A 48,167-nucleotide genomic window follows, 5' to 3' on the forward strand; every position below is an offset into this window, starting at 1 on the left:
GAGTCAAGATGCCAAAAACTTGACGCCAGGAATGCTGCATAACTCAAAAATTTAGTTGTCTGTTGAACGCTAGAGGTTTGACCCATAGCCAAAATTTTTAAACTGATAATAATTGCTTAACCTAAAGTTAAATTTAACCTTAATAATGATATTTAATCTCAATAGTGGTTGGGAATTCTCTTAAGCTGTCGTTGTGGTTAAGATTTTTCAAGTTAACGAAATGTTTATTTAATCAACTAAATTTTTCTGGGAAATTACAATTTTTGTTATAATAGTTTCCTATGAAATTTAAAATGTAATTTAGATTTCTGCAATCTAGATTACATTAAATTGGCACTTTTATACATAAAATCAGGCGAAAATCAGGTAAAAATATTTAATTTTAACGATATTTAAATCCCAGCAATTCACAATTATAAAGATCATGATCCAACCAAGTTATCTGGCGATAGTAACGACACCATTGATTGCTTTGGCAGGCTCAGTTTTTCTAGCTCTTCCAGCACAGGCAAATAGTCTGGTTAATGTAACTTGTGAACAAAAGGCATCTGTTCCTACGGTAATTGCGACTTTATCCAATCAAAATGTCTCACAGGTAACATCTATACTGTCCTTTTTACCTCAGTATTTTGAAACCTCCCAAGCACTTAAGCAGTGCAAAAATACTGCTGATAAGCTACATAGCTTTTACAATCAGAATAGAATGAACTATCTTGCCAGTGACACCATCAAGGGTAAGCCTGTAGTTTGCGCGGTTGAGCGTCGAGGTTTAAGTTGCGATAGCTACAATAGTGATGTTTTATTTTCTTTAAATCAGCCGATTAGCCCTGGAGAACTTCTATACAATATGCTGGGTGAAGATTTCAAAGGTTCTAAAGCACCCTCTTCTCGAACTGTAAGTCGCATCTATACCGATTTAAGACCATTGTGGTGGCCTTTTTAATGAGTCATAGATGATCTCAATCCTACTTGACAAAACTTAATGTGACCGAAGTTGAAAAAAACCCGAACTGAGGTTAGTTACACTGTTTTTTGGCTGCCCTAGCCATTTCATAATCAGGCTTAAGTTCAAGCGCTCGCTCAAATGCTGCTACACCATCAGGATTTGCTTCAGCTTGACACAAAGTTTTGCCTAAATAGAACCAAGTTTGCGCTTGCTGCGTCCGTGTTAACAGATGGTCTTGTAACATAATTTTAAACTCAGCTTCAGCTTCTTGAAGGCGATTTGCTCTACTCAAAGTGATTCCTTTGCCTACATGAGCGGGAAAATACTTGGGAGTATAGCGTGTGGCTCGTTCATAGGCAGCGATCGCCCGATCAAATTTTTCTTGTTTACGATAATTATTGCCCAAAAAAGTAAGTGCAACAGCAAACTCTCCCGCGATTTTGGTTTTTCCTCGATCCGCTTCCATGCGCTCTAAAATTTCTATTGCCTGCTTAATTGAGTCAATTGACTTCTGATTATTGCCCAAAGCCGCAAAAGATTCGCTTTTATTAATCAGAAAAATCGGATCGGTTTTATTTAAAGCGATCGCCTTGTCAAAAGCGACTATAGCCTCCTCGTCTCGCTGCAAATTATGCAAAGCTTCTCCCTGACAATTCCAAGCATATACAGCAGCTGGCTTAATAATTGTGGCAGCAGAACAGGATTCGCGCATTGCTTCATATTTCTGCAAACCCGCTAAAGCATATCCTCGATTAGTCCAAGCTTGGAAATAATTGCTGTCTATATTGAGCAGTTTATTATATTTTTCTACTGCTCCACTGTAAGATTTCTGCTGAAGCAATTGGTTACCTTGGTGAAAAGCTCTTCTAATCGTTATACGTTTAAAAATGTTATTCAAAAATACACTCAGTAACCCTATCAAAGTCAAGACCAATAAAATATTTTTAAAACTCAACCAGCGATCTTTAGGTTCAGTTGGGGTAGGTACTTTGACAATATCTGTAACACGATCATTTCGAGTTAATCTACTGCGATCTTGTTCGTATTGGGCTTGCGCGCTCAAAGCTTCAATAACCCAGCCAAGATTGAATACAGACTGATAGATGCGGTTGGCTATCACTAACTTATGTTGTTGCTTCAAAACTAGACCTGTATTCAGCAATTCTTGTTGCTCTTTACTGTCGTCTAGCAATACTGTTTCAGTAAGAACTCTTTGATATAGTTGCAGTAACCGATTGGGAGAACACTGCTGATTATTCAGTAAACGACTTCTAAGCGTTCTCAAGTGTGATTTTAGTTCATTATTCGACCAATCATCAATTATCTTCGTCTGAATCAAATAATCAATCTGCTCCTCTTCTTCCTGTGGCGAAAAAGAATTAGAAGCTTGAGTAATTAAGGAAAATACTTTTTGAGTCAATAAAGAATGTCCATTCGTCCAAGACAATACTCGCTCCAAAGCCTTTTCCGAATAATTTTTCTGTCCCTCAATTTTGAGTAATTTACGCTTAATTTGTAAAAAACCTTCGTGAACCTTCTGAGAATTATCTTGTTCCTTGCTTAAGTCGACTGGTTCTCGATCAGAATTGAGCGATGGCTTAGAAGTTAATTGCCGATCTGGGGCTGCTGAAGTAGAATTTGGTTTGGTTTGGAGATGGGTCAAGAAAAAATCAATCGTAGTTGGTTTAATCCAGCCTTTAGCAATTGCCACTTCACCAAATTTACGTTGGCTACTCTTTTGCTCCACCAAAATAGTTTGAATCTGTTGCTCGTTTAATAATGCAGCCTGCTTTAAATATTGACCAATTGGTTGTTCTGGCTTTTCGGTAACTAAACTTAACCAACGTTCAGCAAAAAAGTCTACTGTTGCGGGCGAAATTTTTCCTTCATTAGCTAAAATTTCACCGATCGTCAAACTATTATTGGTCTGCTTTTGCTGTTCGCGAGCCTGATTCACTTGTTCAGCGGATACCAAACCCGCCTGCTGCAAAATCGCTCCTAAAGTTACTTTATTGCCAGAGTAAGACACTATGTTCTACTAAAATTATTTTATTGAGTTTATTGAGAATGAACAATCACTCTTAGCGCCTAAGACGATTTGTCATGTCAGATCAAACCAATATAACTAAGAATAATCAATTTAGTTGAGAACAGCATGATCTGATATAGTTACCGTTTAGACCCAAAAAAACTTAAAGATCAGCATTAAGATTGAGTATCTTCTCAACAATTGAACTCAAGTTATATCATAGTAATTGCTCTGAATTTTTGCTATAGCTCAAATAAACTGTCAAGCATTTATAGCTGTACAAAGTTAGCGGCTCTTGAGTATACCACAAGGGTACAACGTGAAGATTCACACTCATTTGCCCTAAAGGATTAGCTCCGCGTCGCCGTTCGCCCGTACAGGTAGTAGAAAGTATAGTCATTGCAAAAATGTCCTAACGTTTTTACGTATGGCTCTAGTTTAACTTCCGTACAAGTTTAGTGTTTATTTTGCGACGAAAAAACCGACTAGTGCAAAGACGATGCTTAGTCGGCGAAATAATTGACTCAATTCAATTGGTGTTTGTTAATCTTTATCAAAGTATTTTTGTACCTGTGCCAAAGCAGCACTACCAATGTTAAATATAGCCCAACTAGCAGCGATCGCCAGAGGTGCTACTACTATTATTACACGCCAATCCATAATTCTATTTCTCCTTGACAGCTATTAATTCATTTAAAAGGTTTATTTATGCAAAACCAGATTTATCTATACTCAAATGTACCAGCTTTCTTAACCTTTGTTGCAGATTTTTTCTCAGCTTGAGGCACTTAAGAGTAATTGATGGTCAATAAAAAAGGGGAATAAAGATCCCCCAATGATCGATGACTTTAAATTAAAGGTTGAAGTTTCTAACTCAGCAATATTACACTAACTTGAGATTAGGATAGTATGCCAAGATGTCATCAGATGATAGAGTGTCGCCGTCGGCTTGGGGTGTCCAAAGGATTTCTACCGCTAATAAGCGATCGCTACCTAAACTACCTATCTGCTGTAGTGCCTGACGCATTTCATCAGTGCCATTAATTGTGGGCAGGTCGAGGTTACCAGTTGCACCGACAATGATTGTAGCGACGATATATTCTCCTGTATCCCCTTCTTTGACTTGGAGCGCGCCATCTTTGGTTTCTCCCCCTAGTGCTTTTTGTGATTCGTCGATCACGTTATCTACATTAGTTAGGGTTTCAGCTGTAAACTTACTACGTTCAGTCAAAGAGAACTGATTAAACTTAGCTTCGGCTGCTTCTAAGCTAGCTTTTTGCGAGTTGGTTGCACCATAAACCCAATATTCTGGGTGACGCAATAAAGCAAGAGTTGCTTCCTGCAAAACAGTAGCTCGTCCTGAAGCAGTGCTAGTATCCGCTGTTAGAGCCAAACGATTTAACTCAGGTTGTAGTTCACGAGCATTGGCAAGCAAGCCCACCTGTACTTCTGCGACAGAAACGGTAGAAGTACCGCCATAACCCTCTTCGCGGCCCACTCCTGCACTTTGAAAACTACGGACAATAAAACTGGCGATCGCAAAGAAGATCAGAATGGAGAATAAACCACCGCCACCATAACCAACAAAAGGCAAGAGAAACGGAAAGCCAAAGCCGCCACCACCATAACCATAGCCAGGAGATCTATAACCACCGCCATAACTGCCACCACTAGGACTAGAATAGCCGCCAGAAGGTGCGCGGAAAGAACCACCGCCAATTCTACCGCCAGTACGGGCAGCCATGGCATCACCAGCATTACCTAGAACGAGAACGCTAACTAATACTAGAGCGACGATGGATTTGAGCCATAATTTAGACCAATTTCGTTTAAAAATCATGTTCATTTTTTGCTTAATCATCACATTTAAAAATTTGATTTTTTAATTTTCCCCTTACAGTAATCACTAACACCACAAGAAAACAATATCTTTTAGGACAACCTCAGTAATCAGTAATCAGTAATCAGTAATCAGTAATTATTCACCCACCACCAACAATGGTGACAATTTCTAAGCGATCGCCCGATTGCATTTGCGTCTTTGGCCAATATTGACGGTGTAAGATTTCCCCGTTGTATTCTACGGCGATCAGTCGAGGATTTAATTTAAGCTGGGTTAGTAGCTCTGGCAGAGCAGTTGGTGCTGCACAGGTATGACTTTCTCCGTTGACCTGTATAGTTATTGTATTAGTTGCATTCAACATAGATCTAGCTAGAAACTGGGGTAATTACCGTCTAATTAACTGAGCCAAAAATTGGCGCGTCACCTGGCTTGGATGTTCTGCCTGCATAATAGCGCGAACCACGGCAACTCTCTGTGCGCCTATGGTTAGAATTGCATCCAAATTGTTTAAGTCAATGCCACCAATGGCAAACCAGGGAACAGGACATTTAGCTTTTACATAGTCGATATATTCTTTGGTCAGGGGTGACTTTCCAGGCTTGGTAGGAGTTTCGTAAAATGGGCCAACTCCCACGTAATCTGCTCGTTCGGCGATCGCCCTATTTAGTTCTTGTTTATTAGTGGTAGAACGACCAACAATTTTCTGGCCACCCAAGATGTCGCGAGCAAAGGCTACTGGTGCATCATTTTGACCCAAATGTACCCCGTCTGCATCTACCGCTAGAGCGATATCGACGCGATCGTTCACAATAAATAGGGCGTTATATTGATGGCATAGCTGACACAATTGATCGGCTTTTTCCAGGCGATCGCTATCATTACCATTTTTATCTCGATACTGTATCAAGTTTAGTCCACCCTTAAGGGCTGCTTCTACTGTCTTGAGGATATCTGGTTCAGGAGAAGTGATTAAGTATAGTGGCGCATTTTGTAGTCGCTGATGTCGATAGCTATTAAAAAGCTTACTTTCAATCGTGTAGACGCGGTAGCGTAGCTGTTTACAAGCTGCTGCCATTTCTGGATTATAGAGCTTACTATATTCTTCCAATACTCTTAATGCTTCTTGGGCGCGACATAAGTTTGCCTGAAGTAGCTGTTCAATACTGTCTCGTACTTCTTCTTGAGGATGAGAAATGTCTGTTCCCACATCACCAGGAGTATCTCTAGCCTGACGCAGTTCCCAACTATGCCATTGAGCGAGTTCTTGACGTAGCTGTTTACATTCTTCTGCTAGTGGCTGGTTATTTAGCCCCAAACGACACCACTCTTCAATGATTCTTAAACCTTCACGGGCGCGATCGAGATTAGCATCTAAAATACGGTAAATAGCTTTTTTCATCTAGCTTTAATTAGTTAATATTTTCACCATGACTAAATGATGGCGCATTACTGTTGCCAGTTTTTCAAGATAAAATCGTTTGTGATACTAGCTCGAAATCTAAGCAACACGAGTAAAAGCCTTAGAAAAATTAATAATTCTCGGCATTGAGCAAACAAAAGCGATCGCTACTCATATTCACAACAAGCATGACTTTAAAATGAAGTGGAGACAACCTAAATGTGGCAACAAAAGAGTAGAAAGGAATGTCGCCTTTTTACCGCCCATAATAGCAATTTTCCCAAAGCGCGATCCCGAAGGGTAGGCAGAGCCTAATCGCCTTGAGTTACTAATTCTTACTAGCAAAATACTCGGCTAATTTCTCTGGTGCTAAAGCGGTGGTATATTGTTGTGCTAATTCTGGAGTTGCTAGTTCGAGTAACACGGCATTTTCGATCCAAAACTCAATCACATCAAAGAAACCGCGACTACAACGCAAGCACCGCCAGTTCTCACGGGCAGCAATAGAATCAATTTGCGACTGGTCAAGCGGTATGGAAATGGCAGCGTGAGTAGCAATAAACTGATTAGCCGAATTTGGCTTTTGGTACTGTATCGGTTTATCATCTTCTCCTGGAATCATTTCAGTGCCAAGAGGATAAACTTCAATTAGAGTCCCATAATCATCGCCAGCAAAAGCTACATAGCTCTCTGGATGGGATGGAAAAGGGGCAGAATATCCATTGAATAATTCAGCTAATACTTCAGCAACGTGAAATGGATTTTTAGCAGGGATGGAAATATGATGAATCACTTTATTCAATAACTCCTATGACTTTAGATAACTCCAGCAATATTAGGCAGGTTATTGTTTATCTTATCAAGGTCGTCAACAATGAGTCTAATCGCAACTGACCAAAGTTCAATTAAGCAATTCTCGATCGCAATTACTTATAGTGCGATCGCATTTTTTAGAACATTTCTAATCTGAAGAACTAGTGACTTTAAAGTTAAAGTTATTAACTATCTGCTGTTCCTAGAAACATGGCAAATAACTCTTCTCCTGTCATATTTTTGGTTTGATTGGCAAAAGAATAATATTCGGGCTTTTCTTCAATAAAAACCTGAAGATCGAAAATAAGATCTTCATCATCATCAAAAATTCCCACTGGTATGTAGTAATGATTGTTTTCTTTCAATTTATAAAATAGGTGGCTACCATATGCGAAGCGGTATGCTAAAGCATTTGCGGAGCTTATCCTTTAGGACTAGCTGCGCGTCGTCCTTTAGGACACTTGTTACAGAATCCACGTTCCGCCCATTCTGAAGATTGATATATCGTACTTTGAGTCAAATTTTAAGCTTTTGATTATTGAAGCTGAAATAGTAGTTTTAAAAATTTTATTGCTCAACACCAAATAATATTGATTTTTGTAAAAACATATATTTTGGCTCTATTCCAGTTCAGGTTTGGGTTACGTAATTTTACTGAACAAAAACTACTATTTTAATCATAAATTGTCATTGCCAATTCTATTTTGAGTGATTATGATTGTGTTTGAAAACAGTCTCCGTATTTTTTCGTAAGTGAATATATGGAAAATAGCCAAGTAATTAGCGTTTATCGAAGACTTTTTTAGAGTTAGATAATCTACAGAATTAAACCAAAAATTTTATTGTTGCTCCTGCGATCGCAATGCAATTATCAAAATAGATTTAAAAACAAATTATTGTAATTAAGTTAGTTTTATGCTGCCCAAATCTAAGAGGATATCTAAAAAGTCTAATTGCTACGTTTCCAGTGGGTAGATCCCCCTAAATCCCCCTTGTTAAGGGGGACTTTGATTCCATTCCCCCCTTGTTAAGGGGGCTAGGGGGATCTGCTAGGGTCTAAGCATAACAGAATTGAGTTCTCAGACATCCTCTAAGGGATGACTATGTTGAAAGATTTCAATGTGACTATCAAAAAAATGTATTGCAAGTTGAATTCCTGTAGCTAATCTAGCAACTTTTCTGACTATTCTGACTAAAAATTCTCACCATCACCACATAACAACTATGAAAATTGCCGTCATTGGGGCAAGGGGTATTCCTGCTAAATTTGGGGAAATTGAGCGCTATTGCCAAGAATTATATCCTCAAATCGTGGCTCGCGGACATGAGGTAGATTTATATGTTCAACCTAGTTATCATCAGCAATCATGGTTTTCTAGGTTTACTTACCAAAAAATGAAGGTAATTACCCTATTTTCTTTACCAGGAAAGCGATTTAGCTGGCTGAACTCGGCTCTTAATACTATTTGGGCAACTTTTGGTAACTATGATGTGATTCATCTTCATGGAATGGTAGGAGCTTGGTTTGCTTGGTTTCCCCAAATGTTTTCCAACTCGTCTATTGTCGTTACCTTTCACCAGCTAGAATCTAATGCCACATGCTCATCTAAAACATTTCGTAGATTATTACCGTGGCTGGAAAAGATAACAGTAAACTATGCAGACGAAATTGTTGTGACTACTCAGGAGTTAGCAAACTATTTTTTGCGCAAGTATGGTGTCTGTCCTCATTATATTGCTAGCGCTCCAGCTAAATATGCGGAAAACAACAATCACTTTGGCTTTCGTCAAGCTTTCGGCTTAGAGCAACAGCGTTATGTATTATATTTAGGCACGTTTGAACCTAATCAAAGATTAGATTTACTCATTTAAGTATTTCAGAAATTACAGTCGCGCAATTGGAAGTTAGTTTTAGCAGGAGACATTAGTTCTTCTTTCCAGCACACCATCAATTTGTTACAAATGGCTCGACAGCAAAACAATATTATCTTTACTGGCGAGATTAGCGGTAATTTCTTAACTGAATTGGTGCGTGGTGCAGGTATATTTGTCGAGCCTTCCGAAGGTAATAATTTAAGTTCTTCTGTCGGGATGTTGGAAGCCATGCGGGAAGGAATTCCCATTGTGGCTAGCGATACTATAACCAATCGTAAGTTAATTGGCCGCGATCGCGGTTTACTCTTTAAAGCAGGACAATTCGATTCTTTATTAATTCAGCTGGAATATGCCATGTCTCGACCAAATTTACTCATGACTATGGCAAAAAAAGCGCAGACATATATTGCTGTAAATCATAACTGGGATAAGGTGATCTATAAAAATTTGTTTTTATATTTACAATTAACTAGCAAAATACCTACTCAGCGATCGCATCAAACTATAGATGTTTAAAAGAATTTAAGGGGTAATTTGAGCAACCCCGTAGAATTTTTGCTTGAATTTTTTCTTTGCTGTTTGAGCGCTGTTAGCTCACTGTCGATCTTATATTTCATGCAACCATGTCTTTAGAATTGCCCACAGTTTCTATAATTATTTTCGCTTATGAGGGCATTAGTTATTTACCAGCTACGATCAAGAGTCTTCTCCAGCAGACTAGTGGTGATTTTGAGATCTTAGTATTTAGTGATAATTACCATCAGATCAATTGTTGGTCTAGGGAACAGCTAGATCAGCGGCTAAGATTTATTTTACACAGCAATTTGGGTCTGGCTACTAGACTTAATCAAGGAGTCCTTGAAGCTCAAGGAAAATATATCTCGTTTGTAAATGCTGGCGACTTGTGGCATCCCAATAAGCTACAGCAGCAGCTATTTTATCTCGCTCGATATCCTGAAGTTGGTCTAATTTACTCTTGTTTGATGCTAATCGATCATCAGGGTCAAGATATTAAGGTGGCTAGTTCTCTTGGTCAGATAGTTAGCCAGCTCAAAGATTTGCTTCAACCTCCAGAAATTTTGGCCCAAAACCAGATTAATCTCTCTTCGGTTATGCTGCGTCGTAGCTGTTTTGAGATGGTGGGGCTGTTTGATCCTCAATTACAGGTTATTCCTGACTGGGAAATGTGGATTAGATTAAGTAACCATTATCAGTTTATCGCGATCGCCGAGCCTTTAGTCTATTGTCGTCAACTTCCAGAACATAACCGCAACTGCCTCAAGATCGAGACAGATTTACAGACAATAATTGAAACAGTATATGCCAAAATGTCTCCAGAGTTTGAACAGCAAAAACATCGCAGTTATGGCTTTGCCAGTTTATTTCTGGCGCAAAATACTCTGCAAACCAAAAATCCCGATCCTGCTATTGCCCGTAACTACTGGTATCAAACTTTAGTACACAATCCACTAATCATCTTCTCTCCCCAATTCTGCCAACTACGCTGGGCAATTTTTCGCCTACATTGTCGGCAGTATTATCAGCAAAGCGATCGCTATCGTCATTTACGGCAATTCATTGAGGATGCGAAAAGTCGATTTAAAATCGCGCTTTCTCGTCCGAACATTTTTAACTGGATGCTTGATGAAGACAGCAGTAACTAATAGACTTCTTGCACGAATCAAAAAAAACTAACTTACCAAGAGGGAAAAGGTTAAGGGCTTGCCCTAAAGGATATGCGTAGCGGTATGCTTTAGCACTAACTTCGTGTCGCACCGCATAGTTTGGTGGAAAAGCGCGAAGTTGCGTTGCGGGGGTTCCCCCCGTTGAGCAAACTTCGTAAGAAGGGAAAATAGATTAGTCTGCTATTCATGCAAGAGGTCTAATAACTACAAATAATTACAAAAAGGAGTAGCTAAGTATTGTCTAAGATCATCTTGATTCATCCCCAAGCTGGGATTGATTGGAAAAGTAATTCCTCTGTGTTCGCGGTTGAGTTAGCGCGCCGTCTCGATAATTATTTTGCAGTAGAACTCTTAAGCGGTGATGAATGTGGTTCTTTTAGTCGGCCGATTAGCTCTCTACCCCAGAGTAATTCTGGTTTAAGCTTTATCAATCGCTGGTTTCAACAGCCTCAAAAGACGATCGCTCAACTAACTAGTTTTTTACCCTGTATATCCTATCTGTTAAATCATCCCGCCGATTTGATTTTGCCACAAAATGGTTATGCTGGCTTGTTGGCAGCCAATTGTGTTCGAGCGATTAAACAAACTCCAATTCTATTTACCGATTACAACAGCTTAAATCAGTCAAAAAATCTCGAACGCAATTTAACTCTTAAGCCCGATCGCTTAATTACTCTTAATCCAATTGTCGCCAAATATGCCCGTAAGTTAGCACCAAACCAAATAGTTGATACTATTCCCCTGGGAATCGATCCGACAGAATTTATCCCTAAAGGTAAAGCGATCGCGACTGGCTTATCCCAACCGTGCATTATTGCAGTTGCTCCTTTAAATCGTCATAGCGACCAAAGAATTGAATTAACTATTGAAGCAGTTGCTCGTCTACCCCAAGCTAGTCTCCTAATTTGTGGTGAAGGTGTCGATCGCGATTATTTTCAGGCGCTGGGCGATCGCTTATTAGGTGTAGGACGATTCCAAATTAGGGCTTTTGCCTATGCTCAAATGCCCCAGGTTTATCGTAGTGCCAGTATTTTTACTTCTGCTGCGATTCAAGAAACTTGTGGTCTGAAATACATTGAGGCGATGGCTTGTGGTCTGCCTGTTGTGGCAATGGATAATCCAGTGCATCGCTATTTAATTGGCAATGGAGGTATTACCTGTGACGTGACTAATCTTGATGTATATGCCAAGTCTCTGCAATCGGCGATCGCTAAATACTGGCATCTACAGCAACCAAGACAAAATGCTTTAAGGTTTAGCTGGCAAGGCATCACTCTCTTGTATTATCAAGCAATTTTAAAAACTATGCGCACTTACAACCATCAATTTTCGGCTGACTCTCATCAATCTTTTAATGGCTAGAATTCAACAGTGAGCAATGAGTCCTAAAGGATTAGTCCTAAAGGATTAGCTCGCAAGCTCGCGTCCTTCGCGTCACAATGAGCAATGAGCAACGCTCAGTTACCTCTTTTTCAAAAAATGAGGATTGTTATTATTAAGGAAAGAATTTCTGTTTATTTCTTTGTGAACGAAGAGGTTTTAAACCTGATTAATCCTAAAGGATATCCTAAAGGACTAGCTCCTTACGTCGCGTCGCACTTCGTTATCAATTGTTCAATGTTCAATGTTCACTGATCATTGGTAATGCCAATACTAAAAACAGTACCAGAGGAAGACGATTAACTCCATCTGGCACTGCTCTAGAATTTAGCTGTTTATTATATTTAAGGTCTTTATATAAGCTGACCTCTTTTTATCATGTAAGTATATTCTCAGATATTTTTGCAACTCTCTTATTTCGTAATATTTTCTTTATATTTACCTAAGTCAAGAGTTATTACCTTTTGTTACGTTAACAGAGCTATTGGCTAAAGACACCCCTAGCAGTTGCGATAGCCAAATTTCAAAATCTCGGATGGGATGAGAACGGACTGCCACTAGGGGGTCGATCATTGGCTCAACTAGAATAGTAAACATTCCTAGACGATTGCCAGCCAAAACATCAGTAAACAGGCGATCGCCCACCATTGCTACTTGTTCGAGCGGTAAATCCATTGCTGTTGCTGCCTGCTTTAGCTTACGACGAGAAGGCTTTTTAGCAGAGGAGATAAAAGGTAGATCTACCGACTGGGCAATATTGCCAATCCGAGAGTGACTAATATTATTGCTTACCAGCCAAATTGGCGTGGTTTGCCTGATTTGTGATACCCATTGCTGTAACTCTTGAGTTGTTTCTTTTTGTTTAAAAGGAACGAGGGTTTCGTCTACATCTAAAATAAGCCCTTTAATCTTGTGTTCTTGCAATGTGACGGGAGTTAAATCAAAAATAGTACCGCCTAAAACTAAATTTGGCTCTAGTAAATTAATCATACAGATGATCTAAAAAAAATAAATGGCAACGAACCATTTTGGCATGAAAAACAATCTTAGTATTTTTCAACAGATGTTGTACAACAAGTGAATTACTTAATCATCAGCTTTCGACAGAGATTTAACTGTTTTTTTGTCTAGGTTCAAGTAAATATAATCCTGATCCATACGAGCGATCGCCGACATCGGTAAGGTCAATTCTTTTTTGTCCCACAGATGTCCTTCTTGCAGCACTAAATGAGTAAGATGTTTATTGTCTGGATCGATTAAAAATTCCTCAACTCGTCCAATATGACCGTCAGTAGCTTCGATTGATGCACCCCGATGCACCGCTATTGTGCCAGCAGGAATTAATTCTTGTTTGATGGGGGTAGACAAAAGATCGCCACTCAAAGATGTATCAGACCACATTAAATAAGAGCTACTGTGGAAAATCGCTTCGTCGCCAAAATTTTTCAAAGGTTCATATTTAGACGTAGTAGGATTAAAGAAACGCATCTCGGTAAACGGAGGAAAAAGAGCCAGTTCTTCTTTAGTACAGCTTAACTGGATTGAGTCTGAACTAGTTTTTACCACATATTCAATCGAGACTAAATATTTATGAGAATCTAACAGATGAGAATTACTCACTACCAGGTGGGTAACTTTTTGGCTATTTTGCTCGATAATTACATGACTCGATTTACCACATTCACCATCAAGGCATAACACCTGGGTATCTAAAGAAATTTCTCGCATTTTTCTTTTTCAAACTAAGTTAAGCTAATAAATTAAATAAAATTTTTCTCTAACACAAGTACCTAAAGGTATACTTTCTAATCAGTTAAGTTCTGTATACTACGAACAGTAGATCCTAAAGAAAAGATATATTGTTAAAATTAGTAAAGAAATTGAAAATTAAAATTAAGCTATAAGAATTATGGGTCGTATTGGAGTTTTGCTGCTCAACTTAGGCGGGCCCGATAAAATCGAAGATGTCCGTCCTTTTTTATATAATTTGTTCGCCGATCCTGAGATTATCAGACTGCCTGTTAAAGCGTTTCAGAAGCCTTTAGCCTGGTTAATATCCTCCTTAAGAGCCAAAACATCTGAGGCAAACTATCTCGAAATTGGTGGCGGTTCTCCACTGCGAGAAATCACTGAAGCCCAAGCCAGTGCTTTAGAAGAGAAGCTTAAAGAAATGGGACAAGATGCCAAGATCTATATTGGTATGCGCTACTGGCATCCGTTTACAGAAGAGGCGATCGCCCAAATTAAAAGCGACGGGATCAAAGAAGTAGTTATTTTGCCACTCTATCCGCAATTTTCCATTAGCACTAGTGGTTCGAGCTTTCGGGTTTTAGAAGAAATGTGGTCAGAAGATCCTGGCTTAAAAGATGTAGACTACACATTAGTATCTTCTTGGTATGACAATCCTGGCTACTTGCGATCGATGGCAGATCTAATTGGTCAAGAGCTAGATAAATTTCCCAACCCTCATCAAGCTCACGTGTTTTTTAGCGCCCATGGTGTTCCTGTAAGCTATGTAGAAGAAGCAGGCGATCCTTATAAAGAGCAAATTGAGCAATGTACACGCTTAATTATGGAAACTCTTGGTCGTACCAATCACTACACTTTGGCATACCAGAGTAAAGTCGGCCCTGTAGAATGGTTAAAACCCTACACTGATGATGCACTTAAAGAGTTAGGCGAAAAAGGCATCAAAGATCTAGCCGTCGTACCCATCAGCTTTGTTTCTGAACATATTGAAACGTTACAAGAAATTGATATTGAATACCGCGAAGTTGCAGAAGAAGCAGGAATTGAGAATTTTCACCGTGTTCCTGCCTTAAATGTCCATCCTGGCTTTATCGATTCTTTAGCCCATATCGTCGTTGATTCTCTGGACGATCGCCCTTGCTCTTTTGCCGATGTGATTCACCCGAAGAAAAACATGAAGATGTATCCTCAAGAAAAGTGGCAATGGGGTTTAACCACGGCTGCGGAAGTTTGGAATGGTCGTTTAGCAATGTTGGGCTTTATTGGTTTATTGGTTGAGTTACTTAGTGGTAGTGGCCCATTACATATGGTCGGCATACTATAGATAACAAACCTGTGGTTCAACAAATTAAGCTGGAGTTAATTTTATTACTCAACAAAAAAGATTCACTGTCAATCATGAATCTTTTTTTGCTTTTATCTATCTACTAATTAAGCTTACTTGGCGGTAGCCAGTTCAGGTTGAGGACGTTTGCTATTACGAATACCTTCAATTGCTTCAGCGTAATCTGGAGCTTTGAATACCGCCGAACCCGCGACGATCGCATTAGCGCCTGCTTCTAATACCTGCCAAGTATTGTTGGGTTTTAGTCCACCATCAACTTCAATCCAAGGATCTAGTCCTCTTTCATCACACATCTTGCGTAGGCTGGCTACTTTACCGACCATTTCTTCAATAAAGCTTTGACCGCCAAAACCAGGGTTAACGCTCATAATCAAAATTAGGTCACATAGAGGCAGTACGTGTTCAATGAAAGATAACGGCGTACCAGGATTTAAAACTACACCAGCTTGTTTACCCAGCTCGCGAATTTGACCTAAAGTGCGGTGTAAATGAGGAGAAGCGTTATGTTCTGCGTGAACAGAGATAATATCTGCACCTGCTTTGGCAAAATCTTCGACATACTTTTCAGGTTCGACGATCATTAAGTGAACATCAAGGGGTTTAGTCGTATGAGGACGAACTGCCTCGACAATCATTGGGCCAATTGTGATGTTAGGGACAAATCTACCGTCCATTACATCAATATGAATCCAATCTGCACCTGCTCGATCTATGGCTTCAATTTCTGCACCAAGACGGCTGAAGTCTGCGGATAAAATCGAGGGGGAAATAACAGTTTTCTTATTAGTCATAAATTTTATTTCTCTTAATGTTTTGTATCGAGCGTAACAAAAATTTATCTAGTTAATTAATAAGATATCATGTTTCTCTTATGTAGAGAGTGTAAGGAAAACTAATCTGTTTTATTTAGCATTATTATGCAACAGATTTCTGCAACAATCTTGCCAACTATTGACAGATAAATTACGCCTTCAAAACTCAACCTGGGACAGCCTCTGCTGCAACATTTTGGGAAACGCGTCATAGTATTGCTGATTGAGTGGAGAAGGATGGGGTAAAGGTAACAGCGCGATCGCTTTATGGTGGGATATGCCCTGGTCATCTGTAGCGCTAAGGTTCACAGTTAATTGATTTTCAAAGCGATCGCTACGGCGATAAAAACTATCAATTTCTCCTTTAGCGCCATAGGGAGCAAACCATTTAAAAGCTTCTGTGCCTAATGTAATAACTTGATTTCCTTGCCAATGAAACACAAACAATTGTTCTATAAAAGGACGAAATCTATTTTTCACCTTCATTAAATAAGCTTTATTACCTGGTGGCTTATAGGGAACCGTATTAGTTAATAAAACTCGCTCAATCGTTGTATTATCTAGCTCTGTTCTTGAAGGAGCTTTATTTTTATGCACTGCGTAATAAAAACCCTGTCTAACCATTGTGCCTGAAGCACCAATTAAAGGTTGCCGAGCCTGAACTTCATCTTTGCCTAAGTCACGACCAAAAAAACACAGGGAACTAGTCAAATTTCCTGCATAAAGAATTGGTTTGGTTGGTTCAAGTCCCGCAGATTTATATACGGGAACGTCGATGGGAAATTCTGCGCGCTGTGCTTCTTGTTGTACCTGAGAAATTAGAGTTTCAAGATCGGACATAGATTCAGCTTTGAAGTTAACAGTAGGATCAAAAATAATTATTACATCTTGTCTTTGCTCACCAACACAACTATTTATAGATTTATACCCTGATAAAATTAGCCTGGTCTTTAGTCAATCATCAGCCATGAGCCTAATCTATCAATATCCTTCCCTAATTCCTGGTCGCCTCATCAAACGCTATAAAAGATTTTTGGCAGATATCGAATTGGTTACAGGGGAAGTTATTACGGCGCACTGTCCCAATACAGGGCCAATGACGGGAATTTGCACGCCCGATAGTTTAGTGCAGGTATCTAAGAGCGATAATCCCCAACGCAAGCTGGCATACACCTGGGAAATGATTCAGCTCGGCTCTACCTGGGTTGGCACCAATACCGCCATACCTAACCGAGTAATTAAATTAGCGTTGCAGCAGCAACTCTTGCCTGAATTAGCCAATAAATGTAAGGTCATTCGTTCTGAAGTTGCCTATGGTAAGGATAATAAGAGTCGAATTGATTTTTTGTTAACAGGAGACAGCACCCAACCTACGATATATGTTGAAGTAAAAAGCGTCACTCTCAGTACGGGTAACTTAGCTTTATTTCCCGATACAGTTACCCTACGGGGACAAAAACATCTGCGAGAATTAACCGATTTAGTTCCCGAAACCAAAGCTGTGATGCTTTATTTTATCAATCGAGGCGACTGCGATACCTTTGCCCCTAGCGATACCTGTGACCCAAAATATGGTGAGCTATTACGCCAGGCGGTGGCTCAAGGAGTACAAGTTTTGCCCTATCGCTTTGAAATTACGCCTCAAGGCATTAGCTGTTTAGGAGTAGCAGATTTTTTAGCTTGTGAACCAATAGTTAACTAAACGTATTTTGAGAAAATAATAGCGATCGCCATTAGTATAGGGTTTGCTGAAAAAGTAGCATAAGAACAAGAGTTCTATTGACGAATAATTCGCTCAATTCGTTGTACCCTTGTCCTAAAGGATAAGCTTCACAAATGGTATACCGCTTCGCGACGCGAAGGACGGACGCGCCAGCTAATCCTTTAGGACGAGCTTACGAGCTAATGGTAAACCACTTGTCTCGCATAGTTGGAGATACCGCTTCGCGACGCGAAGCTAGTGCTAAAGCATACCGCTACGCATATCCTTTAGGGCATATCCCCAAGTCTTCGATTTGTAGCAAACATTTGTAGATTTCATACCCTATCGAGGAAACATCTTTTGATAAGCATCTACGCCTTCATAACCATAGCGGTTGTAGCCATTAGTCTGAATTAACTCTTCCAAATAACGCATTCTTTCTTCTGAAGCAGGGTGACTAGATAATAGGGTTGCTCCACCACCAGATACTTTTTTAAGTTTTGCCATCACGTTATATAAGCCATCAGCCGAGTATCCCGCAGCATCTAATACTCTCAAACCCAAAATATCAGACTGTTTCTCTTTATCGCGACTAAATTTCTGACTTAAAAGCAATCCTCCCACATTAGAAACTGCTCCTGCTTCATTTCCCAATACACTAGAGATTAAATTGGCAGCTGTCCCAGTTAATGCACTTTCCCCAATCTGCTTATAGCTATGAGACAAAACAGAGTGAGCTATTTCATGAGCTAATACCCCTGCCAACTCCGCCTCAGAATCCATTAACTCCAGCATTCCTGTATGAAAAAATATCTTGCCTCCTGGCAGAGCAAAAGCGTTAGGAGTCGGATCTTCAATAATATTGAATTCATACTCAAATTCATCTCGACCCATTAGTTTAGCTAATTTTTGACCAATATCATTAAGGTATTTTAGCTGTTCTGGATTGTCGACCATTTTCGATTGAGCCTTAATATTCTGCGCAAAAGACTGTCCTGCTGCCTTTTCTCCCGCCAATAAAACCTGACCAATTTCTAACGCACCGAATTCGTTTCCTGTAGCTACCTGACCAATAGTACCCAGTATTCCTGATGTAGTAACTTTACTGTTGAGCTTTTTCTTATACTGAGCAAAATACTGATTGGCTGCCTCTTGATAAGCTTTACTTTTAGGATGATCGGGATTACTAAAGGCAAATTCTCGTGCTGCAATAGAAGCTTCTAAAGGTTTGCCATAAAGCAATAGTAAATCAATCTTGGTATCTAAAACATCCTCTCTAGCAGGATACATTTCTGCCGCTCTTTCTATAACTTCTAAAGCGGGTTTTTCTTCGCCATATAAATCGTGAGTATCTGCTAGTAATATATGACCAGGAATGAAACCAGGGTTTTCTTTAACTAAACTCTGTAATGGCTCGAAAATTTGACTATTCACTACCTCTTCCAATTCTGGATCTGTTTTGATGGCAGCATTAATCCTTTGCCAAGATTGTTGTTGCTTAGCATCTAATTTGGCTACATCATCAAAGGCGGGAGGGAGAGTTGCTGTTGGATTGAATCCAGGCTTAACGCGCTGTTGAATTTCTTTGGCTTGGTCAAGATTTCCCTGGCGATAAAAACTGTCTGCTTCAGATAATTTTTGATAGTAATTGTTATCAAAATTTAATTGTTGATACGCTTGAGCAGTAGTAAATTGAGCAGTATTATTTAATCTCTGAAGACTTGGATTACTGGATTCTAAATTTTTAGCATAAACAAAATTATTGGTAGTAACCGCTATTGTAAATCCAATAACTATAGCAATGAGCTTATTTTTGTTTAATTTATTTAAATAAAACATTATTTTACTTTAAGTAAATATTTATAACAGAAAAATATTACCCTTTGATAGAATAACTCTAAAAGACTATGGAAAATTTGCTTTTTATAGCAGGTAATCTTAATAATATATTTTAGCTTTTATGACAAAGTACACTTAAGCTCTTAAGTAACTGATGTTACGCGCTAATCAATCTGTGAGGATGGGGCAAAGGTTAAAGGTTAAAGGGGAAATTGTTCTTTTTTTCATTTTTGATTGAAACTATTGATTTCTCGTTTTTCTGCGTAATATCAGTTAAGTAAAATTATGAGTTTTAGCCTTTTTTCAGCATAATTTTACCCTTCGTTTTTTGACTAAGTATTTTTTCTCATGCTTCAACTGGGATCTAGTTACTGGCAAGTTTTACTGCTCAGGTATAATCTTCAGTAAATCTGTAACACCTACATCTAATTCCTGTTGACTAATTAAAGTTGAAGCTTGTCCGCGATGGTGAGTTTGATGATTAAAAAAATGATGTATTAATTGACCAAAGTTTTTCTGATAATAATTTCCTTGAGTATCAGTGTAGGATAGATTATCTTCCAAATCTTGAGAGTCTATTTCTTGACACCAATTAATAATAATTTTGTCTAACTCTTGTCTTAATTGATTTAGTGTTTCTATTTGATTAGTTACAGTTTGATTTAATATTGTGTAGCTGAATAATTCTGGTAATTGATTAAGACTTGAATACTTTTTGGTATGTTGGGCAAATCGTCTGAGCCAAATAATATCTGCTACATAAATATGATTGAGCGTACCGAAAAGTGAGTTGAAAAATGCTCCTTGATTTTGTTGAATTTTATCATTACCCAATTGTTGAGCAACTTGATAGATCTTCTGATTCATCCACTGGTTGTATTGGCTCATTAACTGTAAGTTAGATAACAAACTCATGGGTATTATCTTTGGTTATTTTAATATTTATTGAATAAAAATTTGTTTAAAAAACTCAGTAAACACTATAAATATTCTCTCGCCCCTGGGAAAGTAATATTAATCCCGTATCTGCGATCGTATATATTACTCGACTAATTTTATTACAAATTATATTACTCACGGGTACTACCAATTTTACTCCCCGATTGATCTGATACCAAATCTGATGGTCAGAAATGCTTTTTTGTGAGTGTGCCATTGAATTACTCGCGAGCGCCAAGATCGGTTTATCGGTTGTCGTTGCCTAGTTTAAAATGCTTCCCACTCCCTGATTTGACTACATTTGACAAATTCTACCTTTTCTTAACTTGTCACCAATGGGTAATGGGTAATAGAGTTTCAGCCCAATTAAACTGTTTACACCAAGTTATTTTTGAGAATCGGATTCAGTATAACAACGTTAGGACATCTTTGAAATACCACTTCCTATTTCCTATTTCCTATTTCCTATTTCCTACTTCCTACCTACTTTAAAGTTGCATCAATTCTTGTTTTAAGCGGTAGATAATCGTATTTGGTTCTACCTGAGATAAAATCTGTTTAATTAGGGTTGAAGCACCCATTTCGCCCCAGGTACAGCCTTGTTCGAGATATACCTGGGCTACTCGACCAATGACAAATGTACCGTAACCAGCGATCGCTCCCTGGACACTAGCAGTACCTAGATAAGCGGTAATTGCTCCAGCACTATCAAAACCACTGCTCAAAATTGCACCACTTTTACCAACGCTTAAAAATAAGCTGCTGCCAACTTCTCCTAGTAATAAACCTCCTGTACTAGCTAAAATTCGCCTGAGTAAGTTTCCTGCCTCAAAGGTAGTAATGGGTAGACCATAGAGTTTGGATAAAGATCTAATTAAAGCTAGATCCGCCACTAAACCACCAATTAAATCAGCAAAAATAATCGGGTTAGCAGCAACGGCGATCGCCTTATAGCGGGCATATTTAGCAATAATTTCTTGAGCCTCTAACTGACGCAACTCGATGGTTTTGCGGGCAATATTAAGTTCGGCATCCCTCGCCTGTACTAAAGCGTTGAGTGCCAGCAACGATTTTCCTTCCTGCTGGAGAATTTGTACTAAAGCATCCCTCAAAGATTCAATTTCAGGTTCGGGATATTCCCAGGTATGAGCTACAGTACCTTCTGCCGATTCAGTTCTCACCTGGATTGGTTGGGGTTTGGCTGCCACCGTCACAATTTCGTGAGGGGCAATAATATCTTCCAGGAGGCTGCCACTATTTGCCACATTGAGTTTTTGCAGCTGTCGATAAATCTTTTGGCGATCGAGATCGGGATAGAGATCGATTTTATTAAAAACTAGAATAAGTGGCTTTTGGGTACTTCTTAATTCGCAGAGAGCTTGATATTCAGTGCGAGTAATATCTCCTGCCACTACAAATAAAATCAGGTCAGATTTTTGAGCAATCGATCGCGCCATAACTGCCCTTGCTTCCCCTGTCACTTCATCTAAACCAGGAGTATCGATTAATTCAGCGTCTAAGCCTGATTCTAGGGAAGGACTCCAACGCAAAATAGTCAGAGATTGGGTCACGCCATGCAAAGGCCCTGTGGCTACCACTTCCTCTCCCAAGAGGGCATTAATCAAAGATGATTTACCACAGCTAACCAAACCAAAGGTGCTGATGCGAATCGCTTGGCGATCTAATCTTTCTAAAGCATTTTGCAAAGACTGTAAATCAGTTTTGACTGCTGCTTGAAGGCGATCGCTAGGAGGGAAATTACCATGACGGCGAAAACTAGAATACCAAGAAATCGCTTGTTGCAAGCTGGCATGAGCCTGATTTAATTGAGCTGACTGTAACGATGTTTGCTGACCCACAGTAACTTTTAGATTCTCATAATCTGCTAACTATACTAATTTAAGTCAATTTATTATTTTTGGCGGCTAAATCCAGCGCGCCTTTGGGATAAACGATCCGCTTATGGTTAAACCGTTCCCAAACACGGATAAAAACTTCAGCAATTACTGGTAGTTCATCATAGCTTAGCCCACTATCAACTAACTGACGATCTTGCCAACGAGACTTAAAAATTTTTTGCAGGGTAGCTAGAGCCTGTTTGGGTGTCGCATCGGATAGCGATCGCAGCGCTGCCTCACAACCATCTGCCAGCATCAAAATACCAGCCTCTCTGGACTGGGGAATAGGCCCAATATAGCGAAAATCGGCTTCTGCCACTACGGCTCCCGACTCTTGAGCTTTTTGCTTTGCCTGGTAGTAGAAATAGACAATTAGTAACGTGCCTTGATGTTGGGGAATAAAATCACGAATGGCTTTGGGCAAACCGTATTTTCGCGCTATGACTAATCCTTCACTAACATGTTTTTTAATGATCTCAGCACTGACCCAAGGATCGTCGATGGCATCATGTTTGTTGGGATCGCCCATTTGATTTTCAATAAATCCCAAAGGGTCATACATTTTACCGATGTCATGATACAAAGTCCCTGCTCTCACCAATTCTACGTTGCAGTTCAATTCTCTCGCAGCAGCTTCGGCTAAGGAAGCGACAAACATGGTGTGCTGGAAAGTTCCTGGTGCTTCAGTTGCCAATCTTTTGAGTAACGGCAAATTAGGATTGGATAATTCTGCTAGGCGAATGGGGGTAATCAAGTCAAAAAAGCGTTCGAGATAAGGAGAGATCCCAATGGCGAACACAATCCAAGCTACGCCAAATAAACCGCAAATAGTAGCATCAGGTAAGATTGCCGACCAAATAGTGGTGGCACTGGTACTTATAATCAGGTTGACAATTAGGTAAACAGCTATTTGAGATAGACCTACTGCAATACCCAATTTAGAAATTGCTTCTCGTGAACGTAATCTACCTGCAAAAACAGCAGCAATTAAGCCCCCGATCGCCCCTGATAAAAGATAGATCGAGCCAATATTCTGACTACTAAACATTACTAGTACTGTCACCAATACCACCTGGCAAATCGCTAAACCAGGGCTGTAAAAACTGCTAACTAATAGCCCAATCGCAGGTAAACTGGTGTGGGGAAATTCAAAGACACTTAATAAAGGTGCGCTAATTGCTAATAAACAAAGCAGTAAATAATCGCGATGGCGAATTGAAGAATAGATTTTTCTTTGAATCACTAAAAATAAGTTAACAATCCCCCCGACTATAAGTGCTGATAGTTCAAGTCCTCTCCAGTTGACTCCACGTTGGCTTAATTTAAAGCCATCGAGTAAAACAAAATTTGCTTGAGTAATTTTTGCTCCTTGTTCAACAATCACCTCACCCTGTTCTATCTCCACGACCACCGAATTAATTGCCATTCCCGCTTTTTCGGCCATCTTGCGCGTAGCGTATTTATCTTCTTCCAAGTTGGGCTGTAGGGTCTCTAATAATAGATTGTAGGCGATCGGTTCCGTGAGATCGGGCATCTGTGGGTTAAGTTGTGCAGTAACAGCTTGCTCCTGTAAATTTGAGGGTAGACCCAAGGGAATTCCTTGAATTAAAATGCGCTCGGCAGTTTGTAAGATCGTCTTTTTAGTGGCTTTCCATTCTCTTTCGCTCAGGTCGAGCAAGATAATTAATTCTTTTTCTGCCAAATGCGCAATCTTTCTTTGTGGAATGCTTTTCCAAGCTTGGGAGTAGCGATAACGAGTTAAAGTAATTTGAGCTATAAGAGTATTAAATTTAGTTTCTGAATTATTTTTGCGGTATGCCTCCAGTTCGGTAGCTACTTTTTGTAAGTCGAGATTAAAGTCTGGTCTTTTTTCTAAAGTTAAGTTTTTCGAGTTGGTGGCCCCATAGTTTTGCTTCACAGAAGCTAAAACCGACTTAAATTCTGATTCTGGACAAAAGCGAATATATTTCTGGCTCATTAAGGAGAGAGCTTGTGGCGCAGCAAAGGGGAAAGGTGCAGCCATTTTCCTCAGCTCATCAATCTGCTGGAGGTATGACTCCAGTTTGTCGCTAATTTCTTGGGTTAGTTCTTCATTCTGCTTGAGGATCGGAATGATTCCAGTTTGTACTTCCTTGCGTCTTTCTAAGGTGGTTTGGGTGTCTTCAAACTGCGCTGAGTAGGGAGCTTTAATTGTGAGAGGAGCAATTTTCCCTACGGTTAATTGAGGCTGGTTATAAAATCGGTAACCAACTACGCTAGTCAAGGCAATAATGCTCAAAACTAACATGACGATAAAATCTCTCAATTTGGTTTGATGTCTTTTTCTACCTGATTGCCCATAATTAGAGCCAAAAGACAACTCGCTCAAAGTTTTGTTGCGAATTTTTTTTCCCCACCAAACGAATTTTTGGTGTTGATATTTGTCTCGCCATCCCTCAATTTTTTGAATTAGTGAATGCCAGCTTTTCATCATAGGTGAGGATTTTTATCAGCGATAGAATCGCTAGAGTTTAATTTTAGTTAAAGATCTAAAAGAATATTTAATAACTGTATATTACAAAATAATTGAAATTTATTACAAGAGCCAAATTAACTACAATATTTAACTAAAAACTGTTAATCAATATACATAAGAAAATATTAATTTAATACTTGGGCAAATTGATTATGGCAATATAGCACTAAAATCCCTGGTAATTTAATCTTTAGCTTGACGAGAATTGCGAAATAATTTTTAAACTTTGACGAGGTTGAATAAATTGAGGTGACGCGATCGCATCTAACTCTAGATTATACAATTCATTATTTTGCTCTGAAGGATAAATTCCCAACCAAAACCTAAATAGTTTTAGCAACAGATGATTTTCTAAATCACAGCTTTGATTTTGCTCAATCTCTGCCCTCCAATTTCCTGAAATCCTTGTCACACCATTATATGCCCCCGACAATGTACTGGTGAGAGAAGTTGTCAACCAGGCTAGCTTGGGATCAACACGGGCAGCCCTCTGGACAGATAATTTAAAGTCGTGGGGAGTAGTGGCAAAACAATACCAGCTTAAGGCGATCGCCGTTGCCTGAAGCCGATCTTTGGCTAATAATTGCTCCATTAATTGATGCAAGCTGATACCGTTTTTAATTCCTTGAACCACTATGTTCAACATCTCTATTAAGGGGCTTTTTGGCCTCAGATTCTGTTGAAAAACATTCTTAATTAACAGCTCTTTTTCGGCTATTTTAGTTTTATGATTCAAGACGGTAGTTAGTAAATAGCTCCAGATTAGTATGTCCTGACTAAGGAAAATATTGCTTGGGGAATTTACTGTTTTTAAGTTAGGCTGTTTTGCGAGTTTTAAAGACAAATTCGCTTCATCTGTCTGAAAAATAATCAGAGGTAACAGAGATAGTAGATTACTATGATATTTCAAATCATCGCCAGCAGATTGGAGTGCTAGAAATGAAAGTGAATTAGTGGTATCTAATTTTTGAGTAAGCATCATTTGCGCTATTTGTCTGCGTTTTAATAGCCAAGGTTGAGTCAGGGGATCGTCAAATTGATTAATTTGATTAACCATTGTTTGCCCAATAATGCTCCCCCACCAACTGCCACAAAATCGGTCATAAGTATTGTGGTGCATTTAACTAAACTCTCAAGTAATAGCTATCAATAATATAATGTAAAAGCAAATTTAGTTACGATCGCTTTAAACAGAAATGTTAGTTACCACAACTGATACAATTCAAAATCAACCGATTGCAGCCTATTTGGGAGTAGTGACAGCAGAGGTAGTATATGGCACTAATGCCTTACGCGATCTGTTTGCGGGAATTCGCGACGTAATTGGTGGACGCACTGGTAGCTATGAAAAGGTTTTTGAACAAGGACAACAAAAGGCAATCGCTGAACTAAAAGAACGCGCTCAAAGATTAAATGCCGATGCCGTAGTTGGGATTGAAATCGATACAGGAACAATTAATGTAGACAACAAAGGCGTGCTGTTATTAATTACGGCAACAGGAACAGCCGTTAAACTAGCCTAATCGCGCTAAGGCCTATTTTTCCCGATCTACTTAGCAATAATTGAAGCTAAAATCTAGACTGGTTTTAATTGGCTAAGCAAAAATTATGTTGTCTATAGATAGTAACTTGCCCACTCCTGCTACCTTTCCCGTGCTTAATCTTCAGGTTCATCTCCTCGATGATTATCTAGGCTGGTTGATAGCCAGGCTTCAGCAGCAAATTGGGACTCATGTAGTGACGTTAAATGCTGAAATGAGCATGATGGCGCAGGAAGACGCAGCTCTGAGAAAAACTATCACAGCAGCAGAATTGGTCATTCCCGATGGTGCAGGGGTCATTATTTATATGCGGTTGCGGGGTCGTAAACATCAGCGTTGCCCTGGAATTGAGCTAGCTGCTGCTTTAATTGAGTATTTAGGGACATCTAATCCGTCTAATTCTTTATGCTTCTTTGGGGGTAGTCCTGGGACGGCAGAGCAAGCAGCTAAGGTATGGCAAGAGCAGTATCCTCGCCTGTCAATTTTGACCCAAGATGGATATGTTACGGGAGTAGCCTTAGAGGAATGGAAACAGACTCTAGAGACCAAACAACCCGCAGTTATCTTGGTGGGTATTGGCGTACCGCGACAAGAGCTATGGATTCAAGAAAATCGCCATCTCTGTCCCAATGCAGTCTGGATTGGTGTTGGCGGGAGTTTGGATATTTGGGCGGGAACTAAAGAGCGTGCGCCAGAGTGGTTACGCAACAATAACTTGGAGTGGTCTTACCGTCTCTATCAAGAACCTTGGCGTTGGCGGAGAATGTTGTCTTTGCCTAAATTTTTCTGGCGATCGCTTTGGGCATAATTAGACTGAGTTCGGGTTAAGACAATTGATCGCTTAGGGTAGCTCTTAGCTTTTAGCTTTTAGCTTTTAGCTTTTTAATCCAGAGTCAATTGTCACAACTCATCTGTGCTTCCGCTGTTATTGAAGATCAAAAATTAATTCAGCCAATTAGTAACAAAAAAGTAAGATTGCAGCTTATCCCGAACTGAGGTTAATTAGACTGAGAAATTGGGTAACCAAATCCTTAATGCACGATATCTAACCAGTTTTCTACTTCTTGCCAACCCAAGCCTTGACGCACAACCTCTGGTTCATCGGTAGTAAAATCTAAAATAGTAGAGACGTTGAAACCTGGGTCTACTTGATTATCGATGATGATATCTACCTGATTTTCTAGCGCATCAAAAAGATAGGCTTTTTCCAGGTTGATGGTGGGATAGTCTCCATCGTCGTCAGGTAAATGCGCTGAAGTAGAAACGACTGGATTACCCAAAGTGGTTAACAGTTCTTGGCAGAAGGTATGTTCGGGAACTCTAATGCCTGTGGTTTTTCTTTTGGGACTCATGACGAGCTTGGGTACTTGTTTAGTAGCAGGGAGTAAAAAGGTATAAGGGCCAGGAATCAAATGTTTCATAATCCGATAGGCGCGATCGCTTACCGTGGCGTATTCGGCAATATTAGAGAGGGAAGAACACAGAAAAGTGAGGGGTTTATCGTTAGACATCTGCTTGATTCGGCGCACTTTTTCTACAGCAGATTTGACGTTCAGGTCGCAGCCGATCGCGTAAACTGTATCGGTAGGATAAAGCATTACCGCGCCTTTTTGTAAGGCAGTAACTATTTGGTTGATCGTCCGTTGTTGAGGATTATTTTGATTTAGTTCGTATAAAATTGCCATAGTGCTAATCGATTAATAATAATTTTTACTTAAAGAACAATCAACAGCTAAAATCATTTCAAGATTGAGCAAAACGGTTTTTATGGTCAAAATTGGTTACTTGGAATGTCCGACAGGAATTGCTGGGGATATGTGCTTGGGAGCATTGGTAGATTGTGGGTTACCCTGGCAATATTTGCTTGATGGTCTCAAGAGTTTAGGTATAGAAGCAGAATATCAGTTAAGCACCGAGGTTGTGAGCCGTAATGGGCAATCAGCAACTAAAGTTTATGTCAATTTGCAGCAACATCGCCACGATCATAGCGAGCATCATCACCACCACGCTAGACGTTTACCAGAGATTGCCAGTTTAATTCAAGCTGCATCTCTACCAGAACGGGTAAAACGCTGGAGCTTGAGCATATTTCGACAGTTGGCGATCGCCGAAAGTGCCGTTCACGGTATTCCCCCCGAACAGGTTCACTTTCACGAAGTCGGGGCAACTGATGCCATTATCGATATTGTTGGCACCTGTATCGGTTTAGACTGGCTGGATCTCGATCGGCTTTATTGTTCGCCCATGCCCACTGGAGGAGGGACGATTAAGGCTGCTCATGGTCAACTGTCTGTTCCTGTGCCTGCGGTGGTCAAGCTGTGGGAGACAAGAGAAGTGCCAATTTACAGTAATGGTATCAAAAAAGAGCTAGTTACACCAACAGGAGCCGCGATCGCCGTAACTTTAGCGCAACACTTTGGTGAACCTCCAGCGATGAAGTTAACTAAAATTGGTTTAGGTGCGGGTTCAAAAGATTTGGCAATTCCAAATATTCTGCGTTTATGGATTGGTGAAGCAACAGAAAACCCAGCCAAGATTGAGCTAGAGCAAGAAACAATTACCGTACTCGAAACTCAAATCGACGATCTCAGTCCGCAAGTAGTGGCATATACCCTCGAACAGCTTTTAGCAGCAGGGGCGCTGGATGTTTTTACTCAAAGCATCGGTATGAAAAAATCCCGTTCAGGCATTTTGTTAACCGCGATCTGTCATCCTGACACAGCATATGTTTGTAAAACCATTATCTTCCGTGAGACAACTACTTTAGGTATCCGCGAAAGCACTCAGCAGAGAAGTATTCTCAATCGCGAAATTAACACGATCGAGACCAAGTATGGCACCGTACGGATTAAAGTTGGTAGCTGGGGATTTGGGGAGGACAAACAAATCATCAACGTGCAGCCTGAATACGAAGACTGTGCTGCCTTAGCTCGTCAACATCGTGTGTCCTGGCGGGAAGTTTCCCAGCAAGCGATCGCAGTTTATCAAAAAGCTTTAAACTCTAATATGAAGTCCGTTTAAACAATTCCAATTAAAACTCGCGCCCTAAAGGACTAGCTTCGCGTCGCAAAGACGTTTATCCCGCTTAGTTTGGGGCAAAGACGCTAAGATTTTATTAAAAATAATTAAGCGGACTTGATATAAGCTTTAAACTTCTGGAGCAGCATAATTTAAGCGAAAATAGCGCTTTCTAGTTGAGCGATCGCCACTTCCAAGTCATCATTGACAATGATAAATTCAAACTCTTCACTGGCAGCAATCTCCTGACGGGCAATAGCTAACCTGCTGGCGATCGACTCTTCGGAATTAGTTCCTCTGGCTCTAATTCTCGCTTCCAACTCGTCAATTGAAGGGGGTAAAATAAAAATCCGCCTTGCTTGAGGAAAAATATTGGCGATCGCCCTAGCTCCTGCCAACTCAATTTCTAATAAAATATAATTACCCTGCTCAATCTGCTCTAATACTTGCGCCTTGGGCGTACCGTAATAGTTACCCGCATATTCTGCCCACTCTAGTAACTCATGATTGAGGATGGCGGTTTCAAAGTCTTGCTGATTCAAAAAGTGGTAGGCAACGCCATCTATTTCGCCTGGACGAGGTTCTCTAGTGGTAGCAGATATTGAGAGACGTAATTGAGGATGACGTTGTAAGAGCAGGCTAACCAAAGTGCCTTTACCTACTCCACTCGGCCCAGTAATAACAATAAGTTTACCTGGCTGTTCGACTGACATTAGTGATAATCTAGTTGGGCTACGGTTCTTTGCTGACTACAAAGCGGTGAGCTACGGTTTCAGGCTGAATTGCTGAAAGTACCACATGAGAAGAATCGGTAATAATTACGGCACGGGTACGACGACCATAGGTGGCATCGATCAGCAGGCTCTTCTCTCTAGCTTCAGTAATAATTCTTTTGATCGGCGCAGATTCTGGGCTAACAATGGCAATAATACGATTAGCTGAAACGATATTACCAAAACCAATATTAATTAACTGGATATCCATAGTTATTCATTTGCAACTTTTCAGACTGCTTCTCGCTAAACTTTAAATTTGGGAAAATATAGTTTTAATACTATAGTTTTACCACTCGATTTACAAGGAAAAAGCCATATAAACGGAGCTATTTAAGGAAATTTTAGCTTTTGGCAATAATTCAACTACTTTGTAGCCAAAATCACAATAATTTACTACTTAATCTCATATCTTTTGCTTTTTTACAATTATGCAACCAGTTGACTACACGACTTTAATGGCAAGCTGTGCCGAACTAAATCGAGATTGGATTCCCTCGCGGATCGAACAGGTTTACCAGCGCGATCGCTTTACTATTTCTCTCGCTCTACGTACCCTCAAAGCCAAGCCTTGGTTAACTATTTGCTGGCATCCTGAAGCGGCTCGGATTAACCTTGGCGATCCACCACCCCGCATTAAAGATACCTTTACCTTTAGCGATCAACTGCGCCATCAGCTCAAAGGTTTAGCTCTAACGGGAGTTGTGGCGATCGCTCCTTGGGAAAGAGTAATCGACCTCCAGTTTGCCCAACGCCCAGGAGAAGAGCCTCTATGGCACTTATACGTTGAGATTATGGGAAAACACAGTAATGTCATTTTAACCGATGGTTCACAGCAGATTGTCACTCCCGCTAGGCAAATTAGCTCTACTCAGTCTAGCGTACGCCCAATTCAGACGGGACAGCTGTATGAAGTTCCTCCCTCCCTCACAGGTACTACTCCTAAATTAGAAGAATCTTTTGCCCGTTGGCAGGAAAGAGTGAGTCTAGTTCCTGGTCAGTTAAAACGTCAATTACTCCAGTCCTATCGTGGCTTAAGTCCTAAAGTAGCAGCAGAAATGGCGATCGCAGCTGGCTTATCTCCTCAACAGCAGACCGACACTTTGGAATTAGAACATTGGCAAGCATTATTTCGCTATTGGCAAAAGTGGCTACTTGTCCTGGAACATCAGCAGTTCTCTCCAGGATGGTTAGAGGATGGCTATACAGTTTTGGGCTGGAATAAAACCACCTCGGTAGAGTCAGTTCAAACACTGCTAAATCTTTACTATACTCAATCAGTCAACCGCCAGCAGTTTCAGCAGTTACACCATCAGCTCAACCAAAAGCTGATCAACCTCTTAAAAAAACTTAACATCAAAGCAAATACTTTTCGCCAACGTTTAGCACAGTCGGCAGATGCCCAAAGCTATCGTCAGCAAGGAGATTTATTAATGGCGCATCTTCAGCAATTACAGCCAGGCATGAAGTCGATTACCCTTAATGACTTTGAGACAGGGGAACCGATTAAAATTAAGCTCAATCCTGAAAAAAATCCTGCTCAAAATGCTCAATATATATACAAACAGAGCCAAAAACTGAAACGTGCTAAGGATGCAGTCGTTCCCTTATTAGCAGATGTCGAGAGCGAGATTAACTATTTATCTCAGGTGCAAACAGCTTTAAATCAGCTACAGAGCGAAAATACAGGAAGTGCCGAAGATTTACAGGCTTTAGCCGAGATTAAAGAAGAACTAATTCAACAAGAATATATCATTGCCGAACGTCAAGAAAGCGATCGCCAAATAGATCGAGACTCTCAACCCTATCGCTTAACTGCACCTTCAGGAGTGCAAATCTGGATTGGTCGTAATAATCGTCAGAACGATATTTTAACTTTTCGTACGGCGGTGGACTACGATCTCTGGTTTCATACCCAAGAAATTCCTGGAAGTCATGTATTGCTACGTCTAGATCCTGGTGCAGTTGCCAGTGAAGCAGATCTTCAATTTACGGCAGACATCGCAGCCTACTATAGTCAAGCCCGTGAAAGTGAGCAAGTTCCCGTAATCTATACCGAACCAAAACACGTTTATAAACCCAAGGGAGCAAAACCAGGAATGGTGATCTACAAACAAGAAACAGTTATTTGGGGTAGACCACAAGTAGCTAAAGTTTATCTTACTGGAGCAAATTAGCGATCGCCAAAGCGAGACTAAATCCGATTGCTCATACTAATTTTATAGCCATCGAACGATAAATTAAGACATCTCCTAGTCCCTTTACGTCTTTACGTCTTTGCGTCTTTGCGTCTTTGCGCGAGATAAAATTTTTAAATTGATAATTACCAATTCTTAATGCGAGCATGAAATTCTTAAGCTTAGGGAAACAAATAGTTTGTTTTAATTGTTTTCCAATTTAAGTGGTTTTATCTTCATTCAGAATAATTACACCATGACTAATCAATTAGCTGGTTTTGCTTTCTTGCCAGCAGATACTTTCGCAGAAGGTATGCCTGCGGGGGGTGATGACGGCGAGGGTAATCCAATAGATGCCAATGGACGCACAGGGCCTTTTGATGGTCAGCCTGTCCAGGGTTTTAGTGGGGTACAGTTTGCACCCGATAATACTGGAGCATTTTGGTTTTTATCTGATAATGGCTTTGGTGAACAAGGAAATAGTGCTGATTATTTATTGCGAATCTATCAAGCAGACGCCAACTTTACGGGTGTAGAAAATGGTGACGGCACGATCGAAATAGAAAATTTTATTCAGCTATCAGATCCAAATAATTTAATTGATTTTAATCTAGTTAACGAAGACAGCGAAGACCGTTTGCTTACAGGAGCAGACTTCGATCCTGAATCTTTGGTAATTGACGATCGGGGTGATATTTGGGTCGGTGACGAATTTGGCCCTTATTTATTGCACTTCAACTCTGATGGTGAGTTATTAGAAGCTCCTATTGCAACTCCTAATGTTACTAACTTAAATACCCTTAACGGTCAAGATCCTCTGGTTATCGGACATCGTGGCGCAAGTGGTTTATTACCCGAACATACTCTAGAAGCTTATCGGCTGGCGATCGCTCAAGGGGCAGATTTTATTGAACCAGATTTAGTATCGACTAAAGACGGGGTGTTAATCGTTCGTCACGAGCCTATTTTAGATGATACGACTAATGTGGCAGAGGTATTTGGCGCAGATCGCATGTCTACCAAAACCCTGGATGGAGAAGAGGTAACAGGCTATTTTGCCGAAGACTTTACTTTAGCGGAAATCAAGCAACTACGGGCAGTGCAGCCCCAAGATTCCCGTTCTGATGAGTTTGATGGTGCATTTGAAATTCCTACTTTTGAGGAAGTAATTCAATTAGTCCAAGAGACAGAAGCAGAGACAGGGGTCAAGGTTGGCATCTATCCCGAAACCAAGCATCCCACTTTTTTTGACGAACAGGGTTTATCTTTAGAAGAATCTCTAGTTAAAACTTTACAAGATAGTGGCTTTACCGATCCCAGTCGTATTTTTATTCAGTCTTTTGAAGTTAGTAACTTAATTGAACTCGAAGCCACTTTATCAGCAGCAGGTTTAGGCGATATTCCTCTGGTTCAGTTATTGGGTAATACGGAAGACGAGGATATCAACGACGGCGGTGGTGGTTTTTCTGTTCCCTACGATTTTGTAGCTAACTTTAGCCAAGAAACGTTTTCTCAATCAGACGCGGTTGCAACCTATGGTGAAGAGTTACTAACTGCTTTAGGGATTATTGGCGAAGACGGAAGTTATCATCCCGAAGTTGGGCAAGGAATTACTTATGGCGACCTTGCCAACCCCGAAGTGATTGAAATAATCAGTAACTACGCTGGTGGTTTAGGGCCTTGGAAGAATAATATCTTATTACGGTCTGAGTTAGATACACCCGTAGACGGCAATGGCGATGGTAAGGCTGAAATTAGCACCCAGCTAACAGGAGAAGTTTTCCCGCTGGTAGATTATGCACACGATGCGGGTTTGCAAGTACATCCCTATACTTTGCGGAATGAAGAACAATTTCTGACCCTGGATGCTGAGGGAAATCCTCAGACTCCTGAAGATGAGTTCAAACAACTAATTGAGCTGGGAGTCGATGGCTTCTTTACCGACTTTCCTGGCACGGGAGTAGCGGTAGTAGATTCTGTGACGGGAGAATTTGTTACCTCTCCCCAAAATCCTAATTTAGGTGACGATTTACCTAATTTGGCTCGTTCTCAAGGCTTTGAAGGCATGGCGTTTAGTCCTGACCGTAAGACTCTTTATCCTTTGTTAGAGGGAACAGTAGACGGCGATCCAGAAAATTCTTTACGCATCTATGAATTTGATGTCGAGTCATCTTCTCATCAGGGTTTGCTTGGCTACTATCAGACTACTGATGGTAATCCGATTGGGGACTTTACGCCGATTAACGACCATGAATTTTTGGTGATTGAAAGAGATGCAAATCAGGGAGAAGAAGCCAAGTTTAAAAAGATCTTCAAAATCGATATTTCTCAGGTAGATGAAAACGGTTTTGTGGCAAAAGAAGAAGTCGTCGATCTATTAAACATTGATGACCCCAATGACTTCAATGGCGATGGTAAAACAACCTACGATATGCCTTTTACAACTATCGAAAATGTTGTCGTAGTCGATCGAGATACCATCCTAGTTGCCAACGATAACAACTATCCTTTTTCCCAAGGAAGAGAAGGAGACATTGATAACAACGAAGTAGCTTTAATCGATTTAGACACCCCTTTAAATTTAGATCCAAATTTAGGAGGAAATGTTGTAAATCCGACACCAATCGAAAATACTGGGGATACAGAACAACCTGCACAAGTAAAGGAATTGAATGGCTACGAAGTAGATCCCATTTTTACGCTCGGCGAAGAATCTAACGGTTATACACCTTCAGGAATTTCTGATGGTCTAATTTCTGATGGTCTGGGTGCTTTTGCCTGGGATACTGACTCCCAACCTGATGATCTCGGTAATTGGGAAACTTCTAGTATTCTTGATGTTTCTGACTTATTTGGGGAAGCATCAGGAACGCGCTTTATTTCTGGCACTCAGGCTCATAGCCTGGAAGATGGCATTATTGCTGATGCGGAGCTAGTCCAAGGTGATCGATTAGTTTTCTTAACTACAGAAACAACTATTTGATCTTTTTTGGCAACAATAAGAAAGATGAAACGTGCGATCGCATTTTACTTAAAAAAAACCAGCGCGATCGCACAATTTATGTTTATTTGTTAATTTTTAAAAACATCTTTGATATTATCAACAGTGCTTTCAATAATATTCTGAGTTTTATCTACTGCTTTTTTAGTTCGAGCTGCATCTTTATCTGCTTTTTGCTCAATTCGAGCTTTATCTCTTTTAGCTTTGTTTTCTAGCAAACTATCATTGTCTGTTGAGCGATCGACTTTGCTAGCATTTTTATTAGCAGTTTCTTTGACCTTTTCTTTCGTATCTTCAATAAAACCTTTGCTTTTTTCGAGACCGCGATCGGCTTCATTTTCGACTCGATTGCCGAGATCGGCCAAGATCACAGAACCAGCCATGGCTGTATCATTAACTATAAACATACCCTGCCAAACAAAAGCGATGGTCAACAGACTCAAGATACTTGTAACTATCCAGCGTTTGACAGATAAAAATTGTTTTGCGTGCATAATTTTCCTTTGTATAATACTTAACAAGATTTAGATTTAGCACTCTAAGTTGTACTTGATTTAGCAAGCTCTTAAAATCGCTCTTGAGATAGAAATTTAAATTTTGCTCTAGCTAATTTTCAATTTATAGAATTACAACAGAATAGTTAGTAAAAGCGATCGCGCTTAAGTTAAATAGGATTAAATAGGATTAAATGCCAAACTTCTAAGCTTACAACCTTAGATGGATAAATTTTGTATAAAGTTTATCTATCATTAACGTTAATCACAAATAGATAAACTCACGGAGATTAATTATTATGAGTGCTGAAGATAGAGCAAAAGCTACAGCCAAAAATGTTGAAGGAAAAGCTCAAGAAGCTTTAGGCAAAGTAACTGGTGATAAAGGCGACCAAGCTGAAGGAAAAGCAAAGCAAGGCGAAGCATCCACTAAACATGCTGTTGAAGATGGAAAAGATGCAGTAAAAAAAGCAGTTGACTAGTTAACAGTCATCTGAAAGACAAAATCAATTAATTGTTGTTGTTTGTTGATCTTTCTTGTCTTTAAATATCCTTAAGTATAAGTTGCAAAATGATTCTGTTTTTTTGAAAGCAGGATCATTTTTGTTGGCAATGTTAGCAAAAACTAGTGGAATAAGTAGGTGGGTGTAATTAAATTGGAAATGAGGTTAGGGAGTAACAAGTAACGAGTAACGAGTAACAAATAGCTCTAAGGGTAGGGGTTTGATCAATTATTTTGCCTACCTACTTAGACTTCTTGCCCTAAAGCATACCGCTACGCATATCCTTTAGGGCATCTCCCTATTTCCCTACATAAACACCAGTTAGGTAAGATCACAACTTCCTCAGAATTAGTTCCTAAAATATTTAACCACCTGAATCGTGGTCAATTATTGACAAGTTTAGTTAAATGAACAATGAACAATTAAATTTTGAGCAACCCCAACACCCACATGACATTACTAATCGCCAAGCTGATTCTCTAGGGATGTTACTGCATCGGATGACTAATCGCATTCGACAATCTTTGGAGTTGTCAGTAATTCTTTCTGGTGCGACAGCCGAAGTGCGGTCTTTTTTAGGCACAGATCGGGTTAAAGTTTACCAATTTAAATCAGATGGTAGTGGAGAAGTAGTAGCCGAATCGATCGCCAATTGCCATTTGCCATCTTTATTGGGTCAACATTTTCCAGAGGAAGACATTCCCCTAGCAATGCGCCAACTCTATTTGAACGAGCGTCAGAGAACTATTGTCAATGTTGCTTCTAAGCAAATTGGTATGAGTGCCTCAGTTGATAATTGCGATCGTGAATATATTCAGTTTCGTACTGTCGATCCTTGTCATGCCGAGTACTTAACGGCAATGGGGGTACAGTCTTCTTTAGTCGTGCCGATTCTGGATGATGATCGTCTTTGGGGATTGTTGGTTTCTCATCATCGCTTGCCTCGAATAGTAACCGAGAGGGAATTAGAAGTAGTTCAATTAGTTGCCGATCAAACCTCAATTGCGATCGCTCAATCCAATCTACTCGAATCTGCTCGCGTCCAAGCCAAACAAGAAGCCTCGATTAATCTGGTTGGTCAGTCTTTACATTCGATGACTCCAATGCAGCTAAAACAGGCCTTGCAGCAAACGGTTTGGGCTTTACAAGGAGCGGGAGGTAGAGTTTATATTACTCCTCAAAATTCTGATTCACCAGCTCAATTATATGTCTTTGGAGAACAGCCTATACTGTTAAAGCAAAAGCAAGCATCAATACCCGTCGAAGAACATCCAGACTGGCAAACCTGGCTTAAAAATACTATCCAAACTGACAGTGTAATTCAACCCTGGGCGATCGCTGAATCAGATGCTAACTTGTTACCAGCCAAGCTAGAACAAGCATTCAAACCGACTAAGATCAAAAGCATCTTAACGATTAGGTTAGAGCATCGTCAAAAAATCCTCGGTTATCTCAGCATTTTGCGCCAGGGGGTAGATATTGAAACTATTTGGGCAAGACATCCCGATCGCGATGATCCTCGTAATCAATTTCCTCGTCAATCTTTTGAGACTTGGCGCGAACTTCAGCAAAATAAAGCCCGTCCATGGGTGAGTCGTGAAATTGAACTAGCACAAACTTTAGGTAGTCACTTTGCGATCGCTATCTTTCAATATCAAATGTATCAGCAGATTTGCACCCTCAACACTTCTTTAGAACAAAGAGTAGAAGAACGAACGACAGAACTGCAACAAACCAATCAAAGATTACTCCAGGAAATCAGCGATCGCCTTAAAACCAGAGCCTCCTTAGAAAGACTGAGTCATCAAAACGAATTGATTTTAAATTCAGCAGGAGAAGGCATCTATGGACTCAACCTAGAAGGTATCACTACCTTTGTTAACCCTGCTAGTGCGGAGATGCTGGGATATTCCATCAATGAATTACAAAACAAGGCGATGCACAAGATGGTCAACCATTCAACAGCGGAAGGAATTGCTTATTCTTGGCAAAATAATCCGATTTATCAAACTATCCAAACTGGTGAAGTACACCACGGCACTAACGAATTATTTTGGCGCAAAGATAAATCTCATTTTCCCGTAGAGTATGTTAGTACGCCAATTAGAGAAAAAGACCAAATTGTGGGGGCGGTAGTAATTTTTAAAGATATTACCGAACGACAAATTATCGATCGGATGAAAGACGAATTTATCTCGGTAGTTAGCCATGAACTGAGAACCCCCTTAACTTCTATTCGGAGTGCGATCGGCGTATTGTCCAGTAGTGGTTTAGATCTTGCATCAAGTAAAAGTCAACGCTTGTTGGAAATTGCCCTCGATAATTCCAATCGTTTGGTACGTTTAATTAATGACATCTTAGACTTAGAGCGAATTAAATCTGGCAGAGTAGCAATGGTCAAAGAAAGTTACGACGCTACCGAAGTGATGAATGATGCCGTCGAGATCATGCAGAGTATAGCGGATAAAGCCCAGATCCAGCTAGCTGTACAACCACTGTCAGTTCAGGTGCGGATGGATCGCGATCGCATTATTCAAACCCTCACTAATATCATCAATAACGCGATTAAATTCTCTCCACCCCATACTTCAGTTAAAATAGCTGCCCAGTTAATCAACGATAGTATAGTCAGATTTCAAGTTACAGATAGCGGTAGGGGCATTCCTCCAGAAAACTTAGAAACAATCTTCGATCGCTTTCAACAAGTCGATGCTTCCGATTCACGCGATCGAGGTGGAACAGGTTTAGGACTAGCAATCTGTCGTAGTATCATCCAACAACATGGTGGTCAAATCTGGGTAGAAAGCACGTTAGGTCAAGGTAGTACATTTTATTTCACTTTGCCAATTAGTTGTCAAGTCGATACTAGGAGAGAACAAGCTCATGACTAGAAAAATTTTAATCATCGATGATGATGACGATATTAGAGAAGCTACCCAACTTTGCTTAGAGATAGTTGGTAATTGGCAAATTGTGACCGCAAATTCGGGAAAACAAGGATTGATTGTGGCGATCGCCCAACAGCCAGCTTTAATTTTGTTGGATGTAATGATGCCAGATATGGATGGTTTAGAAACTCTTGAACAATTACAGGTTAACGCTGTAACTAAAGATATTCCAGTCATGTTCCTCACGGCAAAAGCCCATCCAGCCGAACAGCGCCAATTTACCCAGTTAAAAGTATCAGGAGTGATTACTAAACCCTACGATCCTTTTGATCTCTCAAATCGTATTGCTGAGGTTTTAGCTTAACTCAACGCAGATGATTCTATTGCCAACAATAGCAGGAAAGGCAAAAATGTCGAAGTCGATCGGACATCGGGATGACAGGAATTGAACCTGCGACAACTAGCTGAACCACTGCTATAGCGTACCCTCAAACACTTACTCACTAACGTTTAGAAGCAAAGTGAGTAAAAAGTGAGTAAGGATTATAATCACGAGTTTGGTTACGAAAGTTTACTATCTGACTTCAAGAGATACCAGAAGGAAACGCCTAGGGGCGTAGGAATGACCCGTAAAGGGCAAAATATCTATTTGCAGTTTAAGACTCCTAATACAGCAAGGAAGCCTTACGCCTGTGGATGTACCTTTACCTTGGATGGAATGGTAGAAGCTTTGAGTAAGTCCAAGAAAGTAGCAGAAGCTCTAAAATCTCTTATCTCTGAGGTTGAATTCTGGGACTGGTACGATAAGGAGATTAAGCAGGAAAGTCAGTTAGCAGATGATAGGTTGACTTTTGGTGAAGCGATCGCAAAAGTAGAGAATGACTTTTGGAGTAGGTTGAGTAGAACCAAGCGTAAAAGAGATAAGAGCAACCCTAGTGATATTGATAGTTGGCTAGTAACCTACGGAGATTTTTATAAGCATTTGCCTAATGACAAAGCAATGAATCTAGCCGATATTACGGCTGCTATAAATACCAGGAGAAAAGGGAGAGAAGTCTATGGTTATGCCGTATCGGCAATGAAGAAATTATGCAGAATCAACAAAAAGCACGCATTGCTTGATGCCTTGGAAGACATCGACACTACACAAACTGAATTTTTAGAACTTCAAAGCATTGACTTAAATCAATTCTTGGCTTGGCATGACAAAGTGTCGGGAAAATCAGAAGAGCTTCACAAAAACGCACGCTTGGACGTGCGTGAAGCTTGGCTGTGGATATTCTCGACTCAGATAGTCTATGCATTAAGAATAAGCGAAGTTTTTGCAATCAAAAACTTGTTTGAACCGTATATCACTAAAGACGGCGTATCTATCCCTGCTTTGAACGACCCCGCTAATACAGACAACCTGATTTATATAGGAGATAAGACCAATTTAGGGACTACAGTAAAAACTGGGCATAGGCTAGCTTGCCCTCAAGTGCCGCCTAAATACCCAGACTTGATAGATAGACTCAAGATCAAAACTCCCGTTCTCCCAAGCAACAAGCCCAAGAGTGACAACCCTAGGACTATTAGAAAGTTTTACCCGAAAGAAGCTCGCAAGAAATTAGTTAAGTGGAATGCCCCTTTTACTCAGACTCACGCCGATAGAAATTTGGGGAACATTAATGGGATGCAAGCGGGTATATCTCAAGAGATCAGGAGCTTTTCTATGGGACATACCCCAGCAATGAATGATTCTAATTATAAAAAGCGAATTGGAACTCAAACAAAAATAGACCTACTGCTTAACTCTAACCAGTCAGCAATCGACTTCGTTACAGCTCTAGCAGAAGCTAAAAAGTTAGTCAAAGAAGATGAAAATAACCGAGAACTAATCATTAGGTTACTGTCAGTAATTTATCAAAAAGATGGTAGAGCGCTAGGTGAGTTACTATAGATTCATAAAGCTAATAACATAGACATAATTTCCTATTAATTTACGACTTTCTTGGCTGGAAGTCGTTTTTTATTGACAGTTTAAATTGATAGGTTATACTCGAAAAAACCTGGCAAGTTTTGCTTTTTCATATAGAAGAAATCAGCCCTCCTTTGCTTCGACCACAAGGGGGGGTTATTGTTTTAAGCAGCTTTAAAATGTTACTTAAGCCCTTATCAGCAGGCTGTATATTTTACCTCTTCACCTACGTTAGTAAACTGTTTCTCGTACCTCGAAAACCTACGGTCAAGCAGTTGACAAACTTCGGTTCAGAGTTATCTTTTAACCATCGCTGATTAGGGGTGATTTATAGGTTTTATCTGTCTAGAGAAACAGAAGCTATACTAAGCAAAATAGTAAGAGTTAGTAAGCATCAAACTAAGCAAAATACTAGAACAGTACCTAACAAGAATGGGTCTAAAAGCAGGAGATTATGGAGTTATGGGTCACACAACAAATGATAGGGTACAAAGGCTAGAAAGAGCCTTAGATAATTGGGTAACCTGTATGATCAGACATACAGCAAAGATGGAAAAGCTGAGCGAACAGTTGTCAGAAATACAGTGTGAAGTAGCAGAACTTAGAAAGTTAGTTGAAACGAAATCTGAACCTGAGTAGGTACTCCTAAGTTGTTTAACAACTTGTTAAACAACTACCAGAGGTGTACCCTTTAGTCATCAGTTTCATCTTTAGCGAAATCAAGCTTAGCTATTTCAGTCTCAGCTTGAGATTCTGCTTTGACATCTTCCTTCTTAACCTTTTCAGCATCTAAGAACAGCTTAGTCTCATCTGCTAAGTCCTTCTTCTCTTTTCTTAACTCGGCAATGTTTTCTTTCGTCTCTACTATCTCTGAGCTAACTTCAGAGATAGCGCTAGCCCCTTGTTCTAGCGTCTGTAAGGTATTGCTCAGTCCTTCCAGTCTTCGCATAGCTTGATTTTGTGGGTTAACCTTTTCCTGCATTAACTGATAAGCATCTTCGTAGACTGCCCCAGACTCTCTTAGGGCATTCCCTATCTTCCCTGTGTTCTCTGCTGTTAACTCTGCTACGTTACGGGCTGAATCAAACAGGCTTCTGGTTAGGTCAAGTACGTTAGCAGTACTTTGATAGATACGATTAGCTGCTGCTATTTTTTTAGTCAAAGCTGCATAGTTCTCCGTGCCTATCATAGACTTAATTAGATTAGTCATTTCACCCTTAACTACAGCGTTCACATCAATAGGGTTGCCTTCACTATCTTTGATGCCCATAGCGCTTAAGCTACCGCTAGCTGCTTCTCCTACAGTTTGAGCTAGATTACCGCTTAACATGACAGCATTATGAATAACTAAGGTAGTAGTGATGCCATTGAGTATCTTGTCAGCATGAGTAGCTTTCCAGGCGGTATCGGCAAACTTCTGAACAGCTTGTAAACCGTAGGTTACGTGACTTACTATTCCTTGCGTAGCACTAGTCGTAGCCTTAATCACGTCTGTGTTGCCCTTAACCGTGTTTAAAACTCCCTGCATTCGCATCAGAAGGGCATTATTAGCTGCCGATCCTATTGCTCCTGCTGCATTGAGATAGCGATCGAGATTTTTATTAATAGGCTGAAGGATGTTGTTATTCATACATCCTCCTGGCTGAGTAGTCGAGCATACCCCTGCTGCTGCTGCCTGAGATATAGCTGCGGGTGCTGTTTGGACAACCGTTTGGCTGATTGCTCCTCCAAAAGGTTTAAGCTGTGCTGCTATTCCTGTTGTTACTATTCCCCCAAGTACAAGAGGTATTCCTGCGACTTGAGTTTTTAGGTCTGTATATTGTTGTGTGTTCACGAGTTCTAATGCTTTTGTTTGTGTTGTAACTTCTGTACCGATGACTTCTTTTAACTGACTATTGGCTTTGGTATTACCAAACAAGTCTTTGAATACACCTGCTTTAGCTCCTTCGAGACTAATTCCTCCTCCACCGATACCAGCCCTGATATCTTTCGTGCTATCGGCTATTTTCTGATCGAAGGTTTTGGTCAAGGTAGTACCCAGTTCACCCACTGTCTTACCTATCTTTGACTCCATCCCTATGAGATTACCTTTTAAGTCTCTAATGCCACTGGCATTGGTGATAGTTGCCTGCTTAACCGTTCTGACGATATACTTACTTTCTTTATTAGCTACTTCTGCTTTAGTAGCTGCTACGGCTGCTCTTAAAACTGCTAACCCTATATCTTTACTTCTTGCCTCACGCTTAAGCTGCACTACTTCAGCTCTTAGGCTAGCTAGCTCTTGAGCGTTAGTATTAGACTGCCTGATTGCTTCATCAGCCTTAGCGCTAGCTACGTTGGCATCTTTGAGTGCCGTATTAGCTTCTATTTTCGCTTGATTGCTTTGAGTAATTGCTCCGTCAGCTTTGACAATAGCTTCGTTAGCTTTAGTAGTAGCATAGCTAGCTGCCCTAGATGCATCACTAGCTTGATTGCTGGCTGCTATCGCCTCAGTTCTGGCTCTAATAGCTTCGCTGTTAGCAGCGTTAGCAATGGTAATAGCTTGGTTTGCTTTACTAGCTACACCGTTGGCAATGGCGATCGCTTCATTAGATTTAGCAATAGCCGTATTCGCTTGAGATACGGCAGCATTACTCGTCCTGATTGCCTCTTCAGCTCTAAACGCTGCACCTGTAGCTATACTTTGAACCTGTTTTAATTGGCTTTGCAGTCTACGAAGATCATTGTTTAAAATTAAAAGCTGCGCTTGAGTAGCTAGTAATCCTATGAGGCTAAGGATATTGGCTAATCCTCCCAAAAACTTAGCTATTTGTCCTAGTGCGCTTTTAGCTAATGCTAGTCCAGACTTAGCTAACATTAAAGCTTCCTTGGCTACGGCTGCTGCTTCATCTGCGTAAGTGGCTACAATAGCTACAACAGTAGGGACTGCTGCTGTGGCTGAAGCTTTAATTATTTCTGGTTTTTCTGCCTTGTCTATTTTTGCTGCTACTTCTGGCTTAGTAGCTAAATCGGTACAACTTCCCATGCTTGTTATTGTTTGAAATTAATTATTGGTTTGTATATCAGTAGCCTTTAATTTACTCTCCTTACTTCCTAAAACTCTTTACTGCTTTTCCTGTTTTCGTGTCGTAACAACAGACCTCCGAACCACAATCACACTGACAAGTGCCTGGAGGACATTGATCGCCACAGAAATGAGTGACAATAGGACAAGTCGGAGTTGCTTTTTGATAAACTACTACGTTGTTTTTGGTTATTTTAAAAAGGCATTCCGTACAATTGGCGGTTAAACCATCAACTCTTACAACATCAATGGTTTTAAAGTTAGTGCCGTAAGAAGCGGTAGTGTTTATACATGGCTGGGCGAATGGTTGTTCTCTCCAGCTTTGTGCTGGGTAATCGGTTAACAAGTTGACGTTGTAATTAGGAGAACGATCGTACAAAAGTATTCCTCCATAATTATTATTTTTTAACCGTATTCCCCACGTACTAGATACAGGTTTTACTTCAGCGTCCCAAGTTGCAACATCTGACCCAATTATTGCTGCTGAAGTTCTCCAGGAATATATTTTGTTGCAATCAGGAAGTGTTTTGTTCATGAAAGTGCCAAAGGCATGGTATCTGACAGGGCATTTATTGCTTTGAGGGTTGAGCGAATAACTATCAGCACCGATAATCTGTTGTTTATCCTCCCCTGCATACTGCCATTCAATTGTTGGTTTTTGACCGTTAGAACAAAGTGCCATTAAACTGCGTTATCAGGATCGAATGCAGTACTATCTATCGTGTAGAGACTAAACACAAACTCATTCTTAATTTGTGATACGTCTTGTCTGACTTCAAAAGTTTTAGGACTAAATGAATCAGAGGATACGAGAACGTTAGTCTTGTCGGTTATTTCTGCACCGTTAGCATCTTTAGCTGGTTTAGCTCTCAAGTGTATTCCAGCGATGAGGGTGGCTATTTTTTTGCTAGCGGTCGCTGTAGCAGGATTATCTAGCATCTGTGTTCCGTTAGCGTGTTTGAAGTCTGCTAGGTCAATGGTAATAGTTGAGCCTGTAGAAGTGGCGTTAGCACCGAGAATGTCTGTTAGTGTTTGAGTCATTTTAGATAGTTAGGAGTTTTATTGATGTGTGTACTCTGATCGGAGTATTGTTTGACTGATTTATCTCTTGTAAGATTGGCAACTTAACAAGCAGAGTTGAGTAAAAATTTCTTGATAATTAAAACTTGCCATAGTTAATCAACCTAATTGTTTGAGTCTAAATACGTATCTGGTAGTTGTTTAACAAGTTGTTAAACAACTCAGAAAGATGTACTTACCCTCGTTAGTTTTATTAGTATACTTGTACTAATCTAGAAAGTCGAGTTAATTGATTATGGCTAGCAATGATATTGAACTATTTCAAAGCTTCTGTAGAAAGTTTTTCAATCGAACAGTTATTGAGCATTTCAAAGATGTCACTAATGACGATCCAGATACACTAAGCAGAAGTGTCCCTAGGCAGTTAATCAAACGGATATGCCTGCACAAAGACAAAGACCCAATGATTTTAACCGTTGGTCGTCTACTGATTTGGTGGGTAGAAGCTAGAGGATTATTTGATGAGTTTATTTATGGAATTCCTGCAACAACATTCCACGAAACAGTTAGGTTTCAACCTCAAATCAAATTATTTTGGCGAGAGCGAACTAAAGAAGCTGCTACTAACAACAGATATCCTGCTAGAGCAGCTTATACAGTAAGGTTCAAGGGAGATGTAAGCAGTAGAGCCGACATCGTTGCTTTGAGAAATAAAGTAGAGCGTATTTTTGGAGGGAGTACTCCACATTCATTCACTAAGGGTAGGGAAAAATACAGCTACAGGGACAAGGAGAAAGGCTACGAGTTCATTATTACTGCCCAAAACAAAGCAGAAGCAAAATCAGTCATCAACGCTTTGCTGGAAATTCAAGGAGACAACCCGCTTGAAGAAGAACTGTTGACACGTTCTACATCTGAAAAAAACTGGAATGCGATTAAGACAGTGAGGGTAAATGGGCAAGCTTACACCAAGCCAAAACAAAGACCTGTTGCCAAAGTTTACTTCACTCACGCAGAATTAGCCGTTCATGGTATGGCTAAAGACATTACTCTTGTAAGTGTCATCCCTACAAAAGTCTCGACTAAGTTAATTTAGTAGCTCTAATAATTGATTGGACAACGGCTAAACCTATAGGTTTCTATGCTAGGGGGAAGCCTGAAAACTTTTGATATAGTTGGGCTGTAGTTATTCAATTTAAAAAACGATGGCAGCATTAAGACCGCATGTATTTACAGTGGGAGCGAAAAAATATTTCATCCGACTTCCCGACGTTTATGACAACGGGGCAGATTATACAGTAGGTTCAGCTTTTGGCATCTCAAAACTTACTGGAGACATAGAAGTGTCGGACGACGATGACAGAATGGAGGTGTCGGACGGGCTTAAAAACGGCAAGTTAATCAGAGTTAGGATTAGTTACAAAAAAACTGTCAATGGCGTAACGCGAACTAAAACAGCTAAGCTTGTTTGTCCTATTAACAAAGCTGCTGCGGGGATTGCTGCTGTTCAAGCGAAAAAATACGCAGGAGTTGATGTTACTACTTCGGGCATACCAAGACGTAGAAGACTGGGCTAAGTACCTGCATATTATTCACACTTTATTTATTCCTAATAATTACTAAAAGAAATGGTTGCAAGATTCAAGAAATTTAAGCTAACAGCTACTATAGACGGGCAGACTTACGAGACGTATTTTTTAGCTCCTCCCGATCATTACGCGGGAATTGCTACTGATGCGGGGGTCGAGGCAGTTGATCCAGATACAATTGAGATCAATATGCCTGTTACCAAAGTAGAAGAAATTTTAAAGTCTCCTCTAGGTACGCGTAAGAGAGTAAAAGTAAAAGTCGGCACTAAGCACAAAGTTGTCAATGTTGTAGTCTCTGCTTCTAAGACATTGACATTTGACGACGATGTTCTGGGGACAACTTACAAAGGTGGGGAAATTGACGGAATATCCGAGCCTCGTACCGCTAGTTTCTTCTAGCTTTTGAAATGACCTGGAACGAAATAGGACAATGGGTTATAGACCAACCTGAGACGGTTATTTTAAGTACCTTCTCATCAAGGATAGCTGTAAAAGTTTCTGAACCGTCTAGGTTCAAATCTACTTGGAATTTAGCAGGATTCTTTTACAGCTATCTAGATATTCCTCTAGTTGGGCTGGTCAAAACTGATGAGAAATTTAACGTTTCTCTAAAAGAGCCTACCTTATTTGTTCCGCAAGTTTTTAAACCTAGCTATACTTTGAAGTTTTTCAAAGTTGCCTGGATATCATCATTAACTTTAACTATTTACGAAGATTCTATGCCAATTAATTTTGAACCCGCAGCACCAGTGGTGAACGTACCTAGCCTGTTTGCTAGTGCTGCTCTTGGTGGTACTGTGCCAATTTCTACTACTTCAGTTGCTTTCTTAGCTGCTAATGCTAACCGTAAAAAATTGGTAATTGCTAATAACAGCAATCAAGACTTATATATTGACCTTGATGCGACCGCCTCAGTTGCCGATCATGCGATTAAGATTCCTAAAGTTTCAGCTAGTGGTTTTATTGCTAGTTATGAATTAGAAAACTACACAGGTGTTGTTTCTGGTATTTGGGCTGCTGCTGGTAGTGGTGCTGCTTTAATTAGGGAGATGGTAGCGTAATGACTGACCAAGAAATTAATCATCTAATTGCTACTCAAGTCAACGGCTGGATTCACGACGAAGGTATCTTTTACCACGATGCTAGTGGCTTTACTTGTTATCTAGCTGACTACTGTAATTCTATTCCTCACGCTATGGACTTAGCTAAGGCTAACGAGGTTGCTCTTAAGCCAACAGTCGATGGCTGGAGTGCTTACAAGTTAGCTGACGAAACAGTAGTAGGTACAGACTCGCTAGCTAGTAAAGCTATCTGTCTCTGCTTGACTGCTACACTTTCTGCCTCATAACCGCTTAAATCTTCTATCAGTT

The 48,167-nt window shown here is 40.1% G+C and carries 46 protein-coding genes and 1 pseudogene (1 of these 47 running past the window's edge); 22 read left to right on the forward strand and 25 right to left on the reverse strand.

Features of this window, described 5'->3' with window-relative positions; all coding sequences use genetic code 11:
* Window positions 1-86: the start of a ShlB/FhaC/HecB family hemolysin secretion/activation protein gene (locus KME09_06700; GenBank protein ID MBW4533612.1), read on the reverse strand. 1,642 nt of this gene lie to the left of the window's left edge; the window shows 86 of its 1,728 coding nt (coding positions 1-86); its start codon is at window positions 84-86; the stop codon falls past the left edge of the window.
* A gap of 338 nt (window positions 87-424) precedes the next feature.
* Here KME09_06700 and KME09_06705 point away from each other — a divergent pair, with 338 nt between their 5' ends.
* Window positions 425-943 (forward strand): COP23 domain-containing protein, encoded by a 519-nt coding sequence (locus tag KME09_06705; GenBank protein MBW4533613.1) that lies wholly within the window; start codon window positions 425-427, stop codon window positions 941-943.
* A gap of 73 nt (window positions 944-1,016) precedes the next feature.
* Here KME09_06705 and KME09_06710 read toward each other — a convergent pair whose 3' ends face one another.
* From KME09_06710 to KME09_06745, 8 genes and pseudogenes are all read right to left on the reverse strand, one after another.
* Window positions 1,017-2,975 carry a tetratricopeptide repeat protein gene (locus KME09_06710; GenBank protein MBW4533614.1) on the reverse strand — a complete coding sequence of 653 codons (1,959 nt, stop codon included), beginning with the start codon at window positions 2,973-2,975 and terminating at the stop codon, window positions 1,017-1,019.
* Window positions 2,976-3,192: 217 nt separating this feature from the next.
* The gene (locus KME09_06715) at window positions 3,193-3,375 is read right to left on the reverse strand and encodes a hypothetical protein (protein ID MBW4533615.1); all 183 of its coding nucleotides are present in this window, start codon (window positions 3,373-3,375) and stop codon (window positions 3,193-3,195) included.
* A gap of 143 nt (window positions 3,376-3,518) precedes the next feature.
* Entirely contained in the window at window positions 3,519-3,635 is a 117-nt protein-coding gene (locus KME09_06720) for a photosystem II protein Y (protein MBW4533616.1), read from the reverse strand.
* Window positions 3,636-3,858: 223 nt separating this feature from the next.
* Window positions 3,859-4,821 carry a DUF1517 domain-containing protein gene (locus KME09_06725; protein MBW4533617.1) on the reverse strand — a complete coding sequence of 321 codons (963 nt, stop codon included), beginning with the start codon at window positions 4,819-4,821 and terminating at the stop codon, window positions 3,859-3,861.
* Between the two features lie 136 nt (window positions 4,822-4,957).
* Complete coding sequence (gene thiS / locus KME09_06730; GenBank protein ID MBW4533618.1) at window positions 4,958-5,179, reverse strand: thiamine biosynthesis protein ThiS; 222 nt, start codon at window positions 5,177-5,179, stop codon at window positions 4,958-4,960.
* A 24-nt stretch (window positions 5,180-5,203) separates the two neighbouring features.
* Complete coding sequence (locus KME09_06735) at window positions 5,204-6,217, reverse strand: thiamine phosphate synthase (protein ID MBW4533619.1); 1,014 nt, start codon at window positions 6,215-6,217, stop codon at window positions 5,204-5,206.
* Window positions 6,218-6,545: 328 nt separating this feature from the next.
* Complete coding sequence (locus KME09_06740) at window positions 6,546-7,010, reverse strand: hypothetical protein (protein ID MBW4533620.1); 465 nt, start codon at window positions 7,008-7,010, stop codon at window positions 6,546-6,548.
* Window positions 7,011-7,215: 205 nt separating this feature from the next.
* Window positions 7,216-7,535 (reverse strand): annotated as a pseudogene (locus tag KME09_06745) (GFA family protein).
* 719 nt (window positions 7,536-8,254) lie between these two features.
* Between KME09_06745 and KME09_06750 the strand changes: the two are divergent.
* The 4 genes from KME09_06750 (at window position 8,255) to KME09_06765 (ending at window position 11,952) form a co-directional block, all read left to right on the forward strand.
* Window positions 8,255-8,902, forward strand: a complete 648-nt coding sequence (locus KME09_06750; protein ID MBW4533621.1) for a glycosyltransferase — start codon at window positions 8,255-8,257, stop codon at window positions 8,900-8,902.
* A gap of 51 nt (window positions 8,903-8,953) precedes the next feature.
* Window positions 8,954-9,421 carry a glycosyltransferase gene (locus KME09_06755; protein ID MBW4533622.1) on the forward strand — a complete coding sequence of 156 codons (468 nt, stop codon included), beginning with the start codon at window positions 8,954-8,956 and terminating at the stop codon, window positions 9,419-9,421.
* Window positions 9,422-9,528: 107 nt separating this feature from the next.
* Entirely contained in the window at window positions 9,529-10,569 is a 1,041-nt protein-coding gene (locus KME09_06760; GenBank protein ID MBW4533623.1) for a glycosyltransferase, read from the forward strand.
* Between the two features lie 258 nt (window positions 10,570-10,827).
* The gene (locus tag KME09_06765) at window positions 10,828-11,952 is read left to right on the forward strand and encodes a glycosyltransferase (protein MBW4533624.1); all 1,125 of its coding nucleotides are present in this window, start codon (window positions 10,828-10,830) and stop codon (window positions 11,950-11,952) included.
* A 465-nt stretch (window positions 11,953-12,417) separates the two neighbouring features.
* Here KME09_06765 and KME09_06770 read toward each other — a convergent pair whose 3' ends face one another.
* Window positions 12,418-12,960 (reverse strand): YqeG family HAD IIIA-type phosphatase, encoded by a 543-nt coding sequence (locus KME09_06770; protein ID MBW4533625.1) that lies wholly within the window; start codon window positions 12,958-12,960, stop codon window positions 12,418-12,420.
* 96 nt (window positions 12,961-13,056) lie between these two features.
* Complete coding sequence (locus tag KME09_06775; GenBank protein MBW4533626.1) at window positions 13,057-13,698, reverse strand: PRC-barrel domain-containing protein; 642 nt, start codon at window positions 13,696-13,698, stop codon at window positions 13,057-13,059.
* A gap of 181 nt (window positions 13,699-13,879) precedes the next feature.
* On the opposite strand from KME09_06775, the gene hemH reads away from it, so the two are divergent.
* On the forward strand, window positions 13,880-15,043 hold the full coding sequence (gene hemH / locus KME09_06780; GenBank protein ID MBW4533627.1) for a ferrochelatase: 1,164 nt from the start codon (window positions 13,880-13,882) through the stop codon (window positions 15,041-15,043).
* A 113-nt stretch (window positions 15,044-15,156) separates the two neighbouring features.
* Here hemH and KME09_06785 read toward each other — a convergent pair whose 3' ends face one another.
* Both KME09_06785 and KME09_06790 read right to left on the reverse strand, forming a co-directional pair.
* Window positions 15,157-15,855, reverse strand: a complete 699-nt coding sequence (locus KME09_06785; GenBank protein MBW4533628.1) for a ribulose-phosphate 3-epimerase — start codon at window positions 15,853-15,855, stop codon at window positions 15,157-15,159.
* Between the two features lie 180 nt (window positions 15,856-16,035).
* Window positions 16,036-16,716 (reverse strand): uracil-DNA glycosylase, encoded by a 681-nt coding sequence (locus KME09_06790; GenBank protein MBW4533629.1) that lies wholly within the window; start codon window positions 16,714-16,716, stop codon window positions 16,036-16,038.
* Between the two features lie 127 nt (window positions 16,717-16,843).
* Here KME09_06790 and sfsA point away from each other — a divergent pair, with 127 nt between their 5' ends.
* Window positions 16,844-17,578, forward strand: a complete 735-nt coding sequence (sfsA, locus tag KME09_06795; protein MBW4533630.1) for a DNA/RNA nuclease SfsA — start codon at window positions 16,844-16,846, stop codon at window positions 17,576-17,578.
* A gap of 342 nt (window positions 17,579-17,920) precedes the next feature.
* Here sfsA and KME09_06800 read toward each other — a convergent pair whose 3' ends face one another.
* The 5 genes from KME09_06800 to KME09_06820 form a co-directional block, all read right to left on the reverse strand.
* Window positions 17,921-19,417, reverse strand: a complete 1,497-nt coding sequence (locus tag KME09_06800) for a M48 family metalloprotease (protein ID MBW4533631.1) — start codon at window positions 19,415-19,417, stop codon at window positions 17,921-17,923.
* A 381-nt stretch (window positions 19,418-19,798) separates the two neighbouring features.
* The gene (locus tag KME09_06805) at window positions 19,799-20,332 is read right to left on the reverse strand and encodes a DinB family protein (GenBank protein MBW4533632.1); all 534 of its coding nucleotides are present in this window, start codon (window positions 20,330-20,332) and stop codon (window positions 19,799-19,801) included.
* A 512-nt stretch (window positions 20,333-20,844) separates the two neighbouring features.
* Window positions 20,845-22,215, reverse strand: a complete 1,371-nt coding sequence (locus KME09_06810) for a GTP-binding protein (protein ID MBW4533633.1) — start codon at window positions 22,213-22,215, stop codon at window positions 20,845-20,847.
* Between the two features lie 40 nt (window positions 22,216-22,255).
* Complete coding sequence (locus KME09_06815; GenBank protein MBW4533634.1) at window positions 22,256-24,724, reverse strand: HDIG domain-containing protein; 2,469 nt, start codon at window positions 24,722-24,724, stop codon at window positions 22,256-22,258.
* Window positions 24,725-24,959: 235 nt separating this feature from the next.
* Complete coding sequence (locus KME09_06820) at window positions 24,960-25,889, reverse strand: hypothetical protein (GenBank protein ID MBW4533635.1); 930 nt, start codon at window positions 25,887-25,889, stop codon at window positions 24,960-24,962.
* A gap of 76 nt (window positions 25,890-25,965) precedes the next feature.
* Here KME09_06820 and KME09_06825 point away from each other — a divergent pair, with 76 nt between their 5' ends.
* On the forward strand, window positions 25,966-26,292 hold the full coding sequence (locus KME09_06825; GenBank protein ID MBW4533636.1) for a YbjQ family protein: 327 nt from the start codon (window positions 25,966-25,968) through the stop codon (window positions 26,290-26,292).
* 85 nt (window positions 26,293-26,377) lie between these two features.
* Window positions 26,378-27,118 carry a WecB/TagA/CpsF family glycosyltransferase gene (locus tag KME09_06830; GenBank protein MBW4533637.1) on the forward strand — a complete coding sequence of 247 codons (741 nt, stop codon included), beginning with the start codon at window positions 26,378-26,380 and terminating at the stop codon, window positions 27,116-27,118.
* 223 nt (window positions 27,119-27,341) lie between these two features.
* On the opposite strand, the gene KME09_06835 is transcribed toward KME09_06830, so the two are convergent.
* The gene (locus KME09_06835) at window positions 27,342-27,995 is read right to left on the reverse strand and encodes a threonylcarbamoyl-AMP synthase (GenBank protein MBW4533638.1); all 654 of its coding nucleotides are present in this window, start codon (window positions 27,993-27,995) and stop codon (window positions 27,342-27,344) included.
* Window positions 27,996-28,077: 82 nt separating this feature from the next.
* Between KME09_06835 and larC the strand changes: the two genes are divergently transcribed.
* Window positions 28,078-29,331, forward strand: a complete 1,254-nt coding sequence (gene larC / locus KME09_06840) for a nickel pincer cofactor biosynthesis protein LarC (GenBank protein ID MBW4533639.1) — start codon at window positions 28,078-28,080, stop codon at window positions 29,329-29,331.
* A gap of 149 nt (window positions 29,332-29,480) precedes the next feature.
* On the opposite strand, the gene gmk is transcribed toward larC, so the two are convergent.
* Window positions 29,481-30,041 carry a guanylate kinase gene (gene gmk, locus KME09_06845; GenBank protein ID MBW4533640.1) on the reverse strand — a complete coding sequence of 187 codons (561 nt, stop codon included), beginning with the start codon at window positions 30,039-30,041 and terminating at the stop codon, window positions 29,481-29,483.
* 19 nt (window positions 30,042-30,060) lie between these two features.
* Window positions 30,061-30,312: a DUF370 domain-containing protein gene (locus KME09_06850; protein MBW4533641.1), complete on the reverse strand. Its 252-nt coding sequence runs from the start codon at window positions 30,310-30,312 to the stop codon at window positions 30,061-30,063.
* Between the two features lie 220 nt (window positions 30,313-30,532).
* Here KME09_06850 and KME09_06855 point away from each other — a divergent pair, with 220 nt between their 5' ends.
* Entirely contained in the window at window positions 30,533-32,278 is a 1,746-nt protein-coding gene (locus KME09_06855; GenBank protein ID MBW4533642.1) for an NFACT family protein, read from the forward strand.
* A gap of 256 nt (window positions 32,279-32,534) precedes the next feature.
* The gene (locus tag KME09_06860) at window positions 32,535-35,261 is read left to right on the forward strand and encodes an esterase-like activity of phytase family protein (protein MBW4533643.1); all 2,727 of its coding nucleotides are present in this window, start codon (window positions 32,535-32,537) and stop codon (window positions 35,259-35,261) included.
* An 89-nt stretch (window positions 35,262-35,350) separates the two neighbouring features.
* On the opposite strand, the gene KME09_06865 is transcribed toward KME09_06860, so the two are convergent.
* Window positions 35,351-35,773 carry a hypothetical protein gene (locus KME09_06865; protein MBW4533644.1) on the reverse strand — a complete coding sequence of 141 codons (423 nt, stop codon included), beginning with the start codon at window positions 35,771-35,773 and terminating at the stop codon, window positions 35,351-35,353.
* Between the two features lie 299 nt (window positions 35,774-36,072).
* Between KME09_06865 and KME09_06870 the strand changes: the two genes are divergently transcribed.
* From KME09_06870 to KME09_06890, 5 genes are all read left to right on the forward strand, one after another.
* On the forward strand, window positions 36,073-36,255 hold the full coding sequence (locus KME09_06870; protein ID MBW4533645.1) for a CsbD family protein: 183 nt from the start codon (window positions 36,073-36,075) through the stop codon (window positions 36,253-36,255).
* Between the two features lie 428 nt (window positions 36,256-36,683).
* A complete protein-coding gene (locus KME09_06875) occupies window positions 36,684-39,167 on the forward strand; it encodes a GAF domain-containing protein (GenBank protein ID MBW4533646.1) in 2,484 nt (827 codons plus the stop codon).
* A complete protein-coding gene (locus KME09_06880; protein MBW4533647.1) occupies window positions 39,160-39,528 on the forward strand; it encodes a response regulator in 369 nt (122 codons plus the stop codon). The genes KME09_06875 and KME09_06880 overlap by 8 nt, the downstream gene beginning before the upstream one ends.
* Before the next feature lie 168 nt (window positions 39,529-39,696).
* On the forward strand, window positions 39,697-41,106 hold the full coding sequence (locus tag KME09_06885; protein MBW4533648.1) for a hypothetical protein: 1,410 nt from the start codon (window positions 39,697-39,699) through the stop codon (window positions 41,104-41,106).
* Window positions 41,107-41,556: 450 nt separating this feature from the next.
* The gene (locus KME09_06890; GenBank protein MBW4533649.1) at window positions 41,557-41,763 is read left to right on the forward strand and encodes a hypothetical protein; all 207 of its coding nucleotides are present in this window, start codon (window positions 41,557-41,559) and stop codon (window positions 41,761-41,763) included.
* A gap of 52 nt (window positions 41,764-41,815) precedes the next feature.
* Here KME09_06890 and KME09_06895 read toward each other — a convergent pair whose 3' ends face one another.
* The 3 genes from KME09_06895 to KME09_06905 all read right to left on the reverse strand — a co-directional run bounded on the left by KME09_06895 (window position 41,816) and on the right by KME09_06905 (window position 45,229).
* Window positions 41,816-44,149, reverse strand: a complete 2,334-nt coding sequence (locus tag KME09_06895) for a hypothetical protein (protein MBW4533650.1) — start codon at window positions 44,147-44,149, stop codon at window positions 41,816-41,818.
* A 61-nt stretch (window positions 44,150-44,210) separates the two neighbouring features.
* A complete protein-coding gene (locus tag KME09_06900; protein MBW4533651.1) occupies window positions 44,211-44,870 on the reverse strand; it encodes a hypothetical protein in 660 nt (219 codons plus the stop codon).
* Window positions 44,870-45,229: a hypothetical protein gene (locus tag KME09_06905; GenBank protein MBW4533652.1), complete on the reverse strand. Its 360-nt coding sequence runs from the start codon at window positions 45,227-45,229 to the stop codon at window positions 44,870-44,872. The genes KME09_06900 and KME09_06905 overlap by 1 nt, the downstream gene beginning before the upstream one ends.
* A 442-nt stretch (window positions 45,230-45,671) precedes the next feature.
* Between KME09_06905 and KME09_06910 the strand changes: the two genes are divergently transcribed.
* The 5 genes from KME09_06910 (at window position 45,672) to KME09_06930 (ending at window position 48,145) form a co-directional block, all read left to right on the forward strand.
* Window positions 45,672-46,304, forward strand: a complete 633-nt coding sequence (locus tag KME09_06910; GenBank protein ID MBW4533653.1) for a hypothetical protein — start codon at window positions 45,672-45,674, stop codon at window positions 46,302-46,304.
* Window positions 46,305-46,413: 109 nt separating this feature from the next.
* On the forward strand, window positions 46,414-46,785 hold the full coding sequence (locus KME09_06915) for a hypothetical protein (GenBank protein ID MBW4533654.1): 372 nt from the start codon (window positions 46,414-46,416) through the stop codon (window positions 46,783-46,785).
* A gap of 51 nt (window positions 46,786-46,836) precedes the next feature.
* Window positions 46,837-47,196 (forward strand): hypothetical protein, encoded by a 360-nt coding sequence (locus tag KME09_06920; protein ID MBW4533655.1) that lies wholly within the window; start codon window positions 46,837-46,839, stop codon window positions 47,194-47,196.
* Between the two features lie 8 nt (window positions 47,197-47,204).
* Window positions 47,205-47,858 (forward strand): hypothetical protein, encoded by a 654-nt coding sequence (locus KME09_06925; protein ID MBW4533656.1) that lies wholly within the window; start codon window positions 47,205-47,207, stop codon window positions 47,856-47,858.
* A complete protein-coding gene (locus KME09_06930; GenBank protein MBW4533657.1) occupies window positions 47,858-48,145 on the forward strand; it encodes a hypothetical protein in 288 nt (95 codons plus the stop codon). Before KME09_06925 ends, KME09_06930 begins: the two co-directional genes overlap by 1 nt.
* Window positions 48,146-48,167 lie beyond the last annotated feature (22 nt).

The sequence above is a fragment of the Pleurocapsa minor HA4230-MV1 genome, from assembly GCA_019359095.1.
GTDB lineage: Bacteria > Cyanobacteriota > Cyanobacteriia > Cyanobacteriales > Xenococcaceae > Waterburya > Waterburya minor.

Coding starts and splice junctions, on each gene's coding strand:
- KME09_06915 (MBW4533654.1), top strand. CDS start 46,414: ATGGCAGCATTAAGACCGCATGTATTTACAGTGGGAGCGAAAAAATAT.
- KME09_06720 (MBW4533616.1), bottom strand. CDS start 3,635: ATGGATTGGCGTGTAATAATAGTAGTAGCACCTCTGGCGATCGCTGCT.
- KME09_06920 (MBW4533655.1), top strand. CDS start 46,837: ATGGTTGCAAGATTCAAGAAATTTAAGCTAACAGCTACTATAGACGGG.
- KME09_06830 (MBW4533637.1), top strand. CDS start 26,378: ATGTTGTCTATAGATAGTAACTTGCCCACTCCTGCTACCTTTCCCGTG.
- KME09_06800 (MBW4533631.1), bottom strand. CDS start 19,417: ATGTTTTATTTAAATAAATTAAACAAAAATAAGCTCATTGCTATAGTT.
- KME09_06790 (MBW4533629.1), bottom strand. CDS start 16,716: ATGTCCGATCTTGAAACTCTAATTTCTCAGGTACAACAAGAAGCACAG.
- KME09_06855 (MBW4533642.1), top strand. CDS start 30,533: ATGCAACCAGTTGACTACACGACTTTAATGGCAAGCTGTGCCGAACTA.
- KME09_06895 (MBW4533650.1), bottom strand. CDS start 44,149: ATGGGAAGTTGTACCGATTTAGCTACTAAGCCAGAAGTAGCAGCAAAA.
- KME09_06820 (MBW4533635.1), bottom strand. CDS start 25,889: ATGCACCACAATACTTATGACCGATTTTGTGGCAGTTGGTGGGGGAGC.
- KME09_06835 (MBW4533638.1), bottom strand. CDS start 27,995: ATGGCAATTTTATACGAACTAAATCAAAATAATCCTCAACAACGGACG.
- KME09_06775 (MBW4533626.1), bottom strand. CDS start 13,698: ATGCGAGAAATTTCTTTAGATACCCAGGTGTTATGCCTTGATGGTGAA.
- KME09_06785 (MBW4533628.1), bottom strand. CDS start 15,855: ATGACTAATAAGAAAACTGTTATTTCCCCCTCGATTTTATCCGCAGAC.
- KME09_06865 (MBW4533644.1), bottom strand. CDS start 35,773: ATGCACGCAAAACAATTTTTATCTGTCAAACGCTGGATAGTTACAAGT.
- KME09_06850 (MBW4533641.1), bottom strand. CDS start 30,312: ATGGATATCCAGTTAATTAATATTGGTTTTGGTAATATCGTTTCAGCT.
- KME09_06870 (MBW4533645.1), top strand. CDS start 36,073: ATGAGTGCTGAAGATAGAGCAAAAGCTACAGCCAAAAATGTTGAAGGA.
- KME09_06875 (MBW4533646.1), top strand. CDS start 36,684: ATGAACAATGAACAATTAAATTTTGAGCAACCCCAACACCCACATGAC.
- KME09_06860 (MBW4533643.1), top strand. CDS start 32,535: ATGACTAATCAATTAGCTGGTTTTGCTTTCTTGCCAGCAGATACTTTC.
- KME09_06815 (MBW4533634.1), bottom strand. CDS start 24,724: ATGAAAAGCTGGCATTCACTAATTCAAAAAATTGAGGGATGGCGAGAC.
- KME09_06910 (MBW4533653.1), top strand. CDS start 45,672: ATGATTTTAACCGTTGGTCGTCTACTGATTTGGTGGGTAGAAGCTAGA.
- hemH (MBW4533627.1), top strand. CDS start 13,880: ATGGGTCGTATTGGAGTTTTGCTGCTCAACTTAGGCGGGCCCGATAAA.
- KME09_06880 (MBW4533647.1), top strand. CDS start 39,160: ATGACTAGAAAAATTTTAATCATCGATGATGATGACGATATTAGAGAA.
- KME09_06930 (MBW4533657.1), top strand. CDS start 47,858: ATGACTGACCAAGAAATTAATCATCTAATTGCTACTCAAGTCAACGGC.
- KME09_06725 (MBW4533617.1), bottom strand. CDS start 4,821: ATGAACATGATTTTTAAACGAAATTGGTCTAAATTATGGCTCAAATCC.
- KME09_06750 (MBW4533621.1), top strand. CDS start 8,255: ATGAAAATTGCCGTCATTGGGGCAAGGGGTATTCCTGCTAAATTTGGG.
- thiS (MBW4533618.1), bottom strand. CDS start 5,179: ATGTTGAATGCAACTAATACAATAACTATACAGGTCAACGGAGAAAGT.
- KME09_06705 (MBW4533613.1), top strand. CDS start 425: ATGATCCAACCAAGTTATCTGGCGATAGTAACGACACCATTGATTGCT.
- KME09_06890 (MBW4533649.1), top strand. CDS start 41,557: ATGGGTCTAAAAGCAGGAGATTATGGAGTTATGGGTCACACAACAAAT.
- KME09_06905 (MBW4533652.1), bottom strand. CDS start 45,229: ATGACTCAAACACTAACAGACATTCTCGGTGCTAACGCCACTTCTACA.
- KME09_06825 (MBW4533636.1), top strand. CDS start 25,966: ATGTTAGTTACCACAACTGATACAATTCAAAATCAACCGATTGCAGCC.
- KME09_06900 (MBW4533651.1), bottom strand. CDS start 44,870: ATGGCACTTTGTTCTAACGGTCAAAAACCAACAATTGAATGGCAGTAT.
- sfsA (MBW4533630.1), top strand. CDS start 16,844: ATGAGCCTAATCTATCAATATCCTTCCCTAATTCCTGGTCGCCTCATC.
- KME09_06925 (MBW4533656.1), top strand. CDS start 47,205: ATGACCTGGAACGAAATAGGACAATGGGTTATAGACCAACCTGAGACG.
- KME09_06715 (MBW4533615.1), bottom strand. CDS start 3,375: ATGACTATACTTTCTACTACCTGTACGGGCGAACGGCGACGCGGAGCT.
- KME09_06770 (MBW4533625.1), bottom strand. CDS start 12,960: ATGATTAATTTACTAGAGCCAAATTTAGTTTTAGGCGGTACTATTTTT.
- larC (MBW4533639.1), top strand. CDS start 28,078: ATGGTCAAAATTGGTTACTTGGAATGTCCGACAGGAATTGCTGGGGAT.
- KME09_06805 (MBW4533632.1), bottom strand. CDS start 20,332: ATGAGTTTGTTATCTAACTTACAGTTAATGAGCCAATACAACCAGTGG.
- KME09_06760 (MBW4533623.1), top strand. CDS start 9,529: ATGTCTTTAGAATTGCCCACAGTTTCTATAATTATTTTCGCTTATGAG.
- KME09_06735 (MBW4533619.1), bottom strand. CDS start 6,217: ATGAAAAAAGCTATTTACCGTATTTTAGATGCTAATCTCGATCGCGCC.
- gmk (MBW4533640.1), bottom strand. CDS start 30,041: ATGTCAGTCGAACAGCCAGGTAAACTTATTGTTATTACTGGGCCGAGT.